Origin of the sequence: Brachybacterium atlanticum (assembly GCF_025669985.1) — a bacterium.
Lineage (GTDB): Bacteria > Actinomycetota > Actinomycetes > Actinomycetales > Dermabacteraceae > Brachybacterium > Brachybacterium conglomeratum.
Window position 1 is genome coordinate 57672 of record NZ_JAKJJW010000003.1, and the last position, 55756, is coordinate 113427.

The window sequence follows — 55756 nt, forward strand, 5'->3', positions numbered from 1 at the left end:
ACGAGGAGACGCCCGCCTCCGACCTCGAGGACCTCGCCGACGACGATCGCGTCGCGGGCCGCGGCCCCGCCCGCTGACCCGTCGGCCGCTCTGACCCGTCGGCTGCTCTGCCCGCCGGACGTGTCGGTCCTGCCGGCCCCGGTGCCGCGGGCGGCCCCGCCTCGACGGGGCCGCCCCGCCCCTCGTCCCTGCCGGCCGTGCGCCGGCCCCGCTCCCCGAAGGAGAGAACCATGACCGCTCTGCTGACCGCCTACGTGCTCATGTGGCCCGTGCTCGTGCTCGGGATCCTCGTCACGATCACCCGCGGCTTCGCCAAGGACGTGCGCGAGGCCCGCAAGGAGGGCCGCCCGATCATCTGAGGCCCGACGGCTCAGTTCCCGACGCCGCTGTTGCGGTAGGCGGCCTTGAGGATCCGCAGCGACCCCATCGCCTCGGCGGGCCCGATCCAGAACGGCCCCTCGGAGTCCAGTCCCGCGTAGAAGTCGCGGATCAGCTCCTCGTGGGAGACGCCCCAGTAGGAGCGGCCTCCCGCGGTCGCGACCCGGTCGGAGAAGCTGTCCACCCGGCCGTCCTTCCAGCGCACGGTGAGACCGCCGACGCTGCCGGAGCGGACCTCGAGATAGGCGCTCTCCGTCTCGACCTCGATCTCGACCGGCCGCGCGACCGGCGCGGTGAGCGTCGCGTAGAAGGTGGTGGTGATGCCGGAGGCGTGGTGGAGGACGAGGTCGGCGGTGTCCTCGGTCTCGACGACGCCCGCGAACTTCTTCTGCGAGACCAGGCCCTCGCTCCGCTCGAACGGGCCCAGCAGCCACTGCACGAGGTCGAGGGTGTGGATCGCCTGGTTGATCAGCAGCCCGCCGCCCGCGGTCTCCCAGCGGCCGCGCCACGGCTTGGCCGCGTAGTACTCCGCCGTGCGCGACCAGACCACCGACGCATAGGCGCCCCGGACCGCGCCGAGGTCCCCGCTCGCCAGCAGCCGGTGCAGCTCCTGGCTGCCGCGGTTGTAGCGGTTCTGGAAGCAGATCGCGACCTTCGGCGCGCCCGCGCCGCCGTCGGCCCGCGGGGCGGAGACTGCGGCCAGCGCCTCGACCAGTCGCTCGCCCTCGGCGAGCGTGTGCGCGAGCGGCTTCTCCTGGAGCACGTGCACGCCCCGCTCGAGCGCGGCGAGGGAGGGGCCGACGTGCTGGTCGTGCGGCGTGGTGACGTGCACGGCGTCGGGGCCGAGGGCGTCGATCAGCTCCTCGGCGCTCGCGAAGGTCGGCAGTCCGGTGTCCGCGGCGGCGCGCTCCCGCGCGGCGGGGTCGACGTCCGCGATGCCGACGAGCTCGAGCCCGTCGGTCGCCTCGATCGCCCCGATATGGACGACGGAGACGTCCCCGTAGCCGATCAGACCGATGCGACGCTGCGCCATGAGCCGTGCCTCCTCGCCGCTCCGCTGCGGCACCTGGGTGGACAGAATGAATCCCGGCCATTCTCCCCGGTGAGGTGACGGAGCGGTATCCGTTGCCATGCGATGCCCGCCCTGCGCCGCCCCATCACTCGCCGATGCTCGCCGGGGTCGTGCTCGGGGTGTCCGGGGTCGTGCTGCTCCTGGCCGTGGTGCATGTGCTGCGGGCGTTCGGGATCGTCGGCGGGATCTGCTGAGCGGGGCGCGCCGACGCGGGAGGGCGCCGCGGGCTCGACTCAGGGCACGATCCACCCGGCCGCGCGGAACAGCTCGTACCACTCGGCGCGGGTCAGCGGCACCTCGGAGCCGGCGGCGGAGTCCGCGACACGCTGCGGGGTGGTGGTGCCGAGCACGACCTGCATCTGCGCGGGGTGGCGGGTGATCCAGGCGGTGGCGATGCCCTCGGGGGTCTCGTCGTACTTCGCCGCCAGCCGGTCGATGACGGCGTTCAGCTCGGCATGCTCCGGGTGGCCGAGGAAGACGCCGTCGAAGAAGCCCGCCTGGAACGGGGACCAGGCCTGGATCGTGATGTCGTGCAGGCGGCAGAAGTCGAGGATCCCGCCGCCGTCGCGGACGGTCGACTGGTCGCTGCCCTGCATGTTCGAGGCCACGCCCTGCGCGACGATCGTCGAGTGCGTGATCGACAGCTGCAGCTGGTTGGCGACGATCGGCTGGTCCAGGTGCTTCTGCAGCAGCTCGATCTGGCGCGGGGTGTGGTTGGAGACGCCGAAGTGGCGCACCTTGCCGCTCGCGTGCAGCTCGTCGAAGGCGCGCGCGACCTCCTCCGGCTCGACCAGGGCGTCGGGGCGGTGCAGCAGCAGGATGTCGATGCGGTCGGTGCGCAGCGCGCGCAGCGAGCCCTCGACCGACTCGACCAGGTGCTCGTAGCTGTAGTCGAAGTACGGACCCTCGGGCACGATCCCGGCCTTGGTCTGGATCGTGACCTGGTCGCGCTCCGACGGGGTCAGTGCGAGCGCCTCGGCGAAGCGCTCCTCGCAGCGGTGCTTCTGTCCGCCGTAGATGTCGGCGTGGTCGAGGAAGTCGATGCCGGCGTCGCGGGCCGTGCGGACCAGGGTGCGGATCTCCTCGTCGGACTTCTCGGCGATCCGCATCAGGCCGAGCACCACGTTCGGCGCGGTGATGTCGGTGTGGGGGAGGGTGAACTGCTTCATGGCATGACCTCGTCGGCATCGGGGGCGGAGCGCCGGCTCCCGGCGCAGGACGCCCGTGCGGCGCCGCCGCACAGAAGCCTACGCGCCCCCGCCGCGCGGCCTCTGCCTCCCCGGCCTCTGCCTCCCCGGCCTCTGCCTCCGGTCCTGCCCAATTCCCGTCACCCTGCCCCCGCCGCCCGCAAACTTCTGCGCTTTCTGCGTGACCTCAATGCCCTATGGCGGTTGAGGTCACGCAGAGAGCGCATTTGTGTGCGGCAGGACTCGCACGTCGGCTGCGGCGGGGCCTGCGCGGCAGTGCGAGGGGAGGGTCAGCGGACGGCGGGGGAGAGCTCCCGCTGCAGGAAGAGCGCCGCCGCGCCGAGCGCGCCGACCCCGTCGCCGAGCTGAGCACGAGAGCGTGGACACCTTCGCCGCCGAGATCGCGGACTTCGTCACCTGCCTCGAGACGGGCCGCCGCCCGCTGAACACCGAGGACGAGGGCATCGCCGTGCTCGGCATCATCCTCGCCGCCTACGAGAGCTCCCGCACCGGGTCCGCCGCGGAGGTGCTCTCCGTCTGAGCCGTGCTCTCCGCCCGAGCCGCTGCGGCTGGGCATGATTCCGCGTCCTCTCCGTGACCTCGCCCGCCATAGGGCGCCGAGGTCACGGAGAGGGCGCGGAAGTCTGCGCACGGGCCTCGGCGGGCGCGTGCCCGGTGAGCATCGCGCGACCTCCCGGTGAGCGGCTGGTGACGGGCGACCGTCCGTCCCGGCCCGACGCCGCGCCCGTCGGTTACAGTCGGACTCGCACGTCAGGCACCGATCGGCCTGTCGCCCCGGCAGGTCAGGACGCCCGGCGCACGCATGCGACGACCCGCACTCGACGACGAGGGAGACCCCCGATGACCACGCCTGCCTCCACACCCACCGCCCCCGATCGCAACCTCGCCCTCGAGCTCGTGCGCGTCACCGAGGCCGCCGCCATCGCCGGCGGCCGCTGGGTGGGCGCGGGCGACAAGAACCGGGCCGACGGCGCCGCCGTCGACGCCATGCGCTCCTTCATGGACACCGTCCGGATGAACGGCACGGTCGTGATCGGCGAGGGCGAGAAGGACGAGGCGCCGATGCTGTTCAACGGGGAGCAGGTCGGCGACGGCACCGGTCCGGACGTCGACGTCGCGGTCGACCCGATCGACGGCACCCGCCTCACCGCGATGGGGTACGACAACGCCCTCGCCGTCTTCGCGGTCGCCGAGAAGGGCAGCATGTACGACCCCTCGGCCGTGTTCTACATGGAGAAGATGGTGGTGGGGCCCGAGGCGGCGGAGTACGTGGACCTGCGCCTGCCGATCGAGCAGAACATCAAGCTCGTCGCCAAGGCGCTGGACAAGCCCGTCAACCAGGTCACCGTGTGCGTGCTCGAGCGGCCCCGCCACGAGCCGCTGGTGCAGGAGATCCGTGCGGCCGGGGCGCGCGTCAAGTTCATCATGGACGGCGACGTGGCCGGCGCGATCGCCGCCGCCCGCGGTGCCGGGGTGGACATGCTGCTGGGCACCGGCGGCACCCCCGAGGGCATCATCGCCGCCTGCGCGGTGAAGGCCACCGGCGGCATGATCCAGGGCCGCCTCGCCCCGACCGACGACGCGGAGCGGCAGAGGGCGATCGACGCCGGCCACGACCTGGACCGCGTGCTGACCACGGACGACCTGGTCACCTCGGACAACTGCTACTTCGCGGCGACCGGCATCACCGACGGCGACCTGCTGCGCGGCGTGCGCTACCGCCACGACCGCATCGTCACCGAGTCGATCGTCATGCGCTCCACCTCCGGGACGGTCCGCCTGGTCGAGGCCGAGCACCGCGCCGACAAGTGGGACCGCTGGCTCTCCGAGTGAGCCGGCCGGGCCGACGGGCGACGCGCCGGGGCGCGCTTCCCGTCGGTCACTGTTCGTGCAGTTCATGCGCCTGCGCGGAGTACACCTGCAAGTCGCCCGACCAACTGGTGTCACTGTGACCAGAACCCCGCCTATCGTGGATGCATGTCCTCCTCGCCCCCGAGCAGCGCCCCCGAGATCCACGTCGCGGTCGACCTGATCGTCCTGACGCTCCGTGACGGCGCGCTGAGCGTGCTGCTGATCCAGCGCGACGACGAGCCGCACAAGGGGGCGTGGGCGCTCCCGGGCGGCTTCATCGAGTACGGCGAGGACCTCGACGGCGCCGCCTACCGGGTGCTCTCCGACGAGGCGTCGCTGGGCAGCGGCGCCGTGCACCTCGAGCAGGTGCGCACGTTCGGCACTCCGGGTCGTGACCCGCGCGGGCACGTCGTCTCCGTCGCGTTCATGGCCCTCGGCGCGGACCTGCCCGACCCCCGCCGCGGCGAGGACGTGGCCGACGCGCGCTGGTGGTCGATCGCCGACCTCGACGGCATCTCCCTCGCCTTCGACCACGCCACCGTGCTCGAGGCCTCGATCGAGCGGGCGCGCAGCAAGCTCGAGTACACGACCCTGGCGGTGACCTTCTTGCCCGAGGAGTTCACGATCTCGCAGCTGCGCGGGGTGTACGAGAGCGTCTGGGGCCGTTCGCTGGACGCCGGGAACTTCCACCGCAAGGCCACCCGCTCCGAAGGCTTCCTGATGGAGCTGGACCGCCACGCGGCGCCGACGGGCGGACGCCCGGCCCGGCTGTACCGGGCGGGCTTCGGCACCTCGCTCGTCCCGCCGCTGCTGCGCGCCGGGGACTGACCCGGACCGGCGCTGCGACCGGCAGCCTCCCGTGGCCTCGACGGGCCGAAGGTGGTGCGAGCAGGCCATGTATGCACCTCGCCCCATCATCGGCCCGTGGGCGACACCGACGGCAGGGCGGCGTCCGGCCGACGGGACCTGAGTCCCCCGGGAGGGGACCTCGAGGAGCCTACTGTCTATTCATCGCCTCCCCTCGGCAACGGGGGTCGAGGCGGAAGGACCCCGGGTCGGCAGGGGAGAGCGGACTCGGCACGAGGGCGGTGGGCAGTGCTCACCGCCCTCGGTCCTGCCCGGGGCCACCCAGCACCTGCCCGTGGGCCCGCCGCCTCATGGGCCCGTGCTCCGTGGGCCCGCAGCTATGGTGTGGAGCACGCACAAACAGTTAAGGCTTGAAGTGTATATCGAGCCGGCGCATGCTGGTACCAACGCCCGCCGCACGAAAGGCAGCATCATGACGGCCTCATCCCTGACCTCCACCTCCGCCTCCGCCCGGACCGTCGGCGAGCAGCACCTCTCCGCCGACCTCGCCATGGACGCCGTCACCCTGCGCGTCGGCGACCTCGAGCTGATGAGCTCCTACTACGAGAACGCCCTCGCACTGCAGCCGATCGAGGAGCGCACCCGCGTGGGCGGCGAGGTCCACCGCGTGCTCGGCCGCGGTGACGTCCCCTTCTTCCGCCTCGTCGCGACCCCGGGGCTGCCCGGCGTCGACCCGAGCCAGGCCGGCCTGTTCCACACCGCGATCCTCTTCGAGGACCAGGCGTCCCTCGCCGGCACCGTGCTCCGCGCCGCGCAGGACCCCCGCTCCCGCTTCGCCGGCACCGGCGACCACCTCGTCTCCGAGGCCTTCTACTTCACCGACCCCGAGGGCAACGGCATCGAGCTGTACTGGGACCGCCCCCGCGACCAGTGGCAGTGGACGAACGGCCAGGTCGCGATGGACACCCTGTTCATCGACCCGAACAAGTACCTCGCCGAGCACCTGACCGACGAGGCCAGTGCCACCCCGGGCATGCGCCCCGGCATCGTCGGCCACGTCCACCTGCAGGTCGGCGACGTGGACACCGCCCGCCGCTTCTACGTCGACACCCTCGGCTTCGAGACCACCGTCGGCTCCCACCCGGGCGCGCTGTTCGCCGCGGCCGGCGGCTACCACCACCACGTCGCGATGAACAGCTGGAACAGCCGCGGCGCCGGCCCCCGCGCGACCGCCCTGGGTCTCGCCGACGTGGCGATCACCCTCCCCGGACGCGAGGACCTCGACGCGCTGACCGCCCGCCTCGGCCGCGCGGGCCTCTCCTTCGCCGACACCGGCCGCTCCGTCCGGGTCGAGGACCCGTGGGGCACGCCCGTCACCCTGAGCCTCCCGGGCACCGGGACCGAGGAGCTGCTCGCCCGCTGAGCACCCGCGGACGCGGAGCCGCCGCACACAGAACGGGACCGACCTCTCCGGAGGTCGGTCCCGTTCTGTCTGGAGGTTGTTCGGGGCGCGTCAGTCGCAGTTGCCGTCGGCGTCGCAGGCCTGTCCGCCCGCGAAGGATCCGCCCAGCAGCGAGGAGAGGGAGGTCAGCTGCTGCGGCGCGGCCTCGACCGGCTCGGTCCCCTCGGATCGGACGGTGCCGGCCTGTGCGGCGTCGGGCTGTGCGGGGTGGGCGCTGCTCGCGGGGCGGCGGGCTGCCTCGGCGGCGGCGGCGTCGTCGTGCGTGCGGTCGATGTCGCTCATGCCTGCTCCGCCTCGCCGCGCTCGACCCGCGCTTCCTCGGCGATCTGCCGCAGCGCCTGGCGGAAGGCGTCCGTCGGGAGCGCTCCGGGCGCCGTGTACTTGTCGTTGAACAGGAAGAACGGCACGCCGCGCGCGCCCATCGAGGCCGCCTCGCGCACCTCCGCCTCGACCGCCTCGTCGTGCGCACCGCCCTCGAGCGCCTCGCGCGCGACCTGCTCCTCGAGACCGGCGGCGACCGCGCGAGAGAGGACCACGTCGGCCTCGAAGGGGTTCAGCGCGCCGGTGAAGTAGCCGCGCTGCAGGTCGAGGAAGAACGCGGTCGCGGCGTCGGTCCCGTGCGCCGCGCCGATCGCCTGCATCACGCGGTGCACGCCGCGGGTGTTCGCCATCGGCCGCTCGGTGGAGTACTCGCGACCGATCTCCTCGGCCATGGCCTTGATCTGCGCCTCCGTCTCGCGCACCTGCTCGGCCGGCATGCCCTTGGCGCGCACCAGGTGCTCGATGTTGTCCTGCGAGCCGCCGACGGGAGAGGTGGGGTCGAGCTCGAAGGAGTGGGCGCGCACGTGCACCTGCCCGGTCAGCCCCTCGGCCTCGATCGCGTCCTGGAGGCGGGACTCGCCGATGTAGCACCACGGGCAGACCACGTCGGTCCACACGTCGACCGTGATCAGCGGGGCGGCGTCGGTCGGGGCGTCCTGGGACGTGGTCATCGGATCCTCCGGGTGGGGCGGGTGCGGTCGGGGCGCGAGGAGCGCCGGCCGACGAGGTGGTGAAGATGCTTCCTTGAAAACTGTACTGGTGGGTTGCGGGGGCGGCCAGGGGAGCGCGACGATTTTCGCTCGCGGCACAGGCACAGGCACAGGCACAGGCACAGGCGCAGGCGCTGGCGCAGGTGCGGGGGACGGGGGAGGCGCGTGCGCGGAGCAGAGGCGGGCGGAGGTGCAGGCGCGGGAGCGGGTCCAGCACCGGCAGCCGGCGTCGCGATGCCGTGATGCCACACTGGAGGACGCTCCGCCGCCGCGCGGAGCGACGGAGACGAGCAGGAGACGAGCCGATGACCGCGCACGCCACCCCCGAGCAGCCAGGCCCCGAGCTGGCCGACGCGTCGGATCCGCACGACCCCGCGGCCGGGACGGTCTCGGAGAGGCCCTCGCCGCCCGTGTGGCCCGCGGCCGAGGCGCACGACGTCTGGTCCGAGCAGGGCGCCGACGGCGGCGCGGGCGCGCAGGACTGGCTGCAGGGTCCCGTGGAGCCGCGACCCGAACCGCCCACCGACGAGCTGCCCGTCGCCGAGCCCGCCCCGGAGAGCTCCGCCCCGGCCGCACCCCTCGCGGCGGCGCCCGACGCGGCGACGGGCCAGATCGACACCCCGACCGCCCCCGACGTCGAACCTGACCGCGACCCCGAGTCCGGCGAGCACTGGCACGTGGTCGACCAGCCGCTCGGCTCCGACACGCAGAACGCAGACCCACAGGTCGCAGCACCGCAGTCCGGCGCCGCGCAGGCCGGCACCGTCCCGTACGGCATGCCGCCCGTCGCCGGCGCCCCGTCGAGGCGGCCCGCCGAGGACCACGCGCTGCCCGCCGACGCCCGCCGCGACACCGCAGGAGCGGACCCGCGGGACGCCAGGACCTCGGAGAACGGCGGCGCCGTCGCGCAGCGGATGCCGCATCGTCCCCCGCACCGCCCCTCGCAGCCCGGGGCGACCGCAGCCCACCACGACGAGGCACCCGCTGCCCCTTCCCGCCCGGCCGACCTCGCCCCCGCGCCGCCCGCCCGCCCCGGCGGCACCCTCTCCGCCACCCTCGAGCTGCTCGCCCCGCACCTGCGCCCCCAGCGACCCGCGCTGGCCACGGGCGGGATCACCCTGGTCCTCGGCACGATCGCGCTGGCCCTGGCACCCCTCGCCCTGCGCGGCGGCCTCGATGCGGCCGGCGGCGCCGGCGCCGGCCCGTCGGCCGCCCTCCCCGCCGCGATCGGCCTCGCCGTGGCCGCACTGATCGGGGTGGGGCTGCGCGCGCTCGCGTCCACATCCCTGGACGGTGCCAGCTCCCGCGCCGCGACCGGGCTGCGCTCCCGCCTGCTGCACCACCTCCATCGCCTCAGCCCTGGCCGGGACATCGAGGACCTCGAGGGCGCCGCGACCCCGCTGCTCGAGGACGTGGCGAGCCTGCGCGACCTCGTCGGCCGTGTCGGACCGCGCCTCCTCGGCGCCGTGATCGCACTGGTCACGCTGCTGATCACAGTGCTCGTGATCGCCCCGTCCCTGGCTCCCGTGCCGATCCTGGCCGCGGTCCTCGCCGCCGTGGTCAGCATCCTGACCGGACGCGGCGGGGAACGCCGCGAGACCGCCGCCAGGACGGACGCCGCCGCCCTCGCGGACACCGCCCAGGAGCTCCTCGCCGCGACCCGCACCGTGCAGTCCTACGGCCTCGAGGACCGCGCCGCCTCCACCCTCGCCGAGGTCGGGGCCCGTGCCGCCCGCTCCCGCTCCGCCGCCCGCCGCGGCCGGGTGCTGGGCCTGGCCGCGCACTCCCTCGTCGGCGCGGCGGGTGCGGTCGCCGTGCTCCTGCTCGCCGGGGCGCAGCCCGGGGGACCGAGCGCCGGCGACCTCGTCGTCGTGCTCGCCGCGACCCTCGCCGCGGTCCCCCTGGCCGGCGCGATCGTCCGCTTCCGCGTCGAGATCGCCTCCGCCGTCGCCGCCGCGTCCGGGCTCTCCGACCTCCTCTCCCGCACCGCCGCGATCGGCGAGCCGCCCCGCACCCTCGGCGTCGGCCGCCTGCGCGGCGAGGTCGTGTTCTCCGCGATCACCGCGCACTCGGAGCGCGGCCCCCGCTTCGACGGCATGTCCGTCGTCATCCCCGCCGGTCAGCGTGTGGCACTCATGGACCGCAGCGGCGCCGAGGCCTCCGCCCTGCTGTCCTACCTGCTGCGCTTCGACCAGCCCGAGACCGGGCGGGTGCTGCTGGACCGCTACGACACCCGCTCCCTGTCGCTGGCGGACCTGCGCGGCGCCCTCGCCGTCGTCCAGCGCGAGCCGGCGCTGTTCTCCGAGACCGTGCGCGAGAACATCCGCGCCGGCCGGCCCGAGGCGGACGACCTCGAGGTGGCCGAGGCCGCACGCCGCAGCGGCGCCGACGCCCTCCACTCCGAGCTCCCGAACGGGTACGAGACCCTGTTGGTGCGCCGCGGCGCCGCGCTCACCGACGGGCGCCGGCGACGCATCGCCATCGCCCGCGCCCTGCTGCGCGATGCGCCGGTGGTGCTGCTGGACCGCGCCGACGCCGAGCTCGCCCCGCGCGAGCGCGCCGAGGTGCTCGCCGCGCTCGATGCGCTGGTGGAGGGCCGCACCGCGCTGATCCACAGCCGCGACCCCGAGACCGTGCTCGGCGCCGACCGGGTGCTGTGGTTCGAGGACGGGCGCCTCGTCGAGGACGGCCACCCCGATCGTCTCGCCGACGACCCCGACAGCCGCCTGGCGACCTGGCTGCTGGAGGCCGACGACCCCGAGGCCTGACCCGCGCCCCGCCGGGCACCTGTTCCTCTCCTGCCCTCCATGCCCGCGACACCTCGATGGCACCTGCGGCTGTCACGGTGACAGGGACCCGTCCGGGACCGGCTGTGGCCGCCAGTGGGAGGGAAGCGCAATGATCGTGTCCGTCATCGGTGTGGGATATCTGGGAGCGGTGCACGCCGCCGCGATGGCCGAGCCCGGCCACGACGTGATCGGCCTGGACGTGGACTCAGGCCGCGTCGCGGCCATGCAGACGGGCCGCGCCCCCTTCCACGAGCCCGGCTTCGAGGAGATCCTCCGCCGCGGCCTGGCCGCCGCACGCCTCTGCTTCACCACCGACGACGCCGAGATCGCCCACGCCGACGTGCACTTCCTGGGCCTCGGCACCCCGCAGCGGGCCGACGGATTCGGCGCCGACCTGCGCTCTCTCGAGGCCGCCGTCCCCTCCCTCACCGCGGTGCTGCCCGCCCGCGGCGGCGCGCCGACCCTGGTCGTCGGCAAGTCCACCGTCCCTGTCGTCGGACCCGAGGGGAATGGACGGGTGCTGGCGCAGGGCGTACCTCTATGCCGATATAGGCATAGAGGTACGCCCTGCGCCATGACCTGACCACGCCCACCGCCACACCCCGTGAGGCGTCACGTTCAGGAGGCGAGAGGGCGGCGGTGCTCCCGTCGGCGGAGGATCGTGAGCAGCAGCTCGGAGGTCCGCTCCCAGTCGAGGAAGACTTGTTCCCAGGTCAGCCTGGTCACGGTGTAGCGGCGGGCCTGCAGCAGCAGATCCCGTGCCCGGTCCAGGTGGTACTGCCGGGGGTTGTCGTGGAACTGGACGCTGTCGCACTCGATGATCCAGTTCTGGCCGAGCTTCAGATCCACTCGTCCCACGCCCGGAACGACGACCTGAGGCGTGACCGGTACGTGCAGCGACTCGAGCCACCAGCGCACGGCCGTCTCGGTCCCGGACTCGGCGAGCGCGGAGATACGGGCCAGCTGCCTCCGTCGGGAGGAGGCGAGACCGGAGACGATCCGCTGCGCCACATCCCAGGTCAGCAGCTCCTTGTTCAGCGCCGATTCGAAAAGGATCGCCGCGTCTCGAACGGGGAGGCACCGGCCGGCATGCTCGAGCGCCAGCTCGAGGTCGGCGACCGGATCGCGATCGGGCCAGCTTCTCATCTCACTGCCGTGCACGACGAGCGACGGCGACCGGCCGAACTCCGGAAGGGCGCGAGGACGGTAGACGTGCTCGCCGGCGTGGAGAGGGATCCACAGGCCGTGGTGCCGGGCAGCGCTGACGCAGGTCGGCCGCACTCCCTGCCCCAGAAGTGCGACGAGGTCGGCCGGCGCCGTGCTCCGGACGTACCAGGAGTCCACCCTCTGCATGAGACCGTGTCGAAGGAATCGTCGGCGCGCCGCCTCGTCGATGCCGACAGTGCGCAGGTCTGAGCGATGGATGATCCCGGGTATCTGCATCGCCTCAGTACAGCCATGACATGACCGCTGTTGCGGAGCGGGGGCGGCGGTGTGGACGAGGGAGGGCTGTGGAGGGGAGGTGCGGGGAGCCGGACAGGCCGAGGAGCAGGGAACCGGCAGGGGCGGAGCCGGACAGGCCGAGCAGCAGGGAGCGGGCAGGGACGGCCGGGCCGATGGGGCCTCAGGGCTCGGACCGACGTCGCCGAGGCTCGACGGAGGCCGTCGACCGATAATGCGGCGCCGTGGGTGACCGGGCGGATCGGGGGCGACCGGGCAGGCGAGAGGACCAGTGAGGGCAGGTGCTGGGGTGCCGGGTATTGGCGCAGGGCGTACCACTATGCCTATATAGGCATAGTGGTACGCCCTGCGCCATGACCTGACCACGCTCCCGCCGGGGAACGGGGAACGGGGAACGGGGAACGGGGAACGGGGAACGGGGAACGGGGAACGGGGAACGGGGAACGGGGAACGGGGCACGGGGCACGGGGCACGGGGCACGGGGCACGGGGCACGGGGCACGGGGCACGGGGGAACCGCGCGCCTAGGTGCGGGGCCTGGCCTGTCGGGGCCGACCCGGCGCGGCTGACAGGGCGAAGCGCCGGCGCCTCAGGCGCGGGCGGCGGAGCCCGTGGCGGGCTCCGGCTCCTCCTCGTCCGCGCCGTCCGGCCCGCCCTCGTCCGCGCCGAGCGTGCGCAGCGTGCGGCGCCGCTGGACGACCGCGCCGAGCAGCCCCAGCACGACGCCGACCACCAGCCAGCCCGACAGCCAGGCGAGGTCCCCGGCCGGGTCGATCCAGCCCCCGCCGATCGCTCCGCGGAAGGCGTCGACCGCATGGGTCATCGGCAGGTACGGGTGGAGCATCTGGAAGAAGCCCGGCAGGGTCGGGACCGGGTAGGTGCCGCCCGCCCCGGAGATCTGCAGCGCGATCAGCACCAGGGCGACGAACTTCCCGACCGGCCCGAACAGGGCGCCGAAGCCGTGGTTCAGGGCGACGAACACCAGCGAGGTCAGCCCCGCGAGCCCGAACATCAGCGGCAGGTCGTCGATGGTGAGGCCGATCAGCCAGTGCAGAGCCCCGACGGCGATCAGCGTCTGGACGAGACCCAGCAGGAAGGCGGGGACGAGCCCGCCTGCCAGCAGTCGCACCGGCCCCGTCCCGCGCGCCATCGCGTCGGAGGAGAACGGCGGCATCATCAGGAAGATCGCCATGCCGCCGACCCACAGGCTGATCGCGAGGAACAGCGGAGCGAGGCCCTCGCCGAAGCGGCCCAGATCGTGCTGGCGCTCGAAGTCCATCTGCACCGCGTCCGAGGCGGTGCCGGCGAGCGCGCTGCTCTCCTCGTCGGAGTAGGAGGGGACGTCGTCCTTCGCATCGGAGAGGCTGTCGGCGAGCTCGGTCGAGCCGTCGTCGAGCTTCTCGGCGCCGTCGTCGAGGTCGGTCGCGCCGTCGGCGAGCTGCGTCGCGCCGTCGTCCACCTGGCGGGCGCCGTCGGCGAGCTCGGCCGAGCCGTCCGCGAGGGTGCCGGCGCCGTCGGCGAGCTGCTGCGCCCCGTCGCGCGCCTCGCCCGTCTTGTCGGCGAGAGTGCCGGCGCCGTCCCTGAGGGTGCCGGTGCCGTCGGCGAGCTGATCAGCGCCGTCGCGGGCCGAGCCGACGCCGTCGGTGTACTGGGTGACGCCGGAGGCGAGGTCCTGGGCGCCGTCGCGGGCGGTGCCCGTCGCGGCGGCGAGCTGGTCCGCGCCGGAGGCGACCTCGCGGGCGCCGGAGTTCAGACGGTGGATGTCCTGCACGCCCTGGTCCAGGGTGCGGTACGCCTCGGGCAGCGCGAGGGCGGCGGTGCGGGCCTGGTCGGCGAGCTCCGCGGCGAGGTCGGAGGCGCTCTGGCCGGGCTCGGCCGACGGGACGGCGGAGGCGAGGTCGTCCCGCGCCGTGCCGAGGTCGCTGCTGAGGGTCGAGGTGTCCTCGGCGATGGTCGAGGTGGTGCCCTCGAGAGCAGCGGCGCCCTCGGCGAGTGCCGAGGTGGTGGTGGAGAGGGTCTCGATGTACTCCTCGATATCGGAGGCGGCGTCGCTCATGCCCTCGGCGGTGTCGGCGACGTCGGTGGAGGTCTCCGCGGCGGTCCGGGTGAGGCGGTCGGCCTCGGCCGCGTCGGCGGTGGCGGTCTTGGCGTCGTCGCGGACCTTCTGCGTGGTGCCGGCGAGCTCCTCCGCCTTCTGGCAGACGGCTGACTCGGCCGCGGAAGGCTGCTCGGCCCCCTCGCCGCCCCCGTCGGACGCCTCGCCGGGGCCTGCGTCGGCCTCGGCGCAGAGTCCTGCGAGCTCGTCGACGCCGTCGGCGAGCTCCCCGGCGGAGCCCTCGGAGGTCTCGGCGGACTGCGCCGAGGTGGAGGTGGCCTCGGCCGCGTCCTGCACGGCCTGGTCGAGCGACTCGATGTCACCGGCGATCGACTCGGCGCCCTCGCGCAGGGTGCGGGCGTCCTGGGCGCGATCGCCCGTGGACTCGTCGAGGTTCCGGGCGGTCTCGGCGAGCTCGCCGGCCTTCTCGTCGAGGCTCTCGGTGGTGGCTGCGATGGTGGCGGCGGCCTCGCCCGGGGCGTCCAGCAGCTCCGGCATCCCGTCGATCGCGCGCTCGAGGTCGTCGATCGCGGTGACCAGGTCCTCGCTCGTGGCCTGGACGCTCTCTTCGGTCACGCCCAGCTCGCGGGCGCGCTCGGCGGCGTCGGTGACGGTCTCGTCCAGCTGCTGGGTGCCGTCGGCGACCTGTCCCGCCCCGCCGGCGAGATCGCTCGCCCCGGTCGCGAGCTGCTCGGCGCCGCCGGCGAGCTCGTCCGCGCCGCTGCGCAGCGGCCGCCCCTTCTCGTCGAGGGTCGCCAGCCCGCCGGAGAGCTGCTGCGCACCGGCGTCGAGGGTCGCGACTCCGTTGCGCAGCGTGACCGCGCCGGAGGTGAGCTGGTCCAGCCCGACCACGAGGTCGAGGCTGCCGGAGTGCAGGTCGACCGCGCCCGCGGCGAGCTCGGCGGACCCGTCCGCGAGCTGGCCGGTGCCGTCGGTGAGCTCAGCCGTGCCGTCGACCAGGTCGCCGGTGCCGTCGTGGAGATCGCTCGCTCCGTCCGAGAGCTCGGCGGCGCCGTCGGCCGCGTCGACGATCCCGTCATGGATCGTCGTGAAGCCGACGTAGATCTTGTAGAGGTACTCCTCGAGCACCGAGGCGCGCAGCGCGTCGGTCAGCGCGGTGCCGACGGACTTGGAGAAGTTGCCGCCGACGTAGTTCACCGAGTCGTTCGTGCTCACGGTGATCATCGCGGGGGCCGCTTCCATCGCGTCGCCGCCGAGGGAGGCGATGTTCTCGGAGAAGTCGGAGGGGATCGTGATGGTGGCGCCGAAGGTGCCGTCGGCCAGGCCGCGCTGCGCCTCGGCGGGGGAGGCCTCCACGAAGTGGTAGAGGTTCTCCTGGTCCTTCTCCAGCAGGGTCTCCGTGAACTCCTCGCCCACGTCGATGTGGGAGACCTCCCCGTCCGGACTCTCTGCGTCCGCGCCGGTGTCCTCGTTCACCACGGCTGCGGTGATGTGGTTCAGGTTGTTGCTCGGGTCGATGAACGACCAGGTCATGTTGCCGGAGTAGACCAGCGGCACGAGGGCCAGTCCGGTCACGAACAGCGCCGCGATCGGCTTCTTCCACTCCCGGGGCAGCAGGGCGACCGCGCCCCGTCCCGCGGTGGACGCGCCCCGCCCGAGGGCGGCACCGGCGGTGCCGAGAGCGGACAGGACGGCGTGCAGCGCGGAGGAGAGCGCGGTGAGGAGAGCACGGAGGTATCGCATCACACGGCGACGATACATCCGTGTATCGAGTTTTGTGACCCCCTCTGTGATGAAGTGTGGCGGGAGGAACCCGGCCGCTCCCCCCCCCGGCTCCGATCGGCCGACGGGGCTCGGCCCGGGCGGCTCAGGCCGGCAGTTCCACCACCCACGGCCGACGGGACATCCCTGCCGGGTCCCAGGCCTCCAGCAGATCGGCCGCGGAGCGGCAGTCCGGCACTCCCAGCGAGTCCCCGATCCGCTCGACGACGTCGGCCGCGCTCTCCCCGGCGGCGAGACGGTCCCGCAGGGTCACCGCGCCGTCGCGCTTAGCCAGTCGCGCGCCCGCGGTGTTCAGCGCGAGCGGGACGTGAGCGTAGGTCGGCTCGGGAAGGTCCAGCAGGTGCGCGAGATGGGCCTGGCGCGGGGCGGAGCTGAGCAGGTCGTCGCCGCGAACCACCTGGTCGACCCCGGCCGCGGCGTCGTCGACCACGACGGCGAGGTTGTAGGCGACCACGCCGTCGCCGCGGCGCAGCACGAGGTCGTCGACCGTGCCGCGGACCTCTCCCTCCCAGAGGTCCTGCACGCTCCATTCCGTCGCCTCGGCGCGCAGCCGCAGAGCGGGCTCCCGTCGCAGCTCCCGCATCCGCGCGCGGCCGGCCTCGCGCTCGGCGGGGGCGAGGTCACGGCAGGTGCCGGGATAGGCGCCGGACGGGGCGTGCGGTGCGCTCGGCGCCTCGAGGATCTCCCGCCGGGTGCAGTAGCACTCGTAGACGAGGCCCTGCGCCGTCAGGGAGTCGATCGCGGCCTCGTGGTCCGCGCCGCGCTCCGACTGGCGGACGACCTCGCCGTCCCAGTCCAGGCCCAGCGCTGCGAGATCCTCCAGCTGGCGCTGCGCGGCGCCCTGCTGCACCCGGTCGAGGTCCTCGACCCGCAGGTGGAAGGCGCGGTCGGTGCGCCGCGCCAGCGCCCAGGCCAACAGTGCGGTGCGGAGGTTGCCCAGATGCAGGTCGCCGCTGGGGGAGGGGGCGTAGCGGCCCGCGCCGGGGCCGGGCGTGGCAGCAGGCATGAGCCCCAGTCTAGGGAGGAGGGCCGGCGGGGGCGGGTGCCGGCGTGATCAGGTGGTCGCCGACGGGTCCAGCAGCAGGAGCACGTCGTCGGCGCGTCCTCCGGGCACGGGGCGGCCCGGCGGGGCCGGGCGGAAACCGAGGCGCGCGGCGAGGGCGAGCGAGGCCGTGTTCCCGCGGTCCGTGATCGCGACGATCTCGAACGGGACCGTGCGGTCGTCCTGGACTGTGCCGTCGTCCAGGGCTGGGCCGTCGTGCGGGCCCGTGTCGCTGCCCGTCGCGCGGGGGCCGCGCCGTGCTCCCGCAGGCAGCGCCTCGAGCACCGCGCGCATCGCCTCGGTCGCGACGCCGCGACCGGTCACCTCGGGCGAGAGCCGCCAGTACGCGCTCAGCATGGTCCTGGCAGGGGCGGTGGTCGTGGCGCCGGAGCCTTCGTCGACGCCAGGAGCGGGGGCGTGGGTCCGGCGTGCGTCCGTCGCCCGGTCCCCGTCGCGCGCGAGCGGGATGAGACCCACCACGCCCAGCAGGCCGACCGGAAGGTCGGCGCCCTCCCGTGCCCGTACGGTCAGGTGGCCCGCCCCGTGGCGCTCCCAGCTCTCGCGCCACTGCGCGAGCACCCAGCGCATCTGGGCCGGGTCGGTCAGCGGCTCCGTCGAGTCCTCGACGAAGGCGCGCGGATCCGCATGGAGAGCGAACAGCTCCGCTTCGTCGGCCTCCGTGACCGGCGCCAGCCGCAGACGCTCCGTCCGGATCCTCCCGACCTCGCGACTGCTCGGTCCGCCGACTCCGCACGCACCACTGTGCTCGCCGGCGTCCCCGGACGCGCCGACGGCGCGGCGCTCCTCGTCCGGGGACGGGATCGCCGCGCCGTCGGGCACGTGCGTCACGCGAGTGGTTCGCGCTGCGGAGCGCCTGGGATCAGGCGTCGCCGCGGTGGTTGCCGCGCTTGTCCTCGTCGGCCGAGCCGGCCTCGGGATCCGAGTCCACCTTGACCTCCTTGGGGGTGGTGTCCCCGCCGTGGGAGTCGCCCTTCAGGGCGGAGGCCACGTCGCCGGCGTCGGCCGAGCCGACGGTGTCGGAGACGGTCGAGGAGTCGGACTCGGTGCCCGCCGAGGCGGGGTAGTGCGCACGGGCGAAGTCCGCGGGCGGCGCCCACGGGTCCTCGACCGGGCGGGTCTTCTGCCAGGCGATGTAGCCCGCGGCGGCACCGGCGGCGGCCAGGCCCAGGATGAGCAGCACCTTGCCGGCGCGGCCCTTCTTCTTCTGCGGGGTGGGCTCCACGATCGCGGAGCGGATGTCGCCCTGGCCCTTGTCGAGCTCCTTGCGCGCCGCGTCGACGGCGGCCTTGAGCACCGTGCCGGTGGTCTCGGCGGTCCTGCGGGCGCGGGGGAGGTAGTCGTCCTCGAGGTCGTGGCGGAGCTTGTCCGCGCGCGGACCGAGGTTCTGCGAGAGCTTGTCGCCCTGCTCGCGCAGCCTCTGCTGCGCCTCGGGGACGTACTGACCGTACAGGTCGGTCGCCTTCGAGCGGGCCTCGCGGGCGCCCTCGGACACCACCGGACCCACCTGGGCTGCGAGCTTCTGCAGCTCCTCGACGGCCTTCTGGGCGTTCTGGCTGGACGCGCCAGCGGCCTCGACGGCCTTCGAGGCCTTCTTCTTGGCCTTCTTCGCCTCGGCCTTGGTTCCAAGCGCCATGGGGTTCCCCTTTCGGTCGAATCCGTCGGGTCGGGCCGACGGTGGTCCCTGGGCCGGGACAGCCGACGACTGCCACGACCCGTGTGGCACAACCTTAACGCGACCACCCCGCCGCGTTCACAGCGGATGCGGAGTCGCGGAGGATGCGGCAGGCCGCAGCGATGTGGAGGAGAGGCCCGGTCCGCGCAGCGGCCCTGCGCACGGTCTGCACACTCGGTCTGTGGGAGGATTGCGCCATGTTCGCAACTCTGCACACCAACCACGGGGACATCCGCATCGAGCTGTTCCCGCACCACGCCCCCAAGACCGTCGAGAACTTCGTGGGCCTCGCCGAGGGCTCCAAGGAGTTCTCCGATCCGGAGACCGGCGAGAAGGTCACCCGTCCGTTCTACGACGGCGTCGTCTTCCACCGCATCATCTCGGGCTTCATGATCCAGGGCGGTGACCCGCTGGGCACCGGCACCGGCGGCCCCGGCTTCACCTTCGACGACGAGATCTCCGAGAAGAACTTCAACGAGCCCTACGTCCTCGCCATGGCCAACGCCGGCACCCGCCGCAACGCGCTGACCGGTCGCCCCTCCGGCACCAACGGCTCCCAGTTCTTCATCACCGTCGGCCCCACGCCGCACCTGCAGGGCAAGCACACCGTGTTCGGCGAGGTCGCCGACGAGGACTCCAAGAAGGTCGTCGACGAGATCGCCGCGGTCAAGACCGACATGCGCGACCGTCCCCTCGAGGACGTCGTCATCGAGAAGGTCTCGATCGAGAAGTGATCTGGCGGGCGCCCCGCGCCCACCGGATTCCGACGCCGCCGGCGTCGCCGCTCCATGCGGCGACCCGGCGGCGTCGTGCTGTGCGATGCGCTGTCGTGGCGAGAGCACGGTGCTGCAGGGACGGGGGCAGCGAGCGTGTGGCCGGCTGAGGGTCGAGAACCGGCGCAGGGCGTACCGGTACGCCTATATGGGCATACCGGTACGCCCTGCGCCAGCGGTCGACCATTCGAGCCGGCTGGGCTGTGTCAGCGACCCCGACCCGGCTGCGTCAGCGCATCCCGCCGGGCCGCCGAGCGCGCTCTTCAGTGCCGCGCCCGGACATGACCCCGGAGACCCAGCCTTCGTCGACCTCCGTCTCGACGATGCCCCCATCCGTGACCTCGACGTCGAGCACTCGTTCATAGAGCGACGGGGAAGGGGTGGCGAGGATCGATCCGTCCAGGAGCGTTGCGGATCTCGGCGCGCAGCCCCATCGCCTCGGGCGCGGGGCTGCGGTCAGCCGATCGCGACCCCGAGCGCCGCGCCGATCCCGTAGGTGACCAGGAGCGCGAGCACCCCGCCGATGATCGTGCGCACGGTGGCGGTGCGGGCGTCGGCCTGGCCGAGGCGGGCGCTGACCACGCCCAGCAGTGCGAGCGCGACCACGACGGCGACGAGCGTCGCGGGCAGGCGCAGCACGGGCGGGCTGGCGAGGATCGCGAGCAGCGGGATGATCCCGCCGAGGGTGAAGGAGAGCAGTGAGGCGAGCGCCGCCGACAGCGGTGAGACGACGGTGCCCTGCTCCACGCCGTGGCGGAAGCGGGTGTGGGCGGTGAGCGCGTCGTGGCGCTCCATCGAGTCGGCGACCTCGCCCACCACGTCGTCCGGGATTCCCGACTCGGTGAGCGCCGCGAGCAGGTGCCGGTGCTCCCCGGCGGGGTCCGCGGCGAGATCGCGCCGGGTGCGCGCGATGAGGGCGCGGTCGGTGTCGCGCTGCGTGGAGACGGAGACGTACTCGCCCATCGCCATGGACAGCGCGCCTGCGACCAGCGAGGCGAGTCCCGCGATCAGCAGCCAGCGGATGTCGGTGGTGGCGCCGGCGACGCCGACGGCGAGGCCCGCGACCGAGACGATGCCGTCGTTCGCGCCGAGAACCCCGGCGCGCAGCTGGTTGATGCGGTCCGAGCGCGCGGTGCGGTCCTCGGCGTGATCGCGCGAGACTGCGGTGTGCGTATCCCGGTCGGCCGACGGGGCATGCGCATCGGCGGGGCCGGAGGGCCGCCCGACGGATGGCGCAGGGCGCTCGGCGGACGGCGCACCGCCGTGCGACGCGGTGGGAGTGTCGGTGGAATCGGCGACGGGCGGGCGGCGAGGGGGCATGTCGAGGAGGCTCACGCCCCGACACTAGTCTCTGGACTAAGTCCAATCAAGCAAGGTGAGCCTCGCCTGACCTGCAAGAACGAAGTAAGGGGAGCCTCTCCCGATCGGCGGTCGACAGCGCCTCCGACCCGGTCACCCGCTCCCCGCTCCTTCGCGGAGAGCCGCCGCCCTGTCCTCTGGTCGGGACCCCGCGCCAACGCGCCGGCCACCGCCTCGTCGCCCAGGGCCTCGTCGGTCCGTGCCGCGGCGAGGGCCCCGCCTCGGTCGGGCACGCCGCCGTCGCGAGCCAGGGGCACGACCTGCGCGACGTCCTCTGCTCCCTCGCCCCTCGAGCGCGTCGCGGCCCCCGCGCTGGTGTCCCGGTGCCCGGGGGAGCCTGCGCGCCGAGCGTGCAAGGAGGCGGGCCCCACCTCGGGACGAGCGGCCACCACCTGCTGGCGGAGCCGATCTCGGCGGGCGACGGCGCGCAAGCGCCCCGGCTCCCTCCAGCCGCCCGTGGTGGAATGAGACCCATGGACAGACCCAGCTACGGCTACAGCGCCGCCGACGCCCCACCGCCCCAGGGCCCCGTGGGCAACGGGCCGCAGGAGCAGCCGGTGTGCCCGCGCCACCCGGATCGCGTCAGCTACGTGCGCTGCAAGCGCTGCGACCGTCCGGCCTGCCCCGACTGCCAGCGCCCCACCGATGTGGGCGTGCTGTGCGTGGACTGCGAGCGGGAGCTGGCCCGGGCGCAGGCCTCGACCCGGCCCCGCACAGCGATGGGCGGGCGCATGCGCACCGGCGCCCCGGTCGTCACCTACACGCTGATCGCGCTGTGCGTGCTCGCGTATCTCGGGCAGATCCTCGCTCCGCAGATCGTCGAGCAGCTGGGCATCTTCGCCCCCTTCCGGGCGCTCGCGATGCCGTGGACCTTCCTCACCGCGGGCTTCCTCCACGGCGGGATCATGCACCTGGCGCTGAACATGTACGCGCTGTGGGCGATGGGTCAGTTCCTCGAGCGGTCCCTCGGCCCCGCGCGCTTCGCCGCCGTCTACTTCGTCTCGATGCTCGGTGGGCACACGGCGGTGTACGTCCTGGCCGACCCGATGGGGTACTCCTGGCTGACCGGCACCGTCGGCGCGAGCGGCGGCGTGTTCGGCCTGTTCGCCGCGGCGTTCATCGTCAACCGGCGCATGGGTGGGCAGGTCGCGCAGATCGGGGTGCTGATCGCGCTGAACCTGGTGATCACCTTCACCGTCCCCAACATCTCCTGGCAGGGCCACCTCGGCGGACTCCTGCTCGGCGCGGCACTCACCGCGGGGATGTACGCGCTGCGCCCCAAGGCGGTGGCCGGGCAGGACCGGCAGGCGCTCGCCCGCCGCTCCGCGATCACGCACGGCGCGCTGGTGGTCGCCGCCGTGGTGCTGTGCGCGGTGCTCGTGGCGGTCAAGACGGTGCTCCTGCCCGGCCTCTGACCGAGGCTGCGCGCGGCCCGTTCGAGGGCCGACGGCGCACTCCTCCCGCACGGCGGGGCGGTCCCTCGGGGCCGCCCCGTTCTGCGTCCCCGGGCCGTGCGCGAGAGCCCTGTCACGACACGGACGGAACTACACCGGTGTGGTTTTCCCCAGCTGTGGATCGCGGTGTGGATAACCCGCTGCTGCATTGGGGATGACGCGTTCTGGCTGTGGACAACTTCCGATGTGCTGTGGACGGACAGTGGGGACAGCGCAGCTCCATACACCGTGGATGCGGAGCACGCAGACGTTCCCGACCACTGCACGGAGCCGGTCCAGCGCCGAGGTATGCACGTGATGTCCGATTCGAAGGCCTCTCGGAAGTTCTGTGACCTGCAGTGATGCAAGGGCGGCGGGGGTCGGCGGCGAGCTGCGGCGGGGGAGCTGCACAGATCGGTCATCGCGCCGGCGCGATGCCGCGACACGCCCGGGACAACGCTCGTACGTGCGGAACTACAAGGATGTCATTCCTCCACCGCTGTGGAGAACGTTGTGGATAACTGCCTGTGGAGGGTGGACAGCGAAGATGTGCACACCCGTGAGGACCCTCGTTTCCACCGAGTCACCGCCCTCGTCGGTGGACCGCCGCGGCGCTGTGCTCCTCGGCTGTGGCCTCGGGGTGCGGCGGTGCCCTGAGGGCAGGGACCGTGGCGGACGGCAGGAGCCTCCCGCCCACCGCCCGCCGCTCAGTGCTCGGCGCCGCCGGCGAGGCGCACGTCGGCCTCCGTGGAGAGCGCCACCTCGACCATCCGCACCAGCGCCCGTGCGGTGGCGGGGGAGTCGACGACGTCGGCCGAGGGGACGTGGACGAACCCGCCCCGGATCCCCTCGAGCGACGGGTCGGTCGCCAGAAGGTGCTGCAGCGCGTAGAAGACGTCATTGCACACATAGGTCCCGGCGGTCTGCGACACCGCCGCAGGCACTCCGTCGGCCGCGAGCGAGGCGACCATCGCCTTGACCGGCAGGGTCGAGAAGCGGCCGACGGGCGCGCCCGGCACCACCGGCTCGTCCACCGGGCTCGCGCCCGCGTTGTCGGGGATCCGGGCGTCGCGGATGTTGATCGCGACCCGCTCCGGGGTGATCGCGGTGCGTCCGGCGGCGAGGCCGACGGCGACCACGAGCCGCGGACGCAGTCCCCGCACCGCCTCCTCCAGCCGCTCCGAGGCGGTGCCGAACTCGACCGGCAGCTCGACCGCCTCCGCGTCCACCCCGCGCGCGACGAGGGTCGGGACCGCCTCCCGGACGGCCTCCCAGGACTCGTTCGTCGCCGCCCCGTCGAAGGGTGCGAAACCGGAGAGCAGAACGTCGATGGTCATCGGTACAGGGTACGGCGGGCCGCCCACCGACGGGCTGCGCGCCACGACGATGCTCTCGCCGGCGTCGACCAGCGCTGCGTCCGTCGCGACATCGCCCCCGTCGCCGACGACTACTCTGGGGCGATGTCCGAGCAGACCCGTGCTGAGCCGTTCCCCGCGCTGTCCGCGCTCTACCCCTCCCTCGGGCTCGTCGTCCGCGCCGGGGACCTGACCCTGCGGCCGCTGGCCGATGAGGACCTGCCCGAGTACGCCGCGCTGATCCGTCGGCCGATCTTCGAGGACCCGGCCTCCCCGCAGGTGTTCCCCTGGTACCGCGCCGAGCCGGAGACGCGGGTGCGCGAGGCGCTGCGCTTCCAGTGGACGCTGCGCAGCGGGATCTCACCCGAGCGCTGGACCCTCGCCTTCGGCGTGTGGGCGGGAGGCCGGCTGATCGGCGCGCAGGACGTCTCCGCCGACCGCTTCGGCGAGCGGCGCACCGTCGCCTCCGGCTCCTGGCTGACCCTCGACGCCCACGGGAACGGGTACGGCAGGCTCATGCGCCAGGCGATGCTCGTGCTCGCCTTCGACCACCTCGGCGCGCGGCGGGCCGAGTCCGCCGCCGTGATCGGCAACGCCCCCTCCTACGGCGTCTCCCGCGCCTGCGGCTACATCGACAACGGCACCGAGATCTCCACGATCCCCGGCTCGAACGAGGAGCAGCAGCGCTTCCTCGTCACGCCCGAGCTGCTGCGTCGGCCCGACGTGCCGGTGGAGGTCGAGGGGCTCACGCCCGCGCTGCGGGAGATGCTCGGCGCGTGATCAGGCGGCGGGATCTGACAGATCGGGCGCGGGTGACGTTCCCGCGGGAACGGCTGCGGGGCCGACGGGGAGCCGTCGGCCCCGCGCCGTCTCAGCAGTAGGCGGTCGTCTTGTCGCTGCGGACGTAGGTCGACGAGCCCTTGTACGCGCCGCCCTTGTACCGGCACGACTCGAGCAGGGTGCCCTTGGAGCTGTACAGGCGCGCGGTGTCGCCGGTGTTGTTCCAGATAAAGCTCGCCTTGCCCCAGTACAGGGTGGTGGAGGTGTTCTTCCCGGTGCCCGAGCGGATCGTGACGGTCTTGCCGGGGGCGATCTTGAAGCCCTTGGGGAAGGTGTACTTCTGGGGGCCGTTGTCGCGGATCACGAAGCCGGTGAGGGTCAGCGTGGTCTTCCCGGTGTTCTTGACCTGGATGTACTCCTTCACGTACTCGGAGTTCTTCGAGTAGTCCCGGCCGGGCGGGTCGTAGTACACCTTCACGATGTCCAGCGGCTTCTTCACCGCGGCATCGGCGGGCGGGGCGACCGCGAGCGGGACCGCGACCACGAGCGCGGCGAGCAGCAGCGCCAGGAATCGGGCGCGCGAGAGCAGGGGCAGGTGCATGGGATGACCTCTGAGGAGCAGGGGATCCGCGGGTGACGGCCGACTCTCGTCGGCTCTCCTCAGGATCGGGATCGGTGTGACAGCAGGAAGATAACCGGCGCTGACCTCCTGCGCCAGCGTTCCCGCACAGCTGTCGTGGGAACTGCGCCACATCGGCTGCCGGGCGCGGGACCCGTGCCGCGCGCTCCCGGTGCCAGGGGACTATCCCGGCGCGCTACATCGACTCCTGCCACGCCTGGTACAGCGCCGCGAAGCGGCCGCCGGCGGCGACGAGCTCGGCGGGGGAGCCGTCCTCGACGACCTGCCCGTCGTGCACCACCAGCACCCGGTCCGCGATCATCACGGTGGTCAGGCGGTGGGCGATGATCAGCGAGGTGCGCCTGCCGAGCAGCTTCGTCAGCCCCTCCTGCACCATCCGCTCCGAGGGGATGTCCAGCGAGCTGGTCGCCTCGTCGAGGATCAGCACCCGCGGGTCGGCGAGGAAGGCGCGGGCGAAGGAGATCAGCTGTCGCTGACCGGCCGAGACGCGTCCGCCGCGCTTGTTCACGTCGGTGTCGTAGCCGTAGGGGAGCTTCTCGATGAACTCGTCGGCCCCGATCGCGCGGGCCGCCGCCTCGATCTCCTCGCGGGGCGCGCCGGGCCGGCCCAGCGCGATGTTGTCCGCGACGGTGCCGGAGAACAGGTACGCCTCCTGCGTGACCATCACGATGTTGCGGGTGAGGTCCTCCATGGACACCTCCCGCAGGTCCACGCCGTCCAGCTTCACGGCGCCCTCGGTCGCGTCGTAGAAGCGGGCGATGAGCTTCGCGACCGTGGACTTCCCGGCGCCGGTCTGACCCACCAGCGCCACCGTCTGACCGGCAGGGATGTGCAGGTCCATCGGCTGCAGCACGAGCGGCCCGTCGTCCGAGTAGCGGAAGGAGACGTCCTCGAAGTCGATCTGCCCGTCCGAGCTGGGCAGCGGCGTCGGGGTCTGCGCCTCCTTCACGTGGGGCTGCACGGCCAGCAGGTTCGCGATCTTCTCGAGCGCTGCGACCGCGGACTGGAAGGCGTTGTAGAAGTTCGCGATCTCGTCGATCGGCTGGAAGAAGCGGCGGGAGTAGAGCACGAGCGCGACCAGCACGCCGACCTGCAGGTCGCCGCTGAGCACCCGGAACCCGCCGACGACCAGCACCGCGGCGATGGTGACGTTCGCGAGCACGCGCAGCGCGGGCTGGTAGATCCCGAACACGTTGATCGAGCGCAGCGACGCATCGCGGTAGTCCTGGGCGAGGCGGTCGAACTCGGCCTGGTTGCGGTCCTCCTTGCGGAACGCCTTCACGGCGCGGATCCCGGCCATCGCCTCGACGAAGTGGACGATCAGCCGCGCCGAGTGGGTGCGGATCGCGCGGTACTCGACGCTCGAGCGCTTCTGGAACCACACCGTCAGCGCCACGCACGGGATCAGCATCAGCAGCATGACCAGGCCCGTCACCGGGTCCATGCCCACGATCACCACGATCGTGAACACCATCGACAGCGAGGCGCCGATCATGACGTTCACGCCCGAGTCCAGCAGCTCCCGCAGCGCCTCCATATCGGAGGTCTGCCGCGAGACGATCCGGCCGGAGGTGTAGGACTCGTGGAACTCGAGGTCCTGCTTCTGGGTGAAGCGGAAGACCTTCCGGCGCAGGGCGAGCAGCATCCGCTGACCGACGACGACGGACTGGCGCACGTACCCGAACGTCAGCACGCCGCCGACGATCGCGGCGGCGACGGCGAGGGCCGCCGCCTCGAAGGCCGGCCATGGATCGCCGTCCAGCAGGGCGGGCAGGCCGTGGTCGATGCCCCGGGCGATGATCGCCGGGCCCGCGACGACGGCGAGCTGGGCGACGACGACCATCACGCCCATCACCACGAACTGGCCCTTGACCGGGGAGATCAGCTCGCCGAGCAGGGAGAGGGAGCGCTTGCGGGAGGCCTTGGCCTCCTCGGGGGTGAGGGCGCCGCCGTCGGCGCCGTCCTGGTCGAGCGGTGCGGTGGTGGTCATCGGCCCTCCTCCTGGATGGCGCGGAGCTCGAGCTCGCCGGTGAGCGTCTCGATGTCCTGGTCGCGGCGCCGCTCCTCCTCCTGGTTCGCGATCACCCAGCGGTAGCGGGCCGAGCTCGCCAGCAGGTCGGTGTGGGTGCCGACGGCGACCACTCGCCCGTCGTCCAGCAGCGCGACCCGGTCGGCCAGCGCCACGGTCGAGGTGCGGTGGGCGACGATCAGGGTGGTGGTCCCGGCGAGCACCTCGCGCAGGCGCGCGGTGACGGTCTCCTCGGTCTTGGTGTCCAGCGCCGAGAGCGGGTCGTCGAGCAGCAGCACGGCGGGCTTCGCCGCGATCGCGCGGGCGAGGGCCAGGCGCTGGCGCTGCCCGCCGGAGAGGCTCATGCCCTCCTCGCCGATGCGGGTGTCGACCCCGTCGGGCAGCTCGTAGGCGTAGGTCGCATCCGCCGTGCGCAGCGCGAGGTGCAGCAGATCCTCCGCCTCCTGCGCGGACAGGGCCGGGTCCGCGCCGAGGAGCACGTTGTCCCGCACCGAGTCGGAGAACAGGGTCGCGTCCTCGAAGGCGACGGCGGTGAGGGTGCGCAGCGTGGTGAGGTCCATCTCGCGGATGTCGACGTCGTCGATCGTGATCGCGCCGGCGGTCGTGTCGTACAGCCGCGGCACCAGCTGCAGCAGCGTCGACTTGCCGCTGCCGGTGACGCCGACCAGCGCCATCGTCTCGCCGGGGCGGATGTCGAGGTCCACCCCGTCCAGCACGTCGCCGACGTGCTCGGGAGCATCGGCGTAGCGGAAGTGCACGCCGTCCAGGCGCACCGCCCCGATCGCCGCGGCCGGGCTCACCGGCGCCGGGCGCTCGGGCGAGACGATGGTGTTCTCGGTGTCCATCACCTCGTAGTGGCGGTCCAGCGCAGTGCTCGCGTTGACGGCCTGGCCCAGCAGCATGCCGAGCATCCGCACCGGGCCGACCACCAGCGTGGCGGTCGCGAAGTAGGAGGCGAGCTGGCCGGTGGTGATGGACCCGTCGGCGGTCAGGTGCAGTCCCACCAGCAGCGCGACGCCGATCGCGAGCTCGGGAAGCATGAACATGAACATGTCGAAGCGGGCGATCGCGGTCGCCTTCTTCACCTCGGTGCGGCGCAGCTCCTCGGCCTGCTCGGTGAAGCCCTCGAGCGCCGTCGGCCCGCGTCCGAAGGCCTTCAGCACGCGGATGCCCTGCACGGACTGCTCGATGGTGGTGGCGAGGTCGCCGTTCTGGTCCTGCGAGCGACGGGAGAGGACCGAGAAGGTGCGGTTGAAGCGGTAGGCGATGATCGAGACGGGCACCGCGGCGATGAAGAAGATCAGCGCCAGCAGCGCGCTGGAGCGGATCAGCAGCACCATGCCCACCGCGATCGTCACCGCGTTGGTGACGGCCATGATCATGCCGAACGCGATCCAGCGGCGGATCTGGTTGATGTCGCTCATCATGCGCGAGAGCAGCTGTCCCGAGCCCCAGCCGTCGTGGAAGGTGACGGGCAGGTGCTGGACCTTCTGGTAGAAGCCCACGCGGATCTGCTTCTCGACGGTGGTCGAGGGGGCGACGGCGAAGGTGCGGCGCAGCCAGATCAGGGTGGCCTCGACGATGCCGAGGCCCAGCACGATCGCGCCGCCGGTCCAGATGGTGATGGCGGTGGCGTCGCTGCCGAGCCGGTTGACGATGACCTCGAGGACCTGCGGGATCATCAGCGCCACGAGCGAGGCCGTCATGGCGCTGAGCAGGCCGAGGAAGAGGCGGATGCGGATGGGGCGGACCGTCTGCCAGAGGCGGCTCATGGTGCCGAGCATGGGGGAGAGAGTTCCTCAGAGGGGAGTGCGCCCCGACGTTCGGGGACGAGGACTTAGCCTAGTCAACTGTCCCGACGGGTGACAGCGCATTCCGGGACGGTCCGCTCCGGCGCGTCGCTCGTCTCGTCCGTCGTGGAGGTGGTCGATACCTTCTGAGCTGTCGGTATGGGGCCGGATGCTGACAGCTCGGAGGGGATGGGCTCGGTGTGCGTGGGGAGGCGGCGCGGGATGGCGGGCGGCTCCCTGCGGTGTCGCCGACGGGCGCGTGGTGGCGCGACATGGCGATATCGCCACGACGCGCCGTGGAGCGCCCGCCCTGGTCAGGCGTCGGCGGGCAGCCACTCGCCGTAGGCGGCGTCGGACAGCAGCGCCGCGGCGCCGGCCGAGGCGGCGGTCACCGTGAGGACCGCGGGCCAGGCCCCGATCTTCTTCGCCAGCGGGTGGGAGAGTCCGAAGCCGAGCACGTAGGTCGCGCCGAGCACGGCGGTGGTCGCGGGGCCGCGACGGGCGAGCCAGGTGCGGCCCGCGTAGATCCCGGCCGCGGCGAGGACCACGCCGCCGAGCGGACGGATGCCGGTCTCCCGCGCGGTCAGCCAGCCGCCGATCAGCCCGGCGGCGACGACGGGGGCGGTGTTCACGGACTCGGCGGGCTTGATCGCGGTGCTCATGCCTCGAGCCTACGACGAGCGACCTGTGAGGTGAGCACCCAGTATTTGCCGGACGCCTCGGCACTATTCGCGTGGGCGGATCCGTCGTGCCAGGTCATGAGGGCATCAGGCTGTTCCGGGGCAGGCGAACATTTGCGTGCAGGCCCTCGAGGACCTGCACGGCACCGGGGCGGCGAGCGCTGGAGGGCGGGCGCGTCGAACGCTCAGCGCACCACCGCGATGCCGTGGGCGGGGACCGTCCCCTCGGCGGAGGGGCCGACGGCGTCGAGCATGTCCGCGCCGCTGACCGCCTCGAGCACCTCGCCCGGGGCGGGCAGGGCCTCGTCGCCGAGGTTCAGCACCAGGGTGAGCGGGGAGGGGCGCTCGCCGGCCGCACCGTCGGCCGCTGGACCGGTCCCGCCCTCGGCCCCGCCCTCGACGGCGTCGGCCGTCGGGGTCAGCACGATCTGCGCCCAGGTGTTCGTCAGCGTCGACTCGTCCACGGCGACCGAGGCGGTGGTGAGCCAGCGCTCGCGTCGGCGCAGGGAGAGCAGGCGCTGGTGGACCTCGAGGATCCGCCCGGCCGCCTCGGGGGCGAGCAGCTGCAGGGAGCGGGGGGACTCGCCGCCCGCGTCGGCGGCCTCGTGCGCGGCGACCACCTCGTCGGGCGAGCCGGGGAACCAGGGACGGATCGCGTCGTCCCCGCCCTCGCGCTCCTCCTTCACCGCGGCGGCGCCGAACTCGTCCCCGGCGTAGACGGCGGGGACGCCGGGCAGCAGGGCGAGCAGCGCGGTCGCGGCGGCGAGGTCGCGGCCGTCCTCCAGCTGGGAGGCGATGCGGGTGGTGTCGTGGTTGCCCACGAAGGTCAGCGGCAGAGCGCCCGCGCCGGACTCCCGGAACTGCTCGAGGAAGCCCTGGTGGCGGCCCAGCGCATGCGCGAGCTCGAAGAGGTTCGCGTCGCGCAGCGAGGACCAGATCGCCTTCCACAGCTCGTACTGGGTGATCGAGTCCGCGCCGGAGGCGGCGGCGAAGGCCGGGTACTCGCCGTGGATCACCTCGCCGAGGATCCACGCCTCGGGATGCGCGGCCCGGACCCGCTCGAGGATCGACGCCCACGCCTCGGCGCCCGCGGCGTACATCGCGTCCAGCCGCCAGCCGTCGGCCCCGCGCTCGAGCCAGCGGCTCATGATCTCCACGACCCGGTCCTGGATGACGGGATCGGAGAGGTCCACCTCGACCAGGTCGTCGTTGCCCTCGAAGCCGTAGGGGCTCGTGCCCGACCAGCGGATCCGGTCGCCCTCCTCGGTGCCGGGGCCGGCGGCGATCGCGCGGCGCGCGGTGGGGTGGAGGCGGGAGATGTGGTTGAAGACCCCGTCGAGGACGAGCCGGATCCCGCGCTCGCGGCAGCCCGCGACCAGTGCGTCGAAGTCCGTCTCGTCGCCGAGGCGCGGGTCGATCCGGCGGTGCTCGAGGGTGTCGTAGCCGTGGGAGACCGAGTCGAAGATCGGGTTCAGCAGCAGCACGTTCGCGCCGAGGGCCACGAGGTGGTCGAGCCAGCCGGTCAGCCGGCGCAGGCGGTGCACGACGTTCTCGCCGTCGGCCCCGCCGTAGGTCTCGCCGGTGAGGTCCTCGCGGTGGCGGGGCGCGCCGCAGAAGCCCAGCGGGTACACCTGCCAGCAGATCGCGTCTCGGGCCCAGGCGGGGGCGGCGTGCGGTGCGGGCGCGGCAGGGGCGGCGGGAGCGGTCTCGGTCATGCCGCCATCGTAGGCGGGACCTCGCGCGCCACGCCGTGGGCCGTCAGCGCGCCCAGCGCTCGCCGGCCAGGGCGATGGCGCGGCTGTAGAGCGCGCCTCCCTCGGGATCGGGATGGATGCGATCGGGGCCGAGCCCTTCGGGGGCGCCGCCGATGGCCCCGTGCCAGTCCGCGACCTCGGTACGAGGGTCCTGCTCCGCGAAGTCGGCGATCTCGGCATTGACCGCGGACTCCCAGGGTCTGTCCGCGTAGGCGTTGACCAGGATCAGGGTGCGGTCGGGTCCGATCGCCTCGCGCATCTCCTGGAGGGTGCCGGGGGCGTACTCGCCGTTGGTGCCCAGCCCCACGACCACGACGGGACGCAGCCGGCCTCGCTCGGCCAGCTCCCGGAGGAGGACCGGTCCCTGCTGGGGCAGTCGCGAGACCTCGGCATCGATGGTGATGCCGGGGAACTCGTCGACGAGCGCGGGCGCCGAGGCCAGCATGACCGAGTCCCCGACGGCGACCATGTCCTCTCCGCGCAGCGCCGGGCCGTCCGCGGCATCGGCCGGGCCCTCGGTCGACCCGTTCGCCGGGCCGTCGGTCGACCTGTTCGCCGGGTCGTCGGTCGCGGCGTCCCCGCGGGAGGCGGAGGGGTCGCCCTCGGGCACCGGCGTCCCGTCCTGAGCGTCGGCCCCGCCGGTGGGCTCGTCGACCTGCGGATCCGGGGACCCCGCGGCCGGGCCCGTCTCCTCCGTCGCCCCGCCTTGCGCGTCTGCGGCGCCCCCGCCCTGCACAGCGGCGGAGCCGGCCGCGATCTGACGCTCGGCCGCGGTCTCCTGCGGGGAGAGGATCGCCGCGCCGACGGTCGCCAGGACCAGAGGCAGCGCGACCACGGCGACCCGCAGCCGGCGCCTGCGGGGAGCGGGGGAGTGCGTCCCCGCCCACCACCCCTGGAATCCGAGACGGAGGATGGGCGACTCCACGAACCGCCACGAGAGGTTGGCGGCGAGCAGGGACAGCAGGATCGCGAGCGCTGGGGCGCACCAGGCGGGCAGGCTCCCGGGGACGGCGTCGCGGAGGATCACCAGCAGCGGCCAGTGCCACAGGTACAGGGCGTAGGAGCGCGTCCCGACGGCGACCATCGGGCGGGACGCGAGCAGCGAGGCGACGGGGCTCCTCCCGCGGGCGCCGAGGAGGACCAGCATCGTCAGAGCGACCGCGAGCGGCGACGCCGCCGTGAACGCGGAGGCCTCGGGAATGCGCAGGGCCGTGATCAGGATGCCCACGATCCCCACCGTGAGCAGGCCGGACAGGACCGTCGTGCGCAGCGGTGACGCCGCCGCGGGCGCGCCGCGGAGGTGCCGGGCCTCGAGGTGCCGGGCCGACGTGCGAGGATCCCGCGCCGCGCTGCGGACGCTCTCGATCGCCTCCGAGGCGGGTGCATGCAGCCAGAGGGCGAGCGCCGCGCCCGCGAGCAGGCCGAAGCCGTGGGTGTCGGTCCCCATGTAGGCGCGCGAGGTGCCCTGGGTCGCCGCAGCGATCTCGCCCCAGAGGAGCGAGGCGAGCGCGAGCACGATCGTCACGGTGCCCGCCCGGCGCACGGCCCGGCCCTGCAGGGACCGCGCGCGGGGCGAGACCGCCCACAGGACCACCAGCACCGCCACGGGCCACAGCAGATAGAACTGCTCCTCCACGGCCAGGGACCAGAGGTTCTGCAGGACCGGCGGCGAGGACCCCAGGAAGTAGTCCTCGCCGCCGGAGATCTGGGACCAGTTGCTCACGAAGAGCAGACCGCCGAGAAGCTGCCGCGGGAGGTCGACGGCGGCGTCGCCCCCGGTGACCAGGAGCATCGCCCCCACCGTCATCAGCATCAGCGCCAGTGCGGGCAGGATGCGGCGGGCCCGTCGCCTCCAGAAGCGGCCCAGGTGCACGCTGCCGCGCTCGCGCTCGCGCATCAGCCCTCGGGTGATCAGGTAGCCGCTGAGCACGAAGAACACATCGACGCCGATCAGCCCGGAGGGCACGGCGCCGGGGGCCGCGTGGTAGGCGACGACGAGGCCGACGGCGATCGCGCGCAGCCCGTCCAGGGCCGGCATGCGCGCGTCCGAGCGCTCCCCGGTGGGCGCGGGCCGGCGCGCGGCCGACGGGACCGGGGAGCGGGTGCTGGAGAGCGCGGGGTCGGAGATCACGGCGTGGAGGCTAGGATCCACAGGTCACGGTTCCCTCACAGCACGGAGGAGTTCCCGCGTCGGCCGGGCCTCCACGGCGGGGACGCACGGGAACCGGTGAGAGAAACTTGTGAGGACACTCGGGGAGGCTCCAGGATATGGATTCCACGCGCAGCGTCCCGTCCCGTCGGACCCGTCTCCGCGCCGGTCGCCTCCTGCTGCCGATCGGCGCCCTGGTCCTGACCCTCCTCGCCGCGGTGAGCGTGCTGGTCCCGTGGCCGGTGCTGGGATCGGGCTTCGAGCTCGCCGAGACGACGGCCGACGAGGCGACGTTCCTCCTGGACTGCGACTCCTCGGCGGCCCGCGAGCCCTCCAGCCTCGTGCTCACCTGCGCGGACGCGGGCGCGGGGCTGGACGCGCTGCGCTGGACCTCCTGGGGCGAGGAGGAGGCCGGTGCGCACGGCATCATCCGCCTGAACGTCTGCGAGCCCTCGTGCGCGGAGGGCTCCACGCAGGAGTACCGCGTGCGGGTGGTCGCCTCGGACCGTCTGACCTCCGGGATCGTCAGCACGTACCGCACCCTCACGGTGACCTATCTCGACGACGCTCCTTCCTGGGCCCCCTCCGGCACCGAGCACTACGACGTCACACGCACGCAGGGGCGCCCATGAGCATCTCCGTGCTCGTCGTGGAGGACGACGACGACGTCCGCGAGACCACGAAGCTGGTCCTTCAGCGCCAGGGCTTCACGGTCGCCACCGCGGCCGACGGCGCCGAGGGCTACGAGCTCGCCCTCCGGCTGCGGCCGGACGTGGCCGTGGTGGACATCGGCATGTCTCGCGTGGACGGCCTCACGCTCACCCGCACGCTGGCCGAGGCGGGCGCCTGCCCGGTGCTGCTGCTGACCGCGCGAGATCTGCCTGAGGACCAGGTGATGGGATTCGAGGCCGGGGCGTTCGACTTCGTGACCAAGCCCTTCGACTCGCGGGTGCTCGCGGCCCGGCTGCGCTCCCTGGTCCGGCGCACCGCGCCGCCGGCCGGTCCGGAGCGCCTCGGGCCGCTGGAGATCGACCGCGACGCCCACCGGGTGACGCGGCAGGGGGAGACCCTGACCCTGTCCCCCACGGAGTACGACCTGCTCCTGCTGTTCATGGATAACCGGGGCATCGTCCTCAGCCGCGCGACGATCCTGCGCGAGGTGTGGGGCGACTCGGCCTGGTCCGACGAGCACATCGTGGACGTGAACATCCAGCGACTGCGCCGACGGGTGGGGCCCGGCGTGATCACGACGGTGCGCGGCGCCGGCTACCGGGCGGACGCCGCATGAAGGGCATCCCCTGGTACGCCTCGCTGCGGTTCCGCTTCGCCGCGGTGCTGGCCGTGACCTCCTTCGCGATCGCCGCGCTGCTGGGCGCGTGGATCGCCCATGTCGCCCTGGGCGACGCCCGCGACCAGATGCGCGAGCAGGCGGCGGCGACGCTGCGCGCGGGCACCGCCACCTACGAGACCACCCGGACCGTCGCGCCGACGGTGCAGATCGGCGAGAAGGGGCTCCCCAGCGGTCTCGCGCAGCGTGCCCGGGAGCACGACGACATCGTCACCTCCGCCGATGAGCGCGAGACCTGGGCCGCCGTGCAGGCCCAGGACGGCACGACCCTCTCGGTGCGGCTGCCCAGCGCGCCCGTCGTGGAGCGGTGGGAGGAGCTCGCGCGGACCATCCTGGCGCTCTCCCTCGCCGTGGCGGCCGCCGCGAGCGGCATCGGCTGGTTCGTCTCCGGCGGCCTGACCCGCAGACTGCGACGCGCCGCGGAGATCACCCTCGAAGGGGGCGATGTGCAGGGGCACGACGCCGCACTCGCCCGGCTCCGCGCCGATGCCGACGGCGCACCGCGCCGGGACGCGCCGCGCCGGACCCCGTCCGGCGAGCAGGACGAGGTCGGCGTGCTCACCGGGGTCATCGAGGACACGACGCGCCGACTGCTGCTGAAGATCCAGCAGGAGCGCGCCCTGACCGCGGACGCCGCCCACGAGCTGCGGACCCCGCTCACCGCGCTGACCAGCGCTGTGGAGCTCCTCGACGACAGTGCCGAGGCGGAGAGGGTGCGGACCCTGCTCGGACGCATGCGACGACTGGTCGACGACATGCTGTCCCTGGCCCGGGAGGACGCCGCCGACCAGGCCGACCGCGACGTGGTGCCCACTGAGGACCTCGCCCGGGAGGCCGCGGGCTCCGGCCCCGGGGAGGTCGAGGTGCAGGTGGAGACTCCCGGCCGGGTGCGATGCGACGAGCAGCTGGTCGTCTCGGTGCTCGAGTCGCTGGTGCTGAACGCGGTCCGGCACGGCGCCCCGCCGATCACGATCGAGGTCGACGGCGAGGAGATCCGGGTGCGCGACCGCGGTCCGGGGTTCCCGGACGAGATCCTCACCGACGGGCCCCGACGGTTCCACTCGATCGGGCCGACCGGCGGCTCCGGCCTCGGACTGGTGATCGCCCAGCGCCGTCTCGAGCGGACCGGGGGGACGCTCGCCTTCGGCGGGGGAGGCGAGGCCCGCAGCGGCGAGGACCGGAGCGGCGAGGACGGGCCGCAGGGGGCCGTGGTCACCGTACGCCTCGAGCCCGCGAGCTGAGGTCCGCGCCGCAGAGCGCCGGACGTGCCCCTCCTGCGGCGCGCCGCCGCTCCTCGGGTCGCACCACCTCGCCCGCCGTCCCCTCCTGCATGGGAGACTCTGGAGTCGCAGCCGGTCGGGGGTCGATCGGCGACGCACGAAGGGGTTCCCATGACCGGATGGACGAGACGACGCGCGCTCGCGGCGGCAGGCGCGGCGGCGATGCTGCCGGTTCTCGCCGCCTGCACCGGAGGGGAGGACGAGGCGGGCGCGGAGGGAGCCTCCGACCAGGGCGGTGAGCAGGCCGAGCCCGCCCCGGACCCGGAGGAGGTCGTCGAGACCCGCGCCCTGGCCTCCGGCTACGGAGAGGTCGAGCTGGCCCTCCACCCGCTGGTCCGCTCCGGCGAGCACTGCGTGCTCACCGTCGACGTGACCGCCCTGTCCGTGCCCGAGGGGGAGAGCGGCGTGACCCCGAGCCGCTTCGCGGCCGACGTCAGCCTCCACCGCTCCTCCGCGACCGCCGAGCCCTGGGGCGCTCTGCGCCTGGTCGACGCCGGCGGGGCGGCGATCCGCCTGGTCGCGACCACGGCCGACGGTCGGGTCGTGGCCCGTGCCTCCGCCGACCCCGAGGAGATCACCGTCGAGACGCTGCGGCTGCAGCTGGTGTACGCCGCGCCGGAAGACGGGGTGGAGACGATCGGTCTGCTCCTGCCGGGCTGGTTCGTCGAGGCGCTGCCCGTGATCGAGGCGGAGGTGCCCGAGCTCGGCGGGGAGCCGGAGCGGGACGTCCCTCTGGACGAGCTGCTCGGTCATGTCGAGCAGGCTCCGGTGATCCCGCTCGAGGGCTATGCGAGACGGCTCGAGGGCTCGGTGCAGACGATCGAGTCGAGCGAGGAGCTCGAGATCCGCCTGGCCGGTGACGTGCTCTTCGACAGCAGCTCCTACGAGATCGACGGCCGCGCCGACCGGGTACTCGACGCCGCGGCGGCGAGCATCGGCGCCTACGAGGGCGGGGTGGTGACGGTCATCGGCCACACCGACGACGTCGGCGGCGACGCCGACAACCAGACCCTCTCCGAGCAGCGGGCCGCGGCGGTGGCGGAGGCGCTCTCCTCCCGCCTCGACACCTCCGTGTACGAGCTGCGGCCCGAGGGGCGCGGCGAGTCCGAGCCGCTGGTCCCGAACGACTCCGCCGGGAACAGACAGCTCAACCGCCGGGTCACCCTCACGCTCACCGCGCAGAAGACCACCGAGATCGAGGTCGAGACCGACGGGCAGACCCTGGACTTCGACCCGGGCCCGCTCGGCCAGGGCGTCGAAGCACCCGGCCCCGAGGGTTTCGACCGCGCCGTCGACCCGGAGCACGAGTACCGCTTCTCCTCCCCGTCGGCCCGACGTGTGGACGGCCTGCTGGAGGTCACCGTGCTCGCCGAGCGCATCGACGGCGAGGGGGCCGGCGGCTACAACAAGACCGTGAACGTCGCCGCCGGCGGCGTGTTCAGCTACCGGGGGCTGTCCACGGGCCACTCGGCCAAGCACGTGGGCTTCGCGCCGCGCCTGCTGGTCGGTGCGACGGCCACCTACCCGCTGGACTACCTGCTCGGGGAGTCGACGACGGAGGGGAGCCTCGAATGGCGCATCGTCTCGGACCCCTCGGGGCGGGACGGCGCCGCCGTCGGCGACACCCTGCGCTTCGTCGCGCTGTACCGGGACATCCCGGGCGCCGAGACGCTCGACATCGAGCAGCCCTACGTGCTGGGGGCGGTCCCGTTCCGCTTCACCGACATCCCGATCGAGGAGTGAGCACAGGGCCGGGCCGGGCGGAGCGGGGTGGGATGCTGAGGACCGTCGGCCCCGCGTCGCTGCTCGCGGCGCCGCTGCCGGCACCCGCCCGTCCCGCTCACCGAGGAGAGACATGATCCGCCTGCGCACCGACTTCTTCGCCGAGTCCCTCGGCATGGGCACCTCGATGGTGGTGCTGATGCCGCAGGCCGCCTCCGGGATCGGGATGGAGGGCGCCGACGCCCCGGGCGCAGGCCCGTCGGCCGACGGAACGGCCGACGGCGGTGCGGACGCCGGCGGCGCAGGCGCGGCCGACGGGCCCGCCGTGCCCGTGCTCTATCTCCTGCACGGCCTCAGCGACGACTGCACCATCTGGGAGCGCCGCACCTCGATCGAGCGCTACGCGACCGAGAAGGGGATCGCCGTGGTGATGCCCGAGGTGCGTCGCTCCTTCTACACCGACGAGGCGGTGGGGGAGGCGTACTGGACCTTCGTGGCCGAGGAGCTGCCGCGGATCGTGGCGCGCACCTTCCGCGTCTCGACCGCGCGGGAGGACACTTTCGTCGCCGGCCTGTCCATGGGTGGCTTCGGCGCGTTCAAGCTGGCCTTGAACCATCCGGACCGCTTCGCGGCCGCGGCGAGCCTGTCCGGGGCGCTGGACCCCGCGAGCCTGCCGCTCGAGCTGCACACCGGCCACCTCGCCGAGCGGGTCTGGGGCGGGCGCGAGATCGCCGGCACCGCCGACGACCTGCTCGGACTGGTCGGCCGGCGCGACCCCGCCGAGCTGCCCGCCCTGTTCCTCGACTGCGGCACCGAGGACCAGCTGATCGACCAGAACCGGCGCTTCCTCGCCGCGGCGGAGGACGCCGGGGTCGAGGTCGCCTCGCGCCTGCGCCCCGGAGCCCACACCTGGGAGTTCTGGGACGAGGGCATCCAGGACGTGCTGGACTGGCTGCCGATCCGGGGCTGAGGCGGGGTGCCGGCCGGTCCGGGGATCGGCGCCTGACGCGCCCAGGACCCCGCTCGGGACGAGGCGTGGTCAGCCGGCGATCAGCGCCACGACCACCAGCGCCAGCCAGAACAGCACCTCGACGACCGCGGAGCTGCGGGGCGGCGGGTCCAGGAGCTTCGCCTTGCGGGGGCTCGGGTCCGACGGCGGGGCGCCGACGAGCAGGCGTCTGGCGGAGAAGGCGATGCCGAGCAGGATCGCGAGCGTGAACGCCCAGCTGACCCACCACAGCGCGTCCGGGAGGAGCCCCGCCAGGCCGATCACACCCATCAGCGAGGCGGCGCCGACGGCTTGCAGCGCGAGGCGCATCGGATGCTGGTACCGGGCCCATATCTGCACGATCGTCACCACCAGCGCGACCGCGAGGACCGCCGCCACCAGCAGCGGCAGCAGCGACAGCACCGCGTTCACAGCGCCACCTCCCCGGTGAGCACGCCCACGGCGAGCTCGTCGAGGGAGCGGGCGGTGTCCGAGAACAGCGCGAGCCCTCGCCCGCTCGACGGGTCCCAGCCGACGAACGAGGCGTAGCCGCCGGTCATGCCGTTGTGCCAGGTGATCGGCTGACCGGTGCCGAAGTCCTCGAGGAACCAGTTCATCGCCGTGGAGCTCGTCCCGCTCTCCTCGAACAGCACCTCCGTCGCGGCTGCGGCGCCCGGGGCGGAGCCGTCGATCATGGCGGTGAGATACCGGGTCATGTCCGCCGGGGTGGAGCGGATGCCGCCGGCCGGGGCGGAGCCGTCCATGGTCCACATGCCCTGCCGCAGGCCGCTCGCGCCGTGCCCGCGCCGAGCCGTCTCCCGCAGGTTTCCGACCGTGACCGGCGCGTACGTGCTGGTCATGCCGAGCGGCTCGAGGATCCGCTCGGTGAGCAGCGCGGCGTAGTCGGTGCTCGCGGCGGTCGCGAGCAGCTGCCCCTCGAGGGCGACGGCGAGGTTCGAGTAGGCGTGCTCGCCGCGGCCCGACGGCGTCTCGTCGAGGGCGTCGGCGATGACCTGCTGCGCATCGCGGCCCCGGTAAGGGTCCTTCCGCAGCAGTCCGGCGAGGATGCTCCCGCCGCCGGCGGCGGCCGAGGCGAGGCGCGGCAGGCCCGAGCTGTGGGTGGCGAGCTCGGCGAGGGTGACGTCCGCGATCGCGCTGCCCTCCGCCTCCGCGCCGAGCACCTCGGCGACGGTGGTCTCCGTGGCGAGCTCCCCGCGCTCGACCGCGACGGCCAGCAGTGCGCCGGTGAAGGTCTTGGAGACCGAGCCGATCTCGAACTCGGAGCTCTCCAGCTCTGCGCCATCGCCCGTGCCAAAGCCGGCCAGGCGCGACTGCCCGTCCTCGACCAGGATCGCAGCGACCCGTCGGTGTCCGCCCAGGTGAGGGGCGAGAGCGTCGGTGAGCTGCTCATCGCCGGCCGGCTCGCCCAGTGAGGCGGGGCGCGGCGCGGTCAGCGCGGTCAGGCCGACGACGGCGGCCGCCGCGGGCACGGCCGCGGTGAGGACGGTGCGCCGTGCCGGGCGGGCCGGGCGTGAGGTGTGTGCGGCGTCGACGGACTGCTCGGGGTCGTCGGCTGACGGAGTGCTCCTGGTGCTGGTCCGGGGGTCGAGGGCGTCGTCGTCGGGCGGGGTTGCGGGCAGGTCCGGCATGGTCAGCCTTTCTCGAGGGCGGTGACGATGGCGAGGAGCGGGACGATGCGGCTCGGCGGGATCGCCCAGCTGCCGCGACGCGGGGATGTGGCCCAGCCGCCGGTCTGCAGGGCGGAGAGGTGGTGGTAGGCGACGCCGGTCGAGGCGAGCTCCAACTCGTCCACGAGCTGCGCGACGGTGTGCTCGCCGTCGACCAGCCGTCGCAGGATCGCCAGGCGCAGCGGATGTCCGAGCGCGGCGACGATCTCGGCGTGATCGGCCCAGTCCGCGGCCAGGAGGTGTTCGGTGGGGCGGCCCCACTGGTACTCCACATGCCCCGCCCCGACCTCGACACTGCCTGCGTAGACGACGGCGCCCGGCGGCGGGACCTGCGCCTTCAGGGCGGTGAGGGCCCAGAACGGGTCCTCGTCGGCGGTGGAGCGGGATCGGGTGCCCGCGGGAGGAGCGTCGGCAGGCGGCGCGGCACCGGGCTCGTCGCGCTCCTCGAGCTGCGTGATCCGGCGTTCGAGCGCGTCGAGCCGCCGCCGCAGCTCCGGATCCTCGGCCATCTCCCACCTCCTGAGGTGACGGGTCGGCGGCGGTGGCCGTCGATCACGATCAGGGTATCCGGAATTACGGAGGAGCGGAATAGTGGGGGCGAAGGATCGAGGTGGTGCGGCTCGGTGAAGCGACGGCGGGCGCGGTGCGGTCAGGACCACCGGGCCCGGGCCGGTGCTGTCGAGGTCGGCGGCGCACCCGGCCCCGGACGTCCCGTCGGCCGCGGCGTGCGGTGCGGCAGGATGGGCGGGAGATCATCGGCCGGCATCGCCGTCGGCCGCCGCGCACCGAGGGGATCCCATGGCCGTCTTCGCCGTCCAGTACACCTACATCGACGACGCCCAGCGTCTGGCGACGTTCCGGCCCGAGCACCGCGAGCACCTCGCCGAGCTGCTCCGCGAGGGCACGCTGCTGCTGTCGGGCCCGCTGGACGACGGCTCGGAGGCGCTGCTGATCGTGGTCGCGGACTCCGCCGAGGACGCGCTCGCCAAGCTCGACGGCGACCCCTTCAAGCGCGAGCGCGTGATCGTGGACCGCGTCGCGCGCGAGTGGAAGGTCGTGATCGGGGAGCTGCCCGGCGCCTGAGCCGGGGACGGCCGCGCGTCCTCAGGCGCGCGGCGAGCCGGGCTCGTCCTCGCCCCGCTGCTCGGAGCGTCCCGACGGGTCGGCGCCGGGGTCGGGCGTCGTCGGACCGGCCCCCGCGGCGCCGCCGGGCGCACCGCCCTGCCGGGTCCGGTCCTGGAAGGCGAAGAGCTCGGAGACGTTGTCGATGCGCGCGGCGTCCTCGCCCTGCAGCGCGAGCGGCAGCATCCGCTCCCCGCCGTACCGGCCCAGCAGCTGCTGCGCCGCCGGGTCCTTGAACACGTTCACCCAGATCAGGTCCTCGCGCGGGGCACGGATCGCGGCCTGCAGACGCGCCGAGGCCGGATCCCCGGGCGCCCAGAGCACGATCGTCGGCGCCGTGCCGTCGGCCTCCCGCGCCTGCGCCTCGGCGAGCGGGGTGTGCGGGCCGGAGCGCAGCGGACTCGTCCAGTACGCCATGAACAGGGAGAACACGCCGATCGCGAACGCGGCGAGCTGCTGGTCGACCTGGACGAACAGCAGCGCCGCCAGCGCGCCGCCGACGAGCATCAGCGCCGGACGCAGCCACGCCCGGGCGGGGACGCGGGGCGAGGACAGGGCGGGATCAGTGCCGGACATCTGCTCAGGGTACGGACGACGCCTGGACCCGCGTCGAGAGCGATCTGCAGGAAGGGGACTCCAGCGGCACGCGCTGGAGCTCAGCTCCGCGGCGTGCTGCGGGAGTCCCCTTTTGTGCAGGCGGGGCCGCGCCGCGGCGTCAGATCAATGCGGCGGTGGCGAGGCGCCCGGTGGTCTCGGCGACCAGGGCGTCCTTCAGTGCGGCGACGGCCGGGATCGACAGTGCGCCGCGACGGTTGATCAGGCCGATCATGCGGTCGTCGAGATCGGGCAGGTGGCGCACCACGAGATCGTCGGTGGGCGGGGCGGCCTCGAGGGTGGTCTCGGGCATCAGCGCGACCCCGCCGCCGTGCGTGATCAGGCGCTGCACCACGATCGAGTCGTCGGTCGAGTGGCGCACCTGCGGCATGAACCCCGCGCGGCGTGCGCTCGAGAGCAGGTTCGCCCGGCAGCGCTCGCAGCCCGCGATCCAGGGCTCCTCGGCGAGGTCGGCGAGGGTGAGCTCGGGGTCCTGGGCGCGGGGATGGGCCGCCGGCAGCACCGCCATCACGCGGTCCTCCATCAGCGGTGTCCACTCCAGGGTGCCCTCGTCGCCGATGTCGCTGCAGGGGTAGCGGAACACGAGCGCGAGATCGAGATCGCCCTCGCGCACGGCCGGCACCGCGTCCGGCGGCTCGAGCTCGTCGAAGGTGACGTCGAGGTCCGGGGCGCTCTCGCTCAGGCGCGCGAGCACGGGTGGCAGCAGCACCGCCGCGGCCGACGGGAAGGTGCCGAACTTGACGGTCCCGCGACGCAGGGCGGTGATGTCGGCGAGCTCCTCCTCCGCGGCGTGCAGCTGTGCGGCGATCGCCTCGGCGTGCAGGGCCAGGCGCGAGCCCGCCTCCGTGGGCGTGACGCCGGAGGAGGAGCGCAGCAGCAGCTGCGTGCCCACCTCCTTCTCGAGCGCGGCCAGGTGCTGGGAGACGGCCGGCTGGGTCCAGCCCAGCTCGCGCGCGCCCGCGCCGATCGAGCCGTTGCGCACGACGGTCCGGAAGATGAGAAGCCTGCGGGGGTCCATGGCTGCCATGGTATCCGGCAGTGGCAAGCCTGGCTTATGACTTCGCCGACGGCGTTCTGGGTGGTTCGGGGGAGCGTCCTGCCCAGAGGGGTGCGCGGGCTCAGTCGGTCGACGGGCTCGGTGCCGGATCCGCAATCGCGGACTGCTCGTCCTTGCGGACGGCGTCGCGGAAGGCGCGGACGCCGTTCGAGAAGCGACCGGCGCCGCTGCGGGCGCGCTCGACGGAGTCGTCGCCGAACTGCTTCGCGGCGCCGATGCCGTTGCGTCCTGTGTCCACGACCTTGTCGCGCGCTTCGCCGACGGCGGCCCGCCAGCGCTTGGCCTCCGCGGAGTCGTGGCCGTCCTCGATCTCGAGAGCGGTCTGGAACTCCAGGACCTCGGCGACGACCGTGTTGCTCGAGACGACCGCGGAGCGTGCGGCCAACGGGGACAGGAGCACTTTCGAGTTCGCGCGCCGCACCGTCTCGTTCATCCGCTCGAGCAGCTGCTCGGTCGCGGAGTGGATCTTGGCCAGGCGCTTGCCCCGCGCAGAGCGGAGTCCGATGCGATGACGCTGGAGATCCTCCGGAGTGCTGTCCAGGACCCGATCGAGCTCCAGCACGGCCAGCGCGTCCTGCAGCTGGACGCAGCGAGCGATCACGGCGAGCCACTCGCGCACGGCGGGCTCCGCGGTCTTGGCCGCAGCGGCGACCTCGCCAACCTTCGCCTTCTCCACCTTCTCGGCGAGCGCGTCGATCTGCCGCAGCGCGTAGGCCTCGGTGCGCGCGATGGTCAGCGCGGTGCCCTGCACCTTCGACCAGGTCACCTCCGAGACCCGGGCGACGTCCTCGCGCACGGCCATCGCCTCCTCGATGACGAGGTCGACCCCGATCATGTCGGCCAGGACGGAATCCTTCTGGGCGCGCAGGATGTCGTCGATCTTCTGGTCGATGACCTCGAGGTACTCGCCGAGCTCGTCGATCGACTGCTGCAGAGACATCTGAGTCATCATCGCCGCGCCCGCCGCGAGGAGGACGGGCGGATTGAGGGCGGCGGCAGCGGGGGTGAACTGCAGATTCTTCGCGAACTGCCCGTTCGCGGCCCGCAGCGTCGCGTGAAGGTTCCCGGTCGTCGCGTTCTGGACCATCGGCAGCTTCTTCATCGCCGCCGCGGACTCCTCGGTCAGCTTCAGCCAGCGTCCCGACTGCTCCGCGACGACCTTCCCTGCGTGCAGCAGGGCGGCCGAGCCCTTGAACGCCGGGCCGGCGAGCCGCTCCAGCTTGAGATCCGTGGCCTGGAGGCCCTGCGAGGTCAGGAACGCGTCGACGTCCGCCGGCGCGCCGATGACGGCGAGCCCGTCGCCGTCGCTCATCACATCGATCTCATGGGTCACTGGCTGTACTCCGGAGAGCTCGGGGGCAACGGGGCGCTGCCGCATCGGAGTCGATTCTTACCCTTCGGTGCGACATCTGTGCGGAAATGTCCGTCGTTGCCCTCAGGCGGCACAGAATCGTGACCGTGGACGAGGCGCAGACGACGAGGATGCGTCTTCGGCGGCCCTGATCTCCGCTGTGGCGATACGGCGAGACGTGGCTTTCTGCCGGAATGAGAGGTCATACTGGCAGAAAGCCACGTCTCGGTGTCGGGCCGGGCGGGGGAGCGGTGACCCACCGTCCCGCCCCGCCCCGTTCATCGGGTCACAGCGGCGGGAGGCCCAGGTTCTCGCGCAGCGTGGTGCCGGCGTACTCGGTCGGGTACACGCCCCGCTCCTGCAGACGCGGGATGAGGTGGTCGACGATGTCGTCGAGCCCCGAGGGGATCAGCCACGGCGTGATGTTCAGGCCGTCGATCGCCCCGAGCCGCGCGAACTCCACCAGCCGGTCCGCGACGGCGTCGTAGCTGCCGGTGAACTCGCCGCGGCGCGCCCCGGACTTCACCCGCGCGAACTCGAGGATGCTCTGGCCCTTCTCGGCCGCCTCCTCCCGCCACTGGCGGGTGAGCTGCTCGGCCTTCTCGAACTGGAAGCCGGCACCGCGGGTCACGCCGGACTCGACGACCTCCGGCGGCACGTCCGGCAGCGGCCCCTCGGGATCGAACTCGGAGAGGTCGCGGCCCCAGTACTGCTCGAGCAGGGCGATGGCCTGCTCGGGGCCGATCTGGTGGTCGCGCACCCAGCGCACCTTCTCGTCGGCCTCCGCCTCGGTGGGGGCGAGGATGATCTCGGCGCCCGGGAGGATCTTCACGGCGCCTGCGTCGCGGCCCGCGGCGACGGTGCGCTCGACGATGCTGCGGCGGAACTCGACAGCCGCGGCGAGGGAGCCGTGCGGGGAGAAGATGACGTCGGCGGTGCGGGCGGCGAAGTCCTGACCGGCGGGGGAGGCGCCGGCCTGGAAGAGGACGGGCCGGCCCTGCGCGGAGCGGGGCAGGTCGCCCTGGGCGTGCACCGTGTAGTGCGCGCCGTCGTGCGAGATCTTCTCTCCGGCCCAGTACTGCTCGGCGACCTGCAGGAACGCCTCGGCGTGCGTGTAGCGGTCGGCGTGGTCGAGGTAGCCGCCGCGGCGGAAGTTCTCGCCGGTCCAGGCGTTGTCGGTGGTGACGATGTTCCAGCCGGCGCGGCCGCCGGAGAGCAGGTCGAGGGTCTGCAGGCGCCGCGCGAGGTCGACCGGGTCGTTGAAGGTGGTGTTCTGCGTGGCGACCAGGCCGATCTTCTCGGTCACGCCGGCCAGCGCCGCGAGCAGCGTCTGGGCGTCGGGCCGGCCGGCGACGTCGAGCTCGAAGGGCACGCCGCGGTGCTCGCGCAGACGCAGGCCCTCGCCGAGGAAGAACGCCGCGAACTTCCCGCGCTCGGCGGTGCGGACCAGCGACTCGAAGGACTCCCACGCGACCTGATCGCCGCTCTCGGGCAGGCGCCAGATCGTCGAGGAGTTCACGCCCTGGAAGAAGGCGCCGAAGGAGAGCTGTCCGGTGGGGGTGTGCGCGGGGTGGAGCGGGTGCTCGGCGGGGCCGGTCGCGAGCGCGGCGGCCTCCTCGGACAGCGGCGCGTCGGACAGCGGGGTGGTGGCGGTGCTCATGCGTTCTCCTCGGAGGTGAGGCGGGCGCGGTCGGCGCGCCGGGCGGGATCGAGCTGGAAGGGGGCCTCGGGCAGGCCCAGCAGGTCGCGGAGGGTGCGGCGCGAGGCCGAAGCGGAGCCAGATCCGTCCGACGCGGCCGGGGCGGGGGCGATCAGGCCGCGGGAGCGGAGCTCGTCCGCCAGCTGCCGGACGGTGCCCAGCGGGTCGGCCTCGAGGTCCAGGCCCACCAGGCGCACGAGCCGCACCTGCTGCGAGGCGGCCGACGGATCGGCCTGCTCACCCGCGCCCGACGCCGCCTCCGTGCCGGTCTCCGCGAGGGCCGAGCCGATCTGCGCGGCGAGCTCCTCGACGCGGGCCCCGCCGGAGACGTCGAGGTCCAGCACCCGCCCGTCGGCCAGCTCGTCGCTCACGCGCTCGCCGGCGGCGGCGCGGTCGGTGTCGGCGACGAGGACGGGGACCAGGCCCTGCGGGGAGCGGGGCGTGATCGCGGGGCCGCGCACGGAGAAGGTCTCCGCCTCGAAATCGGCGTACTGCAGGCGCGAGGCGTCGACGTACACGCCGCGCTCGGTGTCGCGCACGACGGCGTCCGGCGCCCAGGTGCCCCAGATCGTGCGGGCGGCCTCGAGCACGTCGGCGGCCTCGCGGGCGGTCGCCTCCAGGCCCAGCACCTCGCGGCCCACGGCCTCGGCGGCCGACGGGTCGGTCTCGGCCTGCAGCAGCCAGCCGGCCCGGCCGTGGCTGATGTGGTCCAGGCTCATCAGCTGCGTGGCCAGGTGGAACGGCTCGACGTAGATCGCGTCGGTGCGGGGCAGCAGGCCGATCACGCGGGTCAGCGGCGCGAGGTGCGCGGCGACGTGGATCGGGTGCAGGCCGCCGTCGCTGAGGGTCAGCGCACCGATCCCGGCGTCCTCGAGACCGCGGGCGAGCGGGGCGAGGCCCTCCAGCAGGGACGGGGCGGTGACGAGGTCGACGGCGAGCACGGGCAGCGCGCCCGCGCCTCCCTCGGCGGCGGGGCCGGCCGACGGATCGGTGCCGGGCGCGGCGCCCGGGCGGGTCGTCTCGTCGGGCGTGACGGTGGTGCTCACGGGTTCTCCTTGGTGTGGACGCGGGATTCGGGGAGGGCCTCGTCGCTCAGCTGCCAGCGCTCGAGGACCTGGGCGTAGGTGCCGTCGGCCATCACGGCGTTCAGCGCGGCGGCATAGGGCTCAGCGAGGCCGGTGCCGGCGGGGAGGGTGGCGGCGACCAGGGTCTGGTCGGGCCAGCCGGCGTCGATCCGGCCCTGCACCTCCATGTCATCGCGGCGGGAGGCGGTGAAGCTCTGCGTGGGTAAGGGAGCCAGGTAGCCGTCGACGCGGCCGGAGCCGAGGGCGAGGAGGGTGTCGGCCTCGGTGGAGTAGTTCTTCAGCTCCGCCGGCGCCCTCCCCGCTTCCTCGAGCTCCGCGTTCCAGTCGACGAGGATCTTCTCCTGGTTGGTCGCGGCGCCGACGGCGATGATCTTCCCGGACAGCGTGTTCGCGTTCTCGAGCCAGCCCTCGGCGCCCTTCTGCACGAGGAAGGCCATGTAGGCGGCGCGATAGGAGGCGAAGTCGAACTTCTCCAGGCGCTCGGCGTTGATGCCGACGTTCGCGTGGACCACGTCGAACTCGCCGCCCTCGAGCTTCAGCGGCCAGTTCTCCCAGGTGGTCAGCCTCAGCTCGAACTCCAGGCCCAGCTTGTCGGCGACGAGCCGCGCGATGTCGATCTCGGAGCCGATGTAGGTCTGGTTGTCGTCGGCCAGGAACGACAGCGGCGGCGGGGAGGCGCCGTTGATGCCCACGCGCAGCACGCCGGACTCGGCGATCTCCGCAGGCACCAGCGCAGCGATCTCCTCGTCGACCTCCGCGCGGATCAGCTCCTGGGTGCCCGAGGTGTCGATGGCGGGGGCACTGCCGCCGTCGCCCTCGGAGGCCGCGGCCCCGGCGGCGTCGCCTGCGGCGGTTCCCGGGACGGCCACCGGATCGGCACAGGCGGCGAGCAGGCCCAGCGGGAGCAGCAGGCCGCCGGCGGCGACCGTGCGACGGGTGGGGCGCAGGCGTGCGCGAGCAGGGCGGGTCATGAGAGGTCCTTCGAGAGGGTGCTGGAGGCGGCGCCGACGGGAGCGGGGCCGACGGAGGCGGCGCGGGCGGAGTCGAGCGCGTCGGCGTCGGACGCCTCGGCGCCGGTGGGCTCAGGGCCCGCGGACTCCGCGCGGACCCGCTGCAGGAAGGAGCGGGTGCGCTCATGGGTGGGGGAGTCGATGACCTGCGCGGGAGGGCCCTGCTCGACGATCCGGCCCTGGTCCATGAACACCACGGTGTCGGCGACGTCGCGGGCGAAGGAGATCTCGTGCGTGACGATCACGAGCGTGGTCCCGGCGCTGGCGAGGGAGCGGATCACCGCGAGCACCTCGTCCACGAGCTCCGGGTCCAGGGCGCTGGTCGGCTCGTCGAACAGCAGCACCTTCGGCCGCAGCGCGAGGGCGCGGGCGATCGCGACGCGCTGCTGCTGGCCGCCGGAGAGCTGGCGCGGATAGGCGCCCGCCTTCTCGGACAGGCCCACGAGCGCGAGCAGCTCCCGGGCATGCGCCTCCGCCTCGGTGCGCTTCACGCCGAGCGCCCGACGCGGCGCCTCCGTGATGTTCTCCAGCGCCGTCATGTGGGCGAAGAGGTTGAAGGACTGGAACACCATCCCGATCGCGGTGCGCTGGCGCAGCACCTCGGGCTCGCGCAGCTCGTGCAGCAGGTCGCCGTCGCGTCGGTAGCCGATCACCTCGCCGTCCACGCTGATCAGGCCGCTGGTGACGGGTTCGAGGTGATTGATCGAGCGCAGCAGGGTGGACTTGCCGGAGCCCGAGGGTCCCAGGATCGCGGTCACCTCGCCGGGCGCGATCGTGAGGTCGATGCCGCGCAGCACCTCGAGGTCGCCGAAGGACTTGTGCACCCCGCGGATCTCGACGAGACCGCCGCGCGGGCCGTCGGCCGAAGGGCCGGGCCGGGTGGCCGACGGGTCGGGCTGGGTGGCCGACGGGTCGGGCTGGCCGGCCGACGGGCTGGTCGCGTCGGCCGAACGGGCGCCGGCGGGCTTCTGCGTCCCGTCGGCCGCACGGCGGCGGAACAGGGAGGTCAGCGGGCTCATGCGGCGGCTCCTGCGGTGACGGGGCGGCGGCCGAGGCGGGCGCGGAGCCGCTGCAGCGGGGTGGGCGGCAGGGTGCGCACCGCGCCCTTGGAGTAGTGGCGCTCGATGTAGTACTGCCCGACCGAGAGCAGCGAGGTGATCACGACGTACCAGACCGTCGCGACCAGCAGCATCGGCAGCACCTGCTGGGTGCGGCCGTAGATCAGCTGCACGGTGAAGAACAGCTCGGCGTGCGCGAGGACGTACACGATCGAGGTGCCCTTCACCAGGCCGATGATCTCGTTGAACGCGGTGGGGAGGATCGCGCGCATCGCCTGGGGCAGCACGATCCGCAGGGAACGGTCGCGGGCGGGGATGCCCAGGGCGCTGGCGGCCTCGATCTGGCCCTGGTCCACCGACAGGATCCCGCCGCGGATGAGCTCGGCGGCGTAGGCGGCCTGGTGCAGGCCGAGCCCCAGGATCGCAGCGAGCATCGGGGTCATCAGGTCGCTGGTACGGGTGTCGACGAACGTCACGTCGGTCAGCGGGATGCCGAGCGTGATGCGCTCGTAGAGGTAGCCGAGGTTGTACCAGAGCAGCAGCTGCACCAGCAGCGGCGTGGAGCGGAAGATCCAGGAGAACGTCCAGCTCACCGAAGAGATCAGCGAGGACTTCGACAGGCGCATCAGGGCGAGGACGAGCCCCAGCCCGAAGCCGACGGCGCCGGCGAGCACGGTGAGCTTCAGCGTCTCCAGCAGCCCGCGGATGATCGACTCGGCGAAGAACCACTGCGCGACCACGCCCCACTCCCAGCGCGGATTGGTCACGAAGGACCACAGCACTGCGGCCGCGAGCAGGCCCACCAGCACCGCGAGCACGATCCGGCCCGGGTGTCGGGCGGGGACGACGCGCAGGCGGGAGAGCTCCGCATCGCTGATCGGGCCGAGCGACGCACGATCCTCGGTGCCTGTCCCGGGCGGGCACGACATGATGTCGGCCCCCGAGGCGGCGCCGGGCGCGTCGGCGCGGCGGGCTGTGTCGTGGGTGACGACGGAGGAGGTCATGGTGTGCCTTCCGTGACGGAACGTGAACCGCAGGCCGGTCGAGGCTTGCGAGGCTCGACGTTATAAGCGAATCTAATGCGGATGCAAGGTGGCGACTATGACACGTCACGTTGTGACACAGAGGCACCTCGGAAGGGACCCGCACGCATGAACTCCCGGCACAGCGCACCGACCCACACCAGCGCGGACGACACCCGCCGCGGCGCCCCGTCGCGCCTGGTGATGGTCGGCGGCGGGCCGCGCGCGATCGGCGTGCTCGAGCGGCTCGGCGCGAACGCCGGCGTGCCCGGGACCGCCGAGCGCCTCGCCCAGGCGCCGCTGCACGTGGACATCGTCGACCCGCACATGCCCGGCGCCGGACGGATCTGGCGGGCCGAGGAGAGCCCCCTGCTGCTGATGAACTCCCGCGCCGCGGACGTCTCGATCTTCACCGACGAGACCGTCGAGGCCGAGGGGCCCGTGGTCGCCGGTCCGTCGCTGGCCGAATGGGCCGACGGGATCCGCCGCGGCACCATCGCCGCGCCGACGGCCGGCACCGACCGACTCGCCGAGATCCACGCGCTGCAGCCGACGGACTTCGCCTCCCGGCGCGTCCAGGCGCTCTACCTCGAGTGGTTCTTCGGGCAGGTGCTCGCGGCGCTGCCCTCGACCGTGTCCGTGACCGTGCACCGCACCACCGCGACGGCAGTGCGCGCGGGCGACGGTCCCGCGACCTGGAACGTCGAGCTCGAGGACCGCGCCCCTCTGCGCGCCGACCTGCTGCTGCTGGCCGCCGGCCACACCGACTCCCGCCCGAACGCCGCCCGCCACGAGCTCGCCGCCTTCGCCCGCCGTCACGGCGGCACCTATCTCGGCCCCTCCCAGGCCTCCGACGCGCAGGTCGAGCTGCTCGGCGCCGGGCAGGACGTGATCGTGCGCGGCATGGGACTCGCGTTCATCGACCTCATGGCGCTGCTGACCGAGGGGCGCGGCGGCCGCTTCGTCCCCGCCGCCGAGGCGGAGAGCGCAGGCGAGGACGCGGCCGCCGGTCTGCGAGGCCGCCTGGACTACCTCCCCTCCGGCGAGGAGCCCCGGCTCTGGGTCGGCTCCCGCCGCGGCGTCCCGTACCACTCGAAGGTGCGCGACGAGGGCGCCCCGACCGGGCTCGGCGAGCTCGTGCACGTCACCCCTGCGAACCTCCGCGCCCTCGAGGACGAGCACGGCCTGCTCGACTTCCGCGCCGACGTGCTGCCGCTGATCGCCGCCGAGATCGCCCACCAGGTCCCCGGAGCGCCTCTCGCGCAGGAGGGGGAGGAGCCGCTGGCCTGGCTCGACGAGCCGCTCTCCGATCTCGGCGCGACCACGCTGCCCGAGGCCGCGCAGCAGGCCACGCGCGATGCCGTCGTCGGCCACATCGAGGCGGACCTGCGCGACCGCATCGGCGGCGAGGTCACCGCCGCCCGCACCCTCTTCCAGCTGTTGCTGCGCCTGCACGGCGTGCTGGTGGACCAGCTTCCCGCGACCCGCGTGCGCGGCGGCGCCCGCGGCGACTACCCCCGCTGGTGGCACTCGCTGTTCAGCTTCGTCGACTCCGGCCCGCCCCCGCACCGCCTCCAGCAGCTGCTCGCCCTCGAGCGCGCGGGCATCATCCGCTTCCTCGGACCGGGCCTGCGGGTCACGGCCGACGAGACCAGCGGCCGGTTCCGCGCCCGCGGCGCCACCGGCGTCGGTGTCGAGGCCGGCGCGCTCGTGGACGCCTTCCTGCCCGAGCCCTCGCTGCAGGAGTCGACCAACCCGCTGCTGCGCGACCTGGTCACGGGCGGCGACGCCGCCCTCGGGCGGGAGTCCGCCGCCTCGCCCGGCGCCCTCGACACCGACGCCCGCCACCGCGTGATCGGCCCCGACGGGACGGCGCGCGAGCAGCTGTGGGCCGTCGGCCCCTGGACCTCCGAGCTGCCCATCGCCGCCTTCGCCCGCCCGCACACCAACGCCCCCTGCCACCGCCACAACGACGCCCTCGCCCGCGAGCTGCTCGAGACCGCGCTGAGCGGAAACGCTCCCCGGCCGGAGGCCGAGGAGCCCGAGGGAGGGGAGGCCGACCGCGGCATCCCGGTGCTCGCCCCTGTCGCCGTCCGCGCCCCGCACACCCCGCGGCTCGGCGTGCTCGGCCCGGGCAAGATCGGCTCGGCCCTGACCCGCACGGCGCTGCGCCGCGGGCTCGAGGTCGCCGTCACCGGCCGCTCCGCCCCGCCCGCGCTCGCCGCGAAGCTCCCCGGCGCCTGCCACGTCGGCCTCCAGGATCTCGCCGCGACCAGCGACGTCATCGCCCTGACCCTGCCGCTGCACGTCGCGCTGACCCTCGAGGCGGGCGCCCTGCAGGGCGCGGTCGTGGTCGATGCGACCAACCCCTGGGGCGAGGCCGACGCGGCCGCCGTCGAGGCCGCGCGCGCCGAGCTCGGCGACCACGCCGGCGAGCTCTCCACGAGCGAGCTGCTCGCCGCGCGCCTGCCCGGCGCGCACGTGGTGAAGACCCTGAACCACATCGGCTACCACGACGTCGAGGAGCACGGCCGCGACCACGGCGACCCGTCCCGTCGGGCGATCGCGCTCGCCGCCGACGACGACCGGGCCGCGGAGCTCGTCACCGCGCTGCTGCACCGCCTCGGCTACGAGCCCGTGCACCTCGGCGCCCTCGCCGCCGGCCGCGACCTCGAACCGGGCGAGGCCCTGTTCAGCGGCTGGTTCACCTCCGCCGAGCTCGACCTCCGCCGCGCCGAGCAGGTCCGCGCCGCCTGAACGGTCGTCGGCCGGCAGCGTCGCGGCATGATCACGTGCCACGTCCGTTATGAGATCGACCCCGCGCAGATCGAGGCCTTCGAGCGGTTCGCCATGCGATGGATGGAGCCTGTCGACCGACACGGCGCCACCCACCACGGCTACTTCCTGCCCGCGGAGGGTGCCCTCCTGCCCTCGACCGAGTCGGAGGTCAGCCGCTCCTGAGCTCCTTATCCAGCCAGCCGTGCGTCTCGATGGCGGGGCGGGTGGTCCTGGTGGCCGGGGGCGGCCATCGAGACGTGGTTCTGTGTCGTTATCGAGGGCTATAGCGACACAGGATCAGGTCTCGGTGGGTGGGGTGCTCGAGTCCGGGCCGACGGGCCGGGCCGCACAGGGTAGGCGGGCGGGCCGACCGGAGGTGCGGAGGTCAGGCCCCGGCGGCGCGGGCGACGGCGTCGGCGAGCACCACGTCCCCGAGCCCGGAGCCGAGGTTCTGTGCGACGACCAGGCCGCCCGGCCGGCCCTCCCGCAGCAGGTCTCCGGTCGACCCGGTCGCCCGGGGGTAGTCCTCGCCGTGCTTCAGCGGCCGCAGCGACTCGAACTGCTCGACGTCGTCGGCGACGACCGTGCCGGTGCGGGAGATCTCGGCGCCGGCGACCGAGGCGTAGTCGATCGGCAGCAGCGTCGCGTCGGCGGCGACCTCGCCCGGGCGCAGCGCCGCGTCGCTCAGCCCGATCGGCAGGGCGCTGATCACGACCCCCGCGCCTGCGAGCGCGTCGGCCCGGTCGGTCGCGGTGCGCAGCTCGAGGCCGGGCGTGTGCCCGGCGCACCAGGCGGCGAGCTCCCGGAGGGCCTCGGGGCGCCGGCCCCACACGGCCAGAGGGCCCCGACCCAGCGCCTCGATCACCCGGGCGTGGGAACGTGCCTGCACGCCGGTGCCGACGAAGGTGATCGGCCGGTCGTCCAGCGCAAGGCTCGCGCCGGTCACGGCCGCAGTGCGCTGGGCGGTGAGCTCGGCGGCGTCCATCGTGGCGCGGGTCGAGCCGTCGGCCGCGGAGAGCGCCATCAGCCCGCCGATCATCTCCCGGCCCCGCCCACGGTTCGACGGGGTGACCGTCACCCACTTGATGCCCAGCAGTCCGCGCTCCGGCCAGGCGGCGGGCATCGCGTTCGCGAAGCCGCCCTCCTCATGGACGACCTGGGTCTTCGGTGTCACCGAGGCGGAGCCGTCGACGAGGGCGAGCAGGGTCTCGCGCATGAGCGCGACCTGCTCGGCGGGGGTGGGGAGGAGCGTGCTGACCTGGGCGTCGTCGAGGTGGATCACGCTTCGACGGTATCGCGGGGCGTGAGGCCGCCCCCTTGCCGCGTTCGGGGTCCGGGACCGGGGGCGACCGTCGTGCGAAGAATGTCTACCCTGTGAGAATGATGAATCAGTGGGGGAACGACGCGCACGGGCCGGGCGGGGACCCGTCCTGGCTCGGGGGCAAGGACCGCGGGGGACCGGGCACGGGGGTGGATGGTGCCGGGACGGCGGAGAGCAGGCCCGGACCGCTGCCGAGCGGGGACAGCACCTGGTCCTCGGACTTCGACACGCGCAGCTCGTCCCGTCGCGCTGACCAGGACTTCGGCCCGAGCTCCGCGGACTCGGCCCCGCAGCACGCCGGGCCCCGCTTCGGCGAGTTCGGGGACGACGCTCGCGAGAGGGCCGAGCGCCGGTACGAGGAGTGGGAGTCCGGCGGCAGTCCCGACCCCGAGGTCCGCAACAGGGCGGTCGAGGTGGGCAAGGCCCTGGTCAAGGCGATCCCGACCGTCGTGTTCCTCGTCATCTTCTTCGGGTTCTTCGCCAGGAACGAGTTCTTCCGTGACAACTTCAGCTTCGGGTGGATCGCCCTCGTGGTGCTGGTTCCGATGCTGGCCAACGTGATCAAGTCCTTCCGGAAGTAGCCGCGGCCGGCCGGGCGTCGAGCCGGCCGACCGACGGGCCGGGACGGCGCTGAGCAGGTCGGCTGCGTGGCCGACCGAGCAGCCGGCGGAGAGGTCAGCCGGCCAGGCGGTACCAGGCGCCGTCGGCCGAACGCTCCAGCACGCCCGAGTCCACGGCGTCGCGCCGCACGAGCGCCACGTCGGCCGCGAACATCGCGATCGCGGCGTTCAGCTCCGACTCGCCGAGGCTGCGCTCCGGCCCGACCCGCTCGAACACGATTCGCGCGATCCTGCCGCTGACCTCGCGGGACTCCTCGGTCTTCACCGGGATGCCGTCCAGTCGCGGCACCTCGAGGATCGCCCGGTCCGAGCGCATCAGCGCGAGCGAGTCCGCGATCCGACGCAGCGCCGGGACGTCCGCCGTGCCGTCCTCGCCGAGCCAGTCCAGGCGCGAGAGCGGCCCGCGCACCGAGGGGTCCTCGACCGGTCCGTCCCCGGCGAGCAGGCGTCCGAGTCCGCGGCGCAGCTTCTCGGCGGAGAGCAGGGCGACGAGCTGCCGGGCGCGGCCCAGCTCGGCGGGGTGGTCCAGGGCGGTGGTCATGGGTCCTCCTTCTCGACGCGCTCCAGGGTGGCACGAGACCGTGTGATCTCGGCGACTGGGCGCCTTTCCGAGGTGCGG

50 protein-coding genes (1 of these 50 running past the window's edge) are annotated in these 55756 nt (G+C 73.5%); 20 read left to right on the forward strand and 30 right to left on the reverse strand.

The features are described from left to right. Together L3K22_RS02200 and L3K22_RS02205 are read left to right on the forward strand one after the other, a co-directional pair. Nucleotides 1–77: the final stretch of a sodium:solute symporter family protein gene (locus L3K22_RS02200; protein WP_263309958.1), read on the forward strand. Its footprint begins 1639 nt before the window's first position; 77 of the gene's 1716 nt are visible here — the last part of the coding sequence; its start codon lies off the left edge, out of view; its stop codon occupies nt 75–77. 153 nt (nt 78–230) lie between these two features. Continuing rightward, nucleotides 231–359 (forward strand): putative transporter small subunit, encoded by a 129-nt coding sequence (locus L3K22_RS02205; protein WP_263309959.1) that lies wholly within the window; start codon nt 231–233, stop codon nt 357–359. 11 nt (nt 360–370) lie between these two features. Here L3K22_RS02205 and L3K22_RS02210 read toward each other — a convergent pair whose 3' ends face one another. Further along, nucleotides 371–1411: a Gfo/Idh/MocA family protein gene (locus L3K22_RS02210; protein WP_263309960.1), complete on the reverse strand. Its 1041-nt coding sequence runs from the start codon at nt 1409–1411 to the stop codon at nt 371–373. A gap of 272 nt (nt 1412–1683) precedes the next feature. Further along, nucleotides 1684–2619 (reverse strand): aldo/keto reductase, encoded by a 936-nt coding sequence (locus L3K22_RS02215; protein WP_263309961.1) that lies wholly within the window; start codon nt 2617–2619, stop codon nt 1684–1686. 397 nt (nt 2620–3016) lie between these two features. On the opposite strand from L3K22_RS02215, the gene L3K22_RS02220 reads away from it, so the two are divergent. The 4 genes from L3K22_RS02220 (at nt 3017) to L3K22_RS02235 (ending at nt 6739) form a co-directional block, all read left to right on the forward strand. Continuing rightward, nucleotides 3017–3178: a hypothetical protein gene (locus tag L3K22_RS02220; protein WP_263309962.1), complete on the forward strand. Its 162-nt coding sequence runs from the start codon at nt 3017–3019 to the stop codon at nt 3176–3178. A gap of 320 nt (nt 3179–3498) precedes the next feature. Beyond that, the gene (gene glpX, locus L3K22_RS02225) at nt 3499–4491 is read left to right on the forward strand and encodes a class II fructose-bisphosphatase (protein WP_263309963.1); all 993 of its coding nucleotides are present in this window, start codon (nt 3499–3501) and stop codon (nt 4489–4491) included. Between the two features lie 144 nt (nt 4492–4635). Next, nucleotides 4636–5337: an NUDIX hydrolase gene (locus tag L3K22_RS02230; RefSeq protein ID WP_263309964.1), complete on the forward strand. Its 702-nt coding sequence runs from the start codon at nt 4636–4638 to the stop codon at nt 5335–5337. A gap of 451 nt (nt 5338–5788) precedes the next feature. Next, nucleotides 5789–6739 (forward strand): VOC family protein, encoded by a 951-nt coding sequence (locus tag L3K22_RS02235; RefSeq protein ID WP_263309965.1) that lies wholly within the window; start codon nt 5789–5791, stop codon nt 6737–6739. A gap of 90 nt (nt 6740–6829) precedes the next feature. Here the strand turns inward: L3K22_RS02235 and L3K22_RS02240 are convergent, their stop codons facing one another. Together L3K22_RS02240 and L3K22_RS02245 are read right to left on the reverse strand one after the other, a co-directional pair. After that, nucleotides 6830–7060 (reverse strand): hypothetical protein, encoded by a 231-nt coding sequence (locus L3K22_RS02240; protein WP_263309966.1) that lies wholly within the window; start codon nt 7058–7060, stop codon nt 6830–6832. Beyond that, nucleotides 7057–7770 carry a DsbA family oxidoreductase gene (locus tag L3K22_RS02245; RefSeq protein WP_263309967.1) on the reverse strand — a complete coding sequence of 238 codons (714 nt, stop codon included), beginning with the start codon at nt 7768–7770 and terminating at the stop codon, nt 7057–7059. The genes L3K22_RS02240 and L3K22_RS02245 overlap by 4 nt, the downstream gene beginning before the upstream one ends. 344 nt (nt 7771–8114) lie before the next feature. Here L3K22_RS02245 and L3K22_RS02250 point away from each other — a divergent pair, with 344 nt between their 5' ends. Both L3K22_RS02250 and L3K22_RS02255 read left to right on the forward strand, forming a co-directional pair. After that, nucleotides 8115–10577 carry an ATP-binding cassette domain-containing protein gene (locus tag L3K22_RS02250; protein ID WP_263309968.1) on the forward strand — a complete coding sequence of 821 codons (2463 nt, stop codon included), beginning with the start codon at nt 8115–8117 and terminating at the stop codon, nt 10575–10577. A 130-nt stretch (nt 10578–10707) separates the two neighbouring features. Next, entirely contained in the window at nt 10708–11181 is a 474-nt protein-coding gene (locus L3K22_RS02255; protein ID WP_263309969.1) for a hypothetical protein, read from the forward strand. 35 nt (nt 11182–11216) lie between these two features. Here L3K22_RS02255 and L3K22_RS02260 read toward each other — a convergent pair whose 3' ends face one another. The 5 genes from L3K22_RS02260 to L3K22_RS02280 all read right to left on the reverse strand — a co-directional run bounded on the left by L3K22_RS02260 (nt 11217) and on the right by L3K22_RS02280 (nt 18592). Then, nucleotides 11217–11744: a putative endonuclease domain-containing protein gene (locus tag L3K22_RS02260; RefSeq protein WP_263309970.1), complete on the reverse strand. Its 528-nt coding sequence runs from the start codon at nt 11742–11744 to the stop codon at nt 11217–11219. 903 nt (nt 11745–12647) lie between these two features. After that, nucleotides 12648–15857: a YhgE/Pip domain-containing protein gene (locus L3K22_RS02265; protein WP_263310019.1), complete on the reverse strand. Its 3210-nt coding sequence runs from the start codon at nt 15855–15857 to the stop codon at nt 12648–12650. A gap of 124 nt (nt 15858–15981) precedes the next feature. Next, nucleotides 15982–16902, reverse strand: coding sequence for a tRNA glutamyl-Q(34) synthetase GluQRS (gene gluQRS, locus L3K22_RS02270; RefSeq protein ID WP_263309971.1), 921 nt, complete (start codon nt 16900–16902; stop codon nt 15982–15984). A 48-nt stretch (nt 16903–16950) separates the two neighbouring features. Further along, a complete protein-coding gene (locus tag L3K22_RS02275; protein WP_263309972.1) occupies nt 16951–17787 on the reverse strand; it encodes a GNAT family N-acetyltransferase in 837 nt (278 codons plus the stop codon). 31 nt (nt 17788–17818) lie between these two features. After that, nucleotides 17819–18592 carry a hypothetical protein gene (locus L3K22_RS02280; RefSeq protein ID WP_263309973.1) on the reverse strand — a complete coding sequence of 258 codons (774 nt, stop codon included), beginning with the start codon at nt 18590–18592 and terminating at the stop codon, nt 17819–17821. Between the two features lie 236 nt (nt 18593–18828). On the opposite strand from L3K22_RS02280, the gene L3K22_RS02285 reads away from it, so the two are divergent. Further along, nucleotides 18829–19365: a peptidylprolyl isomerase gene (locus tag L3K22_RS02285; RefSeq protein ID WP_263309974.1), complete on the forward strand. Its 537-nt coding sequence runs from the start codon at nt 18829–18831 to the stop codon at nt 19363–19365. Nucleotides 19366–19860: 495 nt separating this feature from the next. Here the strand turns inward: L3K22_RS02285 and L3K22_RS02290 are convergent, their stop codons facing one another. Continuing rightward, nucleotides 19861–20739 carry a VIT1/CCC1 transporter family protein gene (locus L3K22_RS02290; RefSeq protein WP_263309975.1) on the reverse strand — a complete coding sequence of 293 codons (879 nt, stop codon included), beginning with the start codon at nt 20737–20739 and terminating at the stop codon, nt 19861–19863. Nucleotides 20740–21236: 497 nt separating this feature from the next. Here L3K22_RS02290 and L3K22_RS02295 point away from each other — a divergent pair, with 497 nt between their 5' ends. Then, entirely contained in the window at nt 21237–22178 is a 942-nt protein-coding gene (locus L3K22_RS02295) for a rhomboid family intramembrane serine protease (RefSeq protein ID WP_263309976.1), read from the forward strand. A gap of 725 nt (nt 22179–22903) precedes the next feature. On the opposite strand, the gene L3K22_RS02300 is transcribed toward L3K22_RS02295, so the two are convergent. Then, entirely contained in the window at nt 22904–23533 is a 630-nt protein-coding gene (locus L3K22_RS02300) for a pyroglutamyl-peptidase I (protein WP_263309977.1), read from the reverse strand. A 123-nt stretch (nt 23534–23656) separates the two neighbouring features. Here L3K22_RS02300 and L3K22_RS02305 point away from each other — a divergent pair, with 123 nt between their 5' ends. After that, nucleotides 23657–24331, forward strand: coding sequence for a GNAT family N-acetyltransferase (locus L3K22_RS02305; protein ID WP_263309978.1), 675 nt, complete (start codon nt 23657–23659; stop codon nt 24329–24331). Nucleotides 24332–24422: 91 nt separating this feature from the next. On the opposite strand, the gene L3K22_RS02310 is transcribed toward L3K22_RS02305, so the two are convergent. The 6 genes from L3K22_RS02310 to L3K22_RS02335 form a co-directional block, all read right to left on the reverse strand. Further along, entirely contained in the window at nt 24423–24932 is a 510-nt protein-coding gene (locus tag L3K22_RS02310) for a lamin tail domain-containing protein (RefSeq protein WP_263309979.1), read from the reverse strand. A 214-nt stretch (nt 24933–25146) separates the two neighbouring features. Continuing rightward, nucleotides 25147–26961: an ABC transporter ATP-binding protein gene (locus L3K22_RS02315; protein ID WP_263309980.1), complete on the reverse strand. Its 1815-nt coding sequence runs from the start codon at nt 26959–26961 to the stop codon at nt 25147–25149. After that, nucleotides 26958–28784 carry an ABC transporter ATP-binding protein gene (locus L3K22_RS02320; protein WP_263309981.1) on the reverse strand — a complete coding sequence of 609 codons (1827 nt, stop codon included), beginning with the start codon at nt 28782–28784 and terminating at the stop codon, nt 26958–26960. Before L3K22_RS02320 ends, L3K22_RS02315 begins: the two co-directional genes overlap by 4 nt. A gap of 320 nt (nt 28785–29104) precedes the next feature. Continuing rightward, entirely contained in the window at nt 29105–29452 is a 348-nt protein-coding gene (locus L3K22_RS02325; RefSeq protein WP_010551825.1) for a hypothetical protein, read from the reverse strand. A gap of 203 nt (nt 29453–29655) precedes the next feature. After that, nucleotides 29656–31185 carry an alpha-amylase family glycosyl hydrolase gene (locus tag L3K22_RS02330; RefSeq protein ID WP_263309982.1) on the reverse strand — a complete coding sequence of 510 codons (1530 nt, stop codon included), beginning with the start codon at nt 31183–31185 and terminating at the stop codon, nt 29656–29658. A 43-nt stretch (nt 31186–31228) separates the two neighbouring features. Next, nucleotides 31229–33355 carry an acyltransferase family protein gene (locus L3K22_RS02335; RefSeq protein WP_263309983.1) on the reverse strand — a complete coding sequence of 709 codons (2127 nt, stop codon included), beginning with the start codon at nt 33353–33355 and terminating at the stop codon, nt 31229–31231. A 137-nt stretch (nt 33356–33492) separates the two neighbouring features. Between L3K22_RS02335 and L3K22_RS02340 the strand changes: the two genes are divergently transcribed. From L3K22_RS02340 to L3K22_RS02360, 5 genes are all read left to right on the forward strand, one after another. Then, entirely contained in the window at nt 33493–34005 is a 513-nt protein-coding gene (locus tag L3K22_RS02340; RefSeq protein ID WP_070499126.1) for a hypothetical protein, read from the forward strand. Continuing rightward, entirely contained in the window at nt 34002–34661 is a 660-nt protein-coding gene (locus L3K22_RS02345) for a response regulator transcription factor (RefSeq protein WP_070499127.1), read from the forward strand. Before L3K22_RS02340 ends, L3K22_RS02345 begins: the two co-directional genes overlap by 4 nt. Then, nucleotides 34658–35962, forward strand: a complete 1305-nt coding sequence (locus tag L3K22_RS02350) for a sensor histidine kinase (RefSeq protein WP_263309984.1) — start codon at nt 34658–34660, stop codon at nt 35960–35962. The genes L3K22_RS02345 and L3K22_RS02350 overlap by 4 nt, the downstream gene beginning before the upstream one ends. Before the next feature lie 150 nt (nt 35963–36112). Beyond that, a complete protein-coding gene (locus L3K22_RS02355) occupies nt 36113–37744 on the forward strand; it encodes an OmpA family protein (RefSeq protein WP_263309985.1) in 1632 nt (543 codons plus the stop codon). A gap of 112 nt (nt 37745–37856) precedes the next feature. Then, nucleotides 37857–38693, forward strand: coding sequence for an alpha/beta hydrolase (locus L3K22_RS02360; protein WP_263309986.1), 837 nt, complete (start codon nt 37857–37859; stop codon nt 38691–38693). Between the two features lie 69 nt (nt 38694–38762). On the opposite strand, the gene L3K22_RS02365 is transcribed toward L3K22_RS02360, so the two are convergent. The 3 genes from L3K22_RS02365 to L3K22_RS02375 are packed head-to-tail and all read right to left on the reverse strand — an operon-like array spanning nt 38763 to nt 40908. Next, entirely contained in the window at nt 38763–39143 is a 381-nt protein-coding gene (locus L3K22_RS02365) for a hypothetical protein (RefSeq protein ID WP_263309987.1), read from the reverse strand. Continuing rightward, nucleotides 39140–40360 (reverse strand): serine hydrolase domain-containing protein, encoded by a 1221-nt coding sequence (locus tag L3K22_RS02370; protein ID WP_263309988.1) that lies wholly within the window; start codon nt 40358–40360, stop codon nt 39140–39142. The genes L3K22_RS02365 and L3K22_RS02370 overlap by 4 nt, the downstream gene beginning before the upstream one ends. Before the next feature lie 2 nt (nt 40361–40362). Further along, complete coding sequence (locus tag L3K22_RS02375; RefSeq protein ID WP_263309989.1) at nt 40363–40908, reverse strand: ArsR/SmtB family transcription factor; 546 nt, start codon at nt 40906–40908, stop codon at nt 40363–40365. A gap of 289 nt (nt 40909–41197) precedes the next feature. Here L3K22_RS02375 and L3K22_RS02380 point away from each other — a divergent pair, with 289 nt between their 5' ends. Beyond that, nucleotides 41198–41482, forward strand: a complete 285-nt coding sequence (locus L3K22_RS02380) for a YciI family protein (protein WP_010551819.1) — start codon at nt 41198–41200, stop codon at nt 41480–41482. A 21-nt stretch (nt 41483–41503) separates the two neighbouring features. On the opposite strand, the gene L3K22_RS02385 is transcribed toward L3K22_RS02380, so the two are convergent. The 8 genes from L3K22_RS02385 to L3K22_RS02420 all read right to left on the reverse strand — a co-directional run bounded on the left by L3K22_RS02385 (nt 41504) and on the right by L3K22_RS02420 (nt 50325). Then, the gene (locus L3K22_RS02385; RefSeq protein ID WP_263309990.1) at nt 41504–42097 is read right to left on the reverse strand and encodes a hypothetical protein; all 594 of its coding nucleotides are present in this window, start codon (nt 42095–42097) and stop codon (nt 41504–41506) included. Nucleotides 42098–42236: 139 nt separating this feature from the next. Continuing rightward, nucleotides 42237–43154 carry a LysR family transcriptional regulator gene (locus L3K22_RS02390; RefSeq protein ID WP_263309991.1) on the reverse strand — a complete coding sequence of 306 codons (918 nt, stop codon included), beginning with the start codon at nt 43152–43154 and terminating at the stop codon, nt 42237–42239. 100 nt (nt 43155–43254) lie between these two features. Further along, nucleotides 43255–44505: a hypothetical protein gene (locus L3K22_RS02395; RefSeq protein WP_263309992.1), complete on the reverse strand. Its 1251-nt coding sequence runs from the start codon at nt 44503–44505 to the stop codon at nt 43255–43257. 325 nt (nt 44506–44830) lie between these two features. After that, complete coding sequence (locus tag L3K22_RS02400) at nt 44831–46204, reverse strand: LLM class flavin-dependent oxidoreductase (protein ID WP_263309993.1); 1374 nt, start codon at nt 46202–46204, stop codon at nt 44831–44833. Continuing rightward, nucleotides 46201–47289 (reverse strand): LLM class flavin-dependent oxidoreductase, encoded by a 1089-nt coding sequence (locus L3K22_RS02405; RefSeq protein WP_263309994.1) that lies wholly within the window; start codon nt 47287–47289, stop codon nt 46201–46203. Before L3K22_RS02405 ends, L3K22_RS02400 begins: the two co-directional genes overlap by 4 nt. Further along, nucleotides 47286–48299: a transporter substrate-binding domain-containing protein gene (locus L3K22_RS02410; RefSeq protein ID WP_263309995.1), complete on the reverse strand. Its 1014-nt coding sequence runs from the start codon at nt 48297–48299 to the stop codon at nt 47286–47288. The genes L3K22_RS02405 and L3K22_RS02410 overlap by 4 nt, the downstream gene beginning before the upstream one ends. Further along, complete coding sequence (locus L3K22_RS02415) at nt 48296–49357, reverse strand: amino acid ABC transporter ATP-binding protein (protein WP_263309996.1); 1062 nt, start codon at nt 49355–49357, stop codon at nt 48296–48298. The genes L3K22_RS02410 and L3K22_RS02415 overlap by 4 nt, the downstream gene beginning before the upstream one ends. Beyond that, a complete protein-coding gene (locus L3K22_RS02420; RefSeq protein ID WP_373317975.1) occupies nt 49354–50325 on the reverse strand; it encodes an amino acid ABC transporter permease in 972 nt (323 codons plus the stop codon). The genes L3K22_RS02415 and L3K22_RS02420 overlap by 4 nt, the downstream gene beginning before the upstream one ends. Before the next feature lie 222 nt (nt 50326–50547). Here L3K22_RS02420 and L3K22_RS02425 point away from each other — a divergent pair, with 222 nt between their 5' ends. Beyond that, nucleotides 50548–53175, forward strand: coding sequence for an FAD/NAD(P)-binding protein (locus tag L3K22_RS02425; RefSeq protein ID WP_263309998.1), 2628 nt, complete (start codon nt 50548–50550; stop codon nt 53173–53175). A gap of 27 nt (nt 53176–53202) precedes the next feature. Beyond that, entirely contained in the window at nt 53203–53379 is a 177-nt protein-coding gene (locus L3K22_RS02430; RefSeq protein WP_083305963.1) for an NIPSNAP family protein, read from the forward strand. 202 nt (nt 53380–53581) lie between these two features. On the opposite strand, the gene L3K22_RS02435 is transcribed toward L3K22_RS02430, so the two are convergent. Beyond that, nucleotides 53582–54478: an ornithine cyclodeaminase gene (locus L3K22_RS02435; protein ID WP_263309999.1), complete on the reverse strand. Its 897-nt coding sequence runs from the start codon at nt 54476–54478 to the stop codon at nt 53582–53584. Between the two features lie 98 nt (nt 54479–54576). Here L3K22_RS02435 and L3K22_RS02440 point away from each other — a divergent pair, with 98 nt between their 5' ends. After that, entirely contained in the window at nt 54577–55098 is a 522-nt protein-coding gene (locus tag L3K22_RS02440; RefSeq protein WP_263310000.1) for a hypothetical protein, read from the forward strand. 94 nt (nt 55099–55192) lie between these two features. Here L3K22_RS02440 and L3K22_RS02445 read toward each other — a convergent pair whose 3' ends face one another. Continuing rightward, a complete protein-coding gene (locus tag L3K22_RS02445) occupies nt 55193–55678 on the reverse strand; it encodes a DUF2087 domain-containing protein (protein ID WP_259883738.1) in 486 nt (161 codons plus the stop codon). Between the last annotated feature and the right edge of the window lie 78 nt (nt 55679–55756).

Coding starts and splice junctions, on each gene's coding strand:
- L3K22_RS02250 (WP_263309968.1), top strand. CDS start 8,115: ATGACCGCGCACGCCACCCCCGAGCAGCCAGGCCCCGAGCTGGCCGAC.
- L3K22_RS02440 (WP_263310000.1), top strand. CDS start 54,577: ATGATGAATCAGTGGGGGAACGACGCGCACGGGCCGGGCGGGGACCCG.
- L3K22_RS02395 (WP_263309992.1), bottom strand. CDS start 44,505: ATGAGCGACGGCGACGGGCTCGCCGTCATCGGCGCGCCGGCGGACGTC.
- L3K22_RS02420 (WP_373317975.1), bottom strand. CDS start 50,325: ATGTCGTGCCCGCCCGGGACAGGCACCGAGGATCGTGCGTCGCTCGGC.
- L3K22_RS02255 (WP_263309969.1), top strand. CDS start 10,708: ATGATCGTGTCCGTCATCGGTGTGGGATATCTGGGAGCGGTGCACGCC.
- L3K22_RS02340 (WP_070499126.1), top strand. CDS start 33,493: ATGGATTCCACGCGCAGCGTCCCGTCCCGTCGGACCCGTCTCCGCGCC.
- L3K22_RS02210 (WP_263309960.1), bottom strand. CDS start 1,411: ATGGCGCAGCGTCGCATCGGTCTGATCGGCTACGGGGACGTCTCCGTC.
- L3K22_RS02350 (WP_263309984.1), top strand. CDS start 34,658: ATGAAGGGCATCCCCTGGTACGCCTCGCTGCGGTTCCGCTTCGCCGCG.
- L3K22_RS02355 (WP_263309985.1), top strand. CDS start 36,113: ATGACCGGATGGACGAGACGACGCGCGCTCGCGGCGGCAGGCGCGGCG.
- L3K22_RS02380 (WP_010551819.1), top strand. CDS start 41,198: ATGGCCGTCTTCGCCGTCCAGTACACCTACATCGACGACGCCCAGCGT.
- L3K22_RS02425 (WP_263309998.1), top strand. CDS start 50,548: ATGAACTCCCGGCACAGCGCACCGACCCACACCAGCGCGGACGACACC.
- L3K22_RS02235 (WP_263309965.1), top strand. CDS start 5,789: ATGACGGCCTCATCCCTGACCTCCACCTCCGCCTCCGCCCGGACCGTC.
- L3K22_RS02415 (WP_263309996.1), bottom strand. CDS start 49,357: ATGAGCCCGCTGACCTCCCTGTTCCGCCGCCGTGCGGCCGACGGGACG.
- L3K22_RS02245 (WP_263309967.1), bottom strand. CDS start 7,770: ATGACCACGTCCCAGGACGCCCCGACCGACGCCGCCCCGCTGATCACG.
- L3K22_RS02370 (WP_263309988.1), bottom strand. CDS start 40,360: ATGCCGGACCTGCCCGCAACCCCGCCCGACGACGACGCCCTCGACCCC.
- L3K22_RS02310 (WP_263309979.1), bottom strand. CDS start 24,932: ATGCACCTGCCCCTGCTCTCGCGCGCCCGATTCCTGGCGCTGCTGCTC.
- L3K22_RS02345 (WP_070499127.1), top strand. CDS start 34,002: ATGAGCATCTCCGTGCTCGTCGTGGAGGACGACGACGACGTCCGCGAG.
- L3K22_RS02325 (WP_010551825.1), bottom strand. CDS start 29,452: ATGAGCACCGCGATCAAGCCCGCCGAGTCCGTGAACACCGCCCCCGTC.
- L3K22_RS02410 (WP_263309995.1), bottom strand. CDS start 48,299: ATGACCCGCCCTGCTCGCGCACGCCTGCGCCCCACCCGTCGCACGGTC.
- L3K22_RS02390 (WP_263309991.1), bottom strand. CDS start 43,154: ATGGACCCCCGCAGGCTTCTCATCTTCCGGACCGTCGTGCGCAACGGC.
- L3K22_RS02375 (WP_263309989.1), bottom strand. CDS start 40,908: ATGGCCGAGGATCCGGAGCTGCGGCGGCGGCTCGACGCGCTCGAACGC.
- L3K22_RS02320 (WP_263309981.1), bottom strand. CDS start 28,784: ATGCTCGGCACCATGAGCCGCCTCTGGCAGACGGTCCGCCCCATCCGC.
- L3K22_RS02230 (WP_263309964.1), top strand. CDS start 4,636: ATGTCCTCCTCGCCCCCGAGCAGCGCCCCCGAGATCCACGTCGCGGTC.
- L3K22_RS02315 (WP_263309980.1), bottom strand. CDS start 26,961: ATGACCACCACCGCACCGCTCGACCAGGACGGCGCCGACGGCGGCGCC.
- L3K22_RS02215 (WP_263309961.1), bottom strand. CDS start 2,619: ATGAAGCAGTTCACCCTCCCCCACACCGACATCACCGCGCCGAACGTG.
- L3K22_RS02285 (WP_263309974.1), top strand. CDS start 18,829: ATGTTCGCAACTCTGCACACCAACCACGGGGACATCCGCATCGAGCTG.
- gluQRS (WP_263309971.1), bottom strand. CDS start 16,902: ATGCCTGCTGCCACGCCCGGCCCCGGCGCGGGCCGCTACGCCCCCTCC.
- L3K22_RS02280 (WP_263309973.1), bottom strand. CDS start 18,592: ATGGCGCTTGGAACCAAGGCCGAGGCGAAGAAGGCCAAGAAGAAGGCC.
- L3K22_RS02330 (WP_263309982.1), bottom strand. CDS start 31,185: ATGACCGAGACCGCTCCCGCCGCCCCTGCCGCGCCCGCACCGCACGCC.
- L3K22_RS02430 (WP_083305963.1), top strand. CDS start 53,203: ATGATCACGTGCCACGTCCGTTATGAGATCGACCCCGCGCAGATCGAG.
- L3K22_RS02295 (WP_263309976.1), top strand. CDS start 21,237: ATGGACAGACCCAGCTACGGCTACAGCGCCGCCGACGCCCCACCGCCC.
- L3K22_RS02400 (WP_263309993.1), bottom strand. CDS start 46,204: ATGAGCACCGCCACCACCCCGCTGTCCGACGCGCCGCTGTCCGAGGAG.
- L3K22_RS02360 (WP_263309986.1), top strand. CDS start 37,857: ATGATCCGCCTGCGCACCGACTTCTTCGCCGAGTCCCTCGGCATGGGC.
- L3K22_RS02260 (WP_263309970.1), bottom strand. CDS start 11,744: ATGAGAAGCTGGCCCGATCGCGATCCGGTCGCCGACCTCGAGCTGGCG.
- L3K22_RS02445 (WP_259883738.1), bottom strand. CDS start 55,678: ATGACCACCGCCCTGGACCACCCCGCCGAGCTGGGCCGCGCCCGGCAG.
- L3K22_RS02205 (WP_263309959.1), top strand. CDS start 231: ATGACCGCTCTGCTGACCGCCTACGTGCTCATGTGGCCCGTGCTCGTG.
- L3K22_RS02240 (WP_263309966.1), bottom strand. CDS start 7,060: ATGAGCGACATCGACCGCACGCACGACGACGCCGCCGCCGCCGAGGCA.
- L3K22_RS02305 (WP_263309978.1), top strand. CDS start 23,657: ATGTCCGAGCAGACCCGTGCTGAGCCGTTCCCCGCGCTGTCCGCGCTC.
- L3K22_RS02300 (WP_263309977.1), bottom strand. CDS start 23,533: ATGACCATCGACGTTCTGCTCTCCGGTTTCGCACCCTTCGACGGGGCG.
- L3K22_RS02265 (WP_263310019.1), bottom strand. CDS start 15,857: ATGCGATACCTCCGTGCTCTCCTCACCGCGCTCTCCTCCGCGCTGCAC.
- L3K22_RS02385 (WP_263309990.1), bottom strand. CDS start 42,097: ATGTCCGGCACTGATCCCGCCCTGTCCTCGCCCCGCGTCCCCGCCCGG.
- glpX (WP_263309963.1), top strand. CDS start 3,499: ATGACCACGCCTGCCTCCACACCCACCGCCCCCGATCGCAACCTCGCC.